General features: G+C 59.7%; 49 protein-coding genes, 1 pseudogene and 1 riboswitch (1 of these 51 cut by a window edge). Of the genes and pseudogenes, 26 read left to right on the top strand and 24 right to left on the bottom strand.

Annotated elements, in window-relative coordinates:
* The 3 genes in view from ASB65_RS18425 to ASB65_RS18415 are tightly spaced (at most 16 nt apart) and all read right to left on the bottom strand, a layout consistent with a single transcriptional unit that may run on beyond the window.
* Window positions 1-557 carry the 5' portion of a cob(I)yrinic acid a,c-diamide adenosyltransferase gene (locus tag ASB65_RS18425; RefSeq protein ID WP_020812917.1) on the bottom strand. 22 nt of this gene lie to the left of the window's left edge, so 557 of the gene's 579 nt are visible here — the first part of the coding sequence; its start codon is at window positions 555-557; the stop codon falls past the left edge of the window.
* Between the two features lies 1 nt (window position 558).
* Window positions 559-756, bottom strand: a complete 198-nt coding sequence (locus ASB65_RS18420; protein WP_004445622.1) for a twin transmembrane helix small protein — start codon at window positions 754-756, stop codon at window positions 559-561.
* Between the two features lie 16 nt (window positions 757-772).
* Window positions 773-1,606 carry an SDR family oxidoreductase gene (locus ASB65_RS18415; RefSeq protein ID WP_060724951.1) on the bottom strand — a complete coding sequence of 278 codons (834 nt, stop codon included), beginning with the start codon at window positions 1,604-1,606 and terminating at the stop codon, window positions 773-775.
* A 180-nt stretch (window positions 1,607-1,786) separates the two neighbouring features.
* On the opposite strand from ASB65_RS18415, the gene ASB65_RS18410 reads away from it, so the two are divergent.
* Entirely contained in the window at window positions 1,787-2,704 is a 918-nt protein-coding gene (locus ASB65_RS18410; protein ID WP_031234460.1) for a YihY/virulence factor BrkB family protein, read from the top strand.
* Here the strand turns inward: ASB65_RS18410 and gluQRS are convergent.
* Entirely contained in the window at window positions 2,672-3,571 is a 900-nt protein-coding gene (gluQRS, locus tag ASB65_RS18405) for a tRNA glutamyl-Q(34) synthetase GluQRS (RefSeq protein ID WP_065695114.1), read from the bottom strand. The two genes, ASB65_RS18410 and gluQRS, sit on opposite strands and share 33 nt — an antisense overlap.
* 39 nt (window positions 3,572-3,610) lie before the next feature.
* Here gluQRS and ASB65_RS18400 point away from each other — a divergent pair, with 39 nt between their 5' ends.
* A complete protein-coding gene (locus tag ASB65_RS18400; protein WP_162266787.1) occupies window positions 3,611-4,267 on the top strand; it encodes a DNA-3-methyladenine glycosylase family protein in 657 nt (218 codons plus the stop codon).
* Window positions 4,268-4,280: 13 nt separating this feature from the next.
* Here the strand turns inward: ASB65_RS18400 and ASB65_RS18395 are convergent, their stop codons facing one another.
* Window positions 4,281-5,699 (bottom strand): helix-turn-helix domain-containing protein, encoded by a 1,419-nt coding sequence (locus tag ASB65_RS18395; protein ID WP_060724949.1) that lies wholly within the window; start codon window positions 5,697-5,699, stop codon window positions 4,281-4,283.
* A gap of 119 nt (window positions 5,700-5,818) precedes the next feature.
* Between ASB65_RS18395 and ASB65_RS18390 the strand changes: the two genes are divergently transcribed.
* The 8 genes from ASB65_RS18390 to ASB65_RS18355 all read left to right on the top strand — a co-directional run bounded on the left by ASB65_RS18390 (window position 5,819) and on the right by ASB65_RS18355 (window position 15,692).
* Window positions 5,819-7,351: an acyl-CoA carboxylase subunit beta gene (locus ASB65_RS18390; protein WP_060724948.1), complete on the top strand. Its 1,533-nt coding sequence runs from the start codon at window positions 5,819-5,821 to the stop codon at window positions 7,349-7,351.
* Window positions 7,352-7,453: 102 nt separating this feature from the next.
* On the top strand, window positions 7,454-8,350 hold the full coding sequence (gene yghU / locus ASB65_RS18385) for a glutathione-dependent disulfide-bond oxidoreductase (RefSeq protein ID WP_003509582.1): 897 nt from the start codon (window positions 7,454-7,456) through the stop codon (window positions 8,348-8,350).
* Window positions 8,351-8,454: 104 nt separating this feature from the next.
* Window positions 8,455-8,832, top strand: a complete 378-nt coding sequence (locus tag ASB65_RS18380; RefSeq protein ID WP_003509581.1) for a hypothetical protein — start codon at window positions 8,455-8,457, stop codon at window positions 8,830-8,832.
* A gap of 39 nt (window positions 8,833-8,871) precedes the next feature.
* Window positions 8,872-9,273 (top strand): hypothetical protein, encoded by a 402-nt coding sequence (locus ASB65_RS18375; RefSeq protein ID WP_060724947.1) that lies wholly within the window; start codon window positions 8,872-8,874, stop codon window positions 9,271-9,273.
* 4 nt (window positions 9,274-9,277) lie between these two features.
* On the top strand, window positions 9,278-11,281 hold the full coding sequence (locus ASB65_RS18370) for an acetyl-CoA carboxylase biotin carboxylase subunit (protein WP_060724946.1): 2,004 nt from the start codon (window positions 9,278-9,280) through the stop codon (window positions 11,279-11,281).
* A 131-nt stretch (window positions 11,282-11,412) separates the two neighbouring features.
* Window positions 11,413-13,554 (top strand): methylmalonyl-CoA mutase, encoded by a 2,142-nt coding sequence (scpA, locus tag ASB65_RS18365; RefSeq protein ID WP_060724945.1) that lies wholly within the window; start codon window positions 11,413-11,415, stop codon window positions 13,552-13,554.
* A 13-nt stretch (window positions 13,555-13,567) separates the two neighbouring features.
* Window positions 13,568-13,984 (top strand): methylmalonyl-CoA epimerase, encoded by a 417-nt coding sequence (gene mce / locus ASB65_RS18360; protein ID WP_060724944.1) that lies wholly within the window; start codon window positions 13,568-13,570, stop codon window positions 13,982-13,984.
* A 163-nt stretch (window positions 13,985-14,147) separates the two neighbouring features.
* Window positions 14,148-15,692, top strand: a complete 1,545-nt coding sequence (locus ASB65_RS18355; RefSeq protein WP_060724943.1) for a glycerol-3-phosphate dehydrogenase — start codon at window positions 14,148-14,150, stop codon at window positions 15,690-15,692.
* 19 nt (window positions 15,693-15,711) lie between these two features.
* Here ASB65_RS18355 and ASB65_RS18350 read toward each other — a convergent pair whose 3' ends face one another.
* On the bottom strand, window positions 15,712-16,944 hold the full coding sequence (locus ASB65_RS18350; RefSeq protein ID WP_060724942.1) for an ROK family transcriptional regulator: 1,233 nt from the start codon (window positions 16,942-16,944) through the stop codon (window positions 15,712-15,714).
* A gap of 241 nt (window positions 16,945-17,185) precedes the next feature.
* Between ASB65_RS18350 and xylF the strand changes: the two genes are divergently transcribed.
* The 4 genes from xylF (at window position 17,186) to metE (ending at window position 23,149) form a co-directional block, all read left to right on the top strand.
* Window positions 17,186-18,226 carry a D-xylose ABC transporter substrate-binding protein gene (gene xylF / locus ASB65_RS18345; protein ID WP_060724941.1) on the top strand — a complete coding sequence of 347 codons (1,041 nt, stop codon included), beginning with the start codon at window positions 17,186-17,188 and terminating at the stop codon, window positions 18,224-18,226.
* Window positions 18,227-18,305: 79 nt separating this feature from the next.
* Window positions 18,306-19,619, top strand: coding sequence for a sugar ABC transporter permease (locus ASB65_RS18340; protein WP_020812930.1), 1,314 nt, complete (start codon window positions 18,306-18,308; stop codon window positions 19,617-19,619).
* An 18-nt stretch (window positions 19,620-19,637) separates the two neighbouring features.
* Entirely contained in the window at window positions 19,638-20,420 is a 783-nt protein-coding gene (locus ASB65_RS18335) for an ATP-binding cassette domain-containing protein (protein ID WP_020812931.1), read from the top strand.
* A gap of 69 nt (window positions 20,421-20,489) precedes the next feature.
* Window positions 20,490-20,703, top strand: a riboswitch (cobalamin riboswitch).
* A gap of 97 nt (window positions 20,704-20,800) precedes the next feature.
* Entirely contained in the window at window positions 20,801-23,149 is a 2,349-nt protein-coding gene (gene metE / locus ASB65_RS18330; RefSeq protein WP_060724993.1) for a 5-methyltetrahydropteroyltriglutamate--homocysteine S-methyltransferase, read from the top strand.
* A gap of 189 nt (window positions 23,150-23,338) precedes the next feature.
* Here the strand turns inward: metE and ASB65_RS18325 are convergent, their stop codons facing one another.
* From ASB65_RS18325 to ASB65_RS18295, 7 genes are all read right to left on the bottom strand, one after another.
* Window positions 23,339-23,572 carry a hypothetical protein gene (locus ASB65_RS18325; RefSeq protein WP_003509570.1) on the bottom strand — a complete coding sequence of 78 codons (234 nt, stop codon included), beginning with the start codon at window positions 23,570-23,572 and terminating at the stop codon, window positions 23,339-23,341.
* A gap of 93 nt (window positions 23,573-23,665) precedes the next feature.
* Window positions 23,666-24,103 carry a helix-turn-helix domain-containing protein gene (locus ASB65_RS18320; RefSeq protein ID WP_003509569.1) on the bottom strand — a complete coding sequence of 146 codons (438 nt, stop codon included), beginning with the start codon at window positions 24,101-24,103 and terminating at the stop codon, window positions 23,666-23,668.
* A 126-nt stretch (window positions 24,104-24,229) separates the two neighbouring features.
* Window positions 24,230-25,393 (bottom strand): hypothetical protein, encoded by a 1,164-nt coding sequence (locus ASB65_RS18315; RefSeq protein WP_060724940.1) that lies wholly within the window; start codon window positions 25,391-25,393, stop codon window positions 24,230-24,232.
* The gene (locus ASB65_RS18310) at window positions 25,390-26,100 is read right to left on the bottom strand and encodes a TfuA-like protein (RefSeq protein WP_060724939.1); all 711 of its coding nucleotides are present in this window, start codon (window positions 26,098-26,100) and stop codon (window positions 25,390-25,392) included. The genes ASB65_RS18315 and ASB65_RS18310 overlap by 4 nt, the downstream gene beginning before the upstream one ends.
* Window positions 26,097-27,296, bottom strand: coding sequence for a YcaO-like family protein (locus ASB65_RS18305; protein ID WP_060724992.1), 1,200 nt, complete (start codon window positions 27,294-27,296; stop codon window positions 26,097-26,099). The genes ASB65_RS18310 and ASB65_RS18305 overlap by 4 nt, the downstream gene beginning before the upstream one ends.
* 37 nt (window positions 27,297-27,333) lie before the next feature.
* Window positions 27,334-27,762, bottom strand: a complete 429-nt coding sequence (locus tag ASB65_RS18300) for a hypothetical protein (protein ID WP_060724938.1) — start codon at window positions 27,760-27,762, stop codon at window positions 27,334-27,336.
* Between the two features lie 8 nt (window positions 27,763-27,770).
* Window positions 27,771-29,723 carry a BTAD domain-containing putative transcriptional regulator gene (locus tag ASB65_RS18295; protein ID WP_060724937.1) on the bottom strand — a complete coding sequence of 651 codons (1,953 nt, stop codon included), beginning with the start codon at window positions 29,721-29,723 and terminating at the stop codon, window positions 27,771-27,773.
* A gap of 172 nt (window positions 29,724-29,895) precedes the next feature.
* On the opposite strand from ASB65_RS18295, the gene ASB65_RS18290 reads away from it, so the two are divergent.
* A complete protein-coding gene (locus tag ASB65_RS18290; RefSeq protein WP_003509559.1) occupies window positions 29,896-30,387 on the top strand; it encodes a hypothetical protein in 492 nt (163 codons plus the stop codon).
* A gap of 50 nt (window positions 30,388-30,437) precedes the next feature.
* Window positions 30,438-30,854: a hypothetical protein gene (locus ASB65_RS18285; RefSeq protein WP_223567331.1), complete on the top strand. Its 417-nt coding sequence runs from the start codon at window positions 30,438-30,440 to the stop codon at window positions 30,852-30,854.
* A 28-nt stretch (window positions 30,855-30,882) separates the two neighbouring features.
* Here ASB65_RS18285 and ASB65_RS18280 read toward each other — a convergent pair whose 3' ends face one another.
* Window positions 30,883-32,022, bottom strand: coding sequence for an ROK family transcriptional regulator (locus ASB65_RS18280; RefSeq protein WP_060724936.1), 1,140 nt, complete (start codon window positions 32,020-32,022; stop codon window positions 30,883-30,885).
* 93 nt (window positions 32,023-32,115) lie between these two features.
* On the opposite strand from ASB65_RS18280, the gene ASB65_RS18275 reads away from it, so the two are divergent.
* From ASB65_RS18275 to ASB65_RS18250, 6 genes are all read left to right on the top strand, one after another.
* On the top strand, window positions 32,116-33,489 hold the full coding sequence (locus ASB65_RS18275) for an ABC transporter substrate-binding protein (RefSeq protein ID WP_060724935.1): 1,374 nt from the start codon (window positions 32,116-32,118) through the stop codon (window positions 33,487-33,489).
* A gap of 68 nt (window positions 33,490-33,557) precedes the next feature.
* Complete coding sequence (locus ASB65_RS18270; RefSeq protein ID WP_060724934.1) at window positions 33,558-34,469, top strand: carbohydrate ABC transporter permease; 912 nt, start codon at window positions 33,558-33,560, stop codon at window positions 34,467-34,469.
* Complete coding sequence (locus ASB65_RS18265; protein WP_003509549.1) at window positions 34,469-35,545, top strand: carbohydrate ABC transporter permease; 1,077 nt, start codon at window positions 34,469-34,471, stop codon at window positions 35,543-35,545. The genes ASB65_RS18270 and ASB65_RS18265 overlap by 1 nt, the downstream gene beginning before the upstream one ends.
* Window positions 35,546-35,550: 5 nt before the next feature.
* A complete protein-coding gene (locus tag ASB65_RS18260) occupies window positions 35,551-36,663 on the top strand; it encodes an ABC transporter ATP-binding protein (protein WP_060724933.1) in 1,113 nt (370 codons plus the stop codon).
* 11 nt (window positions 36,664-36,674) lie between these two features.
* A complete protein-coding gene (gene ugpQ / locus ASB65_RS18255) occupies window positions 36,675-37,400 on the top strand; it encodes a glycerophosphodiester phosphodiesterase (RefSeq protein WP_060724932.1) in 726 nt (241 codons plus the stop codon).
* A 26-nt stretch (window positions 37,401-37,426) separates the two neighbouring features.
* Window positions 37,427-38,341 carry a TIM barrel protein gene (locus ASB65_RS18250; protein WP_060724931.1) on the top strand — a complete coding sequence of 305 codons (915 nt, stop codon included), beginning with the start codon at window positions 37,427-37,429 and terminating at the stop codon, window positions 38,339-38,341.
* 77 nt (window positions 38,342-38,418) lie between these two features.
* Here the strand turns inward: ASB65_RS18250 and ASB65_RS18245 are convergent, their stop codons facing one another.
* Complete coding sequence (locus tag ASB65_RS18245; RefSeq protein WP_060724930.1) at window positions 38,419-39,816, bottom strand: family 16 glycosylhydrolase; 1,398 nt, start codon at window positions 39,814-39,816, stop codon at window positions 38,419-38,421.
* Window positions 39,817-40,090: 274 nt separating this feature from the next.
* On the opposite strand from ASB65_RS18245, the gene greA reads away from it, so the two are divergent.
* A complete protein-coding gene (gene greA, locus ASB65_RS18240) occupies window positions 40,091-40,573 on the top strand; it encodes a transcription elongation factor GreA (protein WP_060724929.1) in 483 nt (160 codons plus the stop codon).
* Window positions 40,574-40,627: 54 nt separating this feature from the next.
* Here the strand turns inward: greA and ASB65_RS28560 are convergent, their stop codons facing one another.
* Together ASB65_RS28560 and ASB65_RS18230 are read right to left on the bottom strand one after the other, a co-directional pair.
* Window positions 40,628-42,052 (bottom strand): hypothetical protein, encoded by a 1,425-nt coding sequence (locus ASB65_RS28560; protein ID WP_060724928.1) that lies wholly within the window; start codon window positions 42,050-42,052, stop codon window positions 40,628-40,630.
* A 138-nt stretch (window positions 42,053-42,190) separates the two neighbouring features.
* A pseudogene (locus ASB65_RS18230) lies at window positions 42,191-43,524 on the bottom strand (SGNH/GDSL hydrolase family protein).
* A gap of 413 nt (window positions 43,525-43,937) precedes the next feature.
* Here ASB65_RS18230 and ASB65_RS18225 point away from each other — a divergent pair.
* Window positions 43,938-45,086 (top strand): glycosyltransferase family 4 protein, encoded by a 1,149-nt coding sequence (locus ASB65_RS18225; RefSeq protein ID WP_060724927.1) that lies wholly within the window; start codon window positions 43,938-43,940, stop codon window positions 45,084-45,086.
* Between the two features lie 55 nt (window positions 45,087-45,141).
* Window positions 45,142-46,236: a glycosyltransferase family 4 protein gene (locus ASB65_RS18220; protein WP_060724926.1), complete on the top strand. Its 1,095-nt coding sequence runs from the start codon at window positions 45,142-45,144 to the stop codon at window positions 46,234-46,236.
* Window positions 46,237-46,276: 40 nt separating this feature from the next.
* Here ASB65_RS18220 and ASB65_RS18215 read toward each other — a convergent pair whose 3' ends face one another.
* The 7 genes from ASB65_RS18215 to ASB65_RS18185 all read right to left on the bottom strand — a co-directional run bounded on the left by ASB65_RS18215 (window position 46,277) and on the right by ASB65_RS18185 (window position 55,865).
* Window positions 46,277-47,482 (bottom strand): glycosyltransferase family 4 protein, encoded by a 1,206-nt coding sequence (locus ASB65_RS18215; protein ID WP_060724925.1) that lies wholly within the window; start codon window positions 47,480-47,482, stop codon window positions 46,277-46,279.
* A 74-nt stretch (window positions 47,483-47,556) separates the two neighbouring features.
* Window positions 47,557-49,128, bottom strand: coding sequence for an O-antigen ligase family protein (locus ASB65_RS18210; RefSeq protein WP_060724924.1), 1,572 nt, complete (start codon window positions 49,126-49,128; stop codon window positions 47,557-47,559).
* 78 nt (window positions 49,129-49,206) lie between these two features.
* Window positions 49,207-49,860, bottom strand: a complete 654-nt coding sequence (locus ASB65_RS18205; RefSeq protein ID WP_020811394.1) for a hypothetical protein — start codon at window positions 49,858-49,860, stop codon at window positions 49,207-49,209.
* Window positions 49,861-49,873: 13 nt separating this feature from the next.
* Window positions 49,874-52,123 carry a polysaccharide biosynthesis tyrosine autokinase gene (locus tag ASB65_RS18200; protein WP_060724923.1) on the bottom strand — a complete coding sequence of 750 codons (2,250 nt, stop codon included), beginning with the start codon at window positions 52,121-52,123 and terminating at the stop codon, window positions 49,874-49,876.
* A gap of 130 nt (window positions 52,124-52,253) precedes the next feature.
* Window positions 52,254-53,105 (bottom strand): hypothetical protein, encoded by an 852-nt coding sequence (locus ASB65_RS18195; RefSeq protein ID WP_060724922.1) that lies wholly within the window; start codon window positions 53,103-53,105, stop codon window positions 52,254-52,256.
* A gap of 183 nt (window positions 53,106-53,288) precedes the next feature.
* Complete coding sequence (locus ASB65_RS18190; RefSeq protein ID WP_060724991.1) at window positions 53,289-54,401, bottom strand: acyltransferase family protein; 1,113 nt, start codon at window positions 54,399-54,401, stop codon at window positions 53,289-53,291.
* Between the two features lie 144 nt (window positions 54,402-54,545).
* Window positions 54,546-55,865 (bottom strand): hypothetical protein, encoded by a 1,320-nt coding sequence (locus tag ASB65_RS18185; protein ID WP_003507093.1) that lies wholly within the window; start codon window positions 55,863-55,865, stop codon window positions 54,546-54,548.
* A gap of 493 nt (window positions 55,866-56,358) precedes the next feature.
* Between ASB65_RS18185 and ASB65_RS18180 the strand changes: the two genes are divergently transcribed.
* Entirely contained in the window at window positions 56,359-57,594 is a 1,236-nt protein-coding gene (locus tag ASB65_RS18180) for a glycosyltransferase family 4 protein (RefSeq protein WP_060724921.1), read from the top strand.
* Window positions 57,595-57,671: the final 77 nt, after the last annotated feature.

Here is a 57,671-nt window from a genome sequence, read left to right as displayed (position 1 = left end):
CACAATATGTCTGCCTTGCCGGCATCATTGGCGAAACGGGCCGCGACGAACAGGAAATCGGACAGGCGATTGGCATATTTCAGCGCCGCCGGGCTGACGATCTCATTCTCGGAAACGGAAAGCTCCACCATCAGCCTTTCCGCCCGGCGGCAGACGGTGCGCGCCAGGTGCAGATTGGCCGCTGCCGCGCTGCCGCCCGGCAGCACGAAAGAGGTCAGCGGTTCGAGGGCGGCATTGAGTTCGTCGATTTCATTTTCCAGCCGTGTGACCTGGCTTTCGACGATACGCAGGGGCTCGTAAGAAAGCGGCTCTCCACTATCAGGTGTGGCGAGATCGGCGCCGAGATCGAACAGATCGTTCTGGATGCGAAAGAGCATGGCATCCAGCCGTTCCAGCCCGCCCGTATGCAGTCGCGCGACGCCGATGGCCGAATTGGTCTCGTCCACCGTGCCATAGGCCTCGACGCGAAGATCGTGCTTCAGCCGGCGCGGGCCGGAAACCAGCGCGGTCGTGCCTTTGTCGCCGGTGCGGGTGTAGATCTTGTTCAGTTTCACCATGTCAGCGGCCACCGCCGGTGAGCCAGAGGGTAAGCATGATCAGCGCGATGGCGATGGCCTGCAGGAGAAGGCGAAGCTGCATCAGCTTGTTGGACCGGTTGGCATCCTGCCCCTTCAGCATGTTGAAGAGGCCGCGTATCAGCACGATGACGACGAGGCCCATGACGATAAGGGCCAGAACGGTGGTGAAGCCGGACATGCGGTATTACTCCTCCTCAATCGAATCTGCGCAGCAGACGATAGAAAAGTCCGGCAGGCAAGAGCCGTTTCAGGATAAGCCCCTGTTTGGCTGGCACCGTGACGGGATAATGCGGCTTCGGTTTTGCCGCCGTCAGGGCGTGTTTCAGCACGGCATAAACCGCATCGGGGCCAAGCTTGTGACGGTTGACGGGACCGGAGCCATCCATGCGCGCCAGCTGGCGTTTATATTCCGCCGCATGGGCCGAATTTTCGAGATCGATATGCTCGTTGATATGGGCAAGCGCCGTCGCGGTGAATTTCGAGGTGATGGGACCGGGTTCGATCAGGCTCACATGGATGCCGCTGCCCTGAAGCTCCATCCGCAAGGTGACGCCCAGCCCCTCAAGCGCGAATTTCGAAGCGGTGTAAGCGCCGCGATAACGATAGGGCACGGGGCCGAGAAGGGAGGAGCAATGCACGACGCGGCCGGCGCCCCGGGCGCGCATGAAGGGAATGACCCGCCGTGTCAGATCGTGCCAGCCGAAGACATTGGTTTCGAACTGGGCTCTCAGCGCTTCGACAGGCAGGTCCTCCACCGCGCCCGGCTGGCCATAAGCGCCATTGTTGAAAAGCGCATCGATGCGGCCGCCGGTTCGGGCGGCGACGGTATCCACCAGCGCGGCGATGGTTTCGGGCTTGGTGTAATCCATGATCAGGGTTTCGATGCCCTGATTTTCAAGTGCGGCCATGTCGGCGATGCGGCGCACGGTGGCGAAAACCCGCCAGCCGTCCCGGTGGAGCGCGCCGGCGCAATAAGCGCCAATGCCCGAGGAACATCCGGTAATGATGATGACGGGCTTTTCAGACATCTGCCGCTCCGGGAAACCGACTATTGCTCTGGCCCGTTTGACCGGCCCATGGAAAACGCATTGCGCAAAATCCTTCTCAGTGACGGAACCGAAAGCCGGGCTTGCGCGCTGTACAAAGCGAAGCTGATTTCCCATATTCGGGACGAAGTTACAAATGAAATGCCGATGAATGGAGGTGACATGGTTGCCGCAGTGCGCCTGGCAGGCAAGGTTGCCTTCGATGCCTATTCCCATTTCGCCGAGGATGACGGCTGGGCGATGGCGAGCCATATGGCGCTTTCCATCCTGCTGGCGCTGTTCCCCTTTCTGATCTTCGGTACGGCGCTTGCCGGTTTTCTCGGCGCTGACCAGTTTTCCGAAACGGCGGTGCATCTGATTTTCGACACCTGGCCTGAGGCGATTGCCGGGCCGCTGGCGGCGCAGGTGCAGCAGGTGCTGACCATTCCGCGCGGCGGGCTGCTGACGATTTCGGTGCTGGCCGCCGCCTATTTTGCCTCCAATGGCGTCGAGGCGCTCCGAATTTCACTCAACCGCGCCTATCGTGTCACCGAAACGCGATGGTGGTATGTCACCCGCCTGCTCAGCCTGCTTTATGTGCTGATCGCCGTGGTCGTCTTTGCCGGCATCAGTATCGTCCTTGTTGCCGTGCCGGTCGCCACCTCTTTTGCCGAGCAGCGGTTCCCGTGGCTGACGGATGTGCTGAACACCATCTCCAGCCTTGGTCTTTACGGCACCATCGTGGTTCTGACGGCGGGGCTGGTGGCCGCGCATCTTTGGCTGCCCGCCGGCAAGCGCCGTATCTGGGATGTCTGGCCGGGCATTCTCTTGACGATGATCTTCTGGGTCATCGGCGCGGCGATCTTTGCCTATTATCTCTCCACCTTTGCCAATTATGCCGCCACCTATGCCGGTCTTGCCTCCGTCATGGTGGTTCTGGTGTTTCTTTATATGGTCGGCGTCATCTTCATGCTCGGTGCGGAGGTCAATGCCGCGCTCATGAAATACAAGGTGCGGCAGATCATCCGCCGCAATATCGGCGGCAGCGGCGCGCGCCGGGAGCGGGCGCTAGAGGAGACCGACAAGCCGGCGGATATCTGACGGCGTCACCCCTTCCGCCCGCAGGGCGGAAAGGCCGGTACTGCCTTCGCTTTTCGAAAGCTTTCGCCCGTCTGCGCCCAAAATAAGCCGGTGATGATGATAGTTGGGTTGCGGCAGGTCCAGCAGGTGCTGCAGCAGCCGGTGGATGGCGGTTGCGTGGAAGAGATCCATGCCGCGCACCACATGGGTGATGCCCTGCAGCGCATCATCAACCACAACGGAGAGATGATAACTTGAAGGCGCGTCGGAACGCGACAGCACCACATCGCCCCAGAGCGCGGGAAGGGCCTCGATCCGCCGGGGCCCGCCGTCGCCGCTCTCCTGCCAGTACAGGGGGATGCCGGCGGCGCAGATCGCCTTTTCCATATCGAGCCGCCAGGCGTGCGGACGGCCGGAGGCGAGCAGCGCCTCCCGCTCAGCCTTTGGCCTCTCCCGATCTAAGGCCGGGTAAAGTGGCGCACCATCAGGATCGCGTGGCCAGAGCCTTCCTTCTGCCTCAAAAGTGCGAACGATGGCCTTTGTTTCCCCACGGCTGAGAAAAGCCGGATAGGCGAGGCCCGCGTCGATCAGCCTGTCCAGCGCCGCGCGATACTCATCGAAATGTTCCGATTGCCGCCGCACCGGTTCTTCCCAGGAAAGTCCCAGCCAGCCGAGATCATCATGGATCGCCTGCTCCAGCTCCGGCGTGCAGCGCGTCTGGTCGATATCCTCGATGCGCAGCAGAAAGCGGCCGCCATTGTCCTGCGCCATGTCATGGTTCAGGAAGGCGGAAAGCGCGTGGCCGAGATGCAGCAGGCCGTTGGGGCTTGGCGCAAAGCGGTAAACCGGTTTTTGACGGAAAGGCGAAGGCATGGTTTCTTCTGCCATGTTTTAAAGCGCCCCACCAGCCGGCTGGCGGCATATGGAATGACGGATATGAAAATCATTACCGGGATGGATGACATCAGCGAAGGGCTGGAGCATCTTGCCCACCTCGATCCGGCTCTCAGCCTCATTATCGAAAAAGCCGGTCCGCTGGAGCTGCGCATTCACGAGCCCGGCTTTGCCGGCCTTGCCCATATCGTCGTGTCGCAGATGGTGTCGCGCGCCAGCGCCAACGCCATATGGGCGCGTATCCTTACCGGCACCGGCGGCGTGGTCACGGCGGAAAATTATCTCGGCGCACCCGAGGAATTGCGCGCTGGCTTCGGCCTTTCCCGGGCCAAGGCGACGACGCTGGAAGGGCTGGCGCGCGCCGTCACGGAAGGGCAGATCGATCTTGATGGCGTGGTGCGCAAGGAAGCCGCTGCCGCCCTTTCCGAACTGGTTGCGCTTCGTGGTATCGGCCCGTGGACGGCGGAGGTCTATCTGATGTTCTGCGGCGGGCATCCGGATATTTTCCCGGTCGGCGATGTGGCGCTGAGATCGGCGGTGGCTCACGCGCTTGATCTGGAGGTGAGGCCGGAAGCGAAATGGCTGGCGGAGCGTGCGGCACTCTGGTCGCCTTGGCGCTCCGTGGCCGCGCGGCTTTTCTGGGGCTACTACGCCAATATCATGCGGCGCGCCATGGTGCCTTTACCCTGATACTCCCGCGGCGCTAGAAGTCGGCGATCCTGTAGGGCAGGGCTCCGCGCGAAAGATGATCGAAATGCAGCTTGCGTTTCAACGGCGGCACGGCGCGCTGCACGCAGTCCACCCTTTCGCAGACCCGACAGGAAATGCCGATCGGCTTGAAGGAGGCCGCATTGCCGAGATCGAGCGTATCGGCATAAACGAAATTCTGTGCATGGGAAATTTCGCAGCCAAGCGCGATGGCGTAACGTGGTCTTTCCGTATTGAAACCCGCGCCAGCTTTCTCGATTTGCGTGGCGATGGAAAGATAGCGCACACCGTCAGGCGTTTCCGCCAGCTGCCGCACGATCCTGTCGGAGCTTTCGAAAGCCTGATGGATATTCCAAAGCGGACAGGCCGCTCCGAAACGGGCAAATTGCAGCCGCGTGGCGCTGTGGCGTTTGGTAATGTTGCCGGCGCGGTCGATCTTGGCGAAAAAGATCGGCACGCCCTTCATGCCCGGGCGCTGCAAGGTGCTCAGCCTGTGGGCAACCTGCTCAAGGCTCGCGCCGAAGCGCACGGCGAGAAGCTCCAGATCGTGACGCAGTTCCTGAGCCGCCCGATGAAATCGGCCATAGGGCAGGATGAGGGCTGCGGCGAAATAATTATGCAATCCGATACGACAGATTTCCGCCGCTTCCACATTGCGGAATCCGGCACCGGCCAGCACTCTGTCCACCGTCGCGCCGGCGTGAAGCTGGGCGATCTGCAATGCAAGCTGAAAACAGCGGGTCGGCGCGGCCATGTAGGAGCTGAGAGCGAGCGTTTTGCCGGTGGGGTCGAAGTGCCGGATCAACCCGCCTGCCGCCTCCGTTCTTGTGATATGGATGCCGTAACGGTTGCGCAGTTGCGCGGCCAGAATGCCGTAGGTCTCGCCGCCTTCTATCTCCAGTTCTTCCGCCAGCTCTTCGGCCAGAAGGTCGATCTCGGCGACGTAATTGTCGACGAAGTGGAAGAAATCGCGCACCTCCTCATAGGGGGTTCTTTCCACCTGCGCGGTTCCGCGGCCCAGCCGGTCATCCAGCTGCACCAGCTGCTCGCTGTTCTGGCGATAGGCCTGATGGGCGCGCAGCAGCGCATGGGCAAAACCCGGCGCGTTCTGGGCGATCAGTTTCAGTTCCTGAAGGCCCGGTTCGTAGTTCATGAAGAGCGGATCTTTCAGTGCCTCACGCACGGCGGAAACCAGCCGGTCGCTTTCGCCCGTCGCCAGTTCCGCCATGTCGAGCTGGAATTTTTCCACCAGCGTCACCAGAACGCTGGCCGAAACCGGGCGTTGATTGTTCTCGATCTGGTTCAGGTAGCTCGCGGAGATGCCCAGCCGCTCGGCAAATTGCGCCTGCGTGGCGCGGGCGTTTTCGCGAAGGCCGCGCACCTTGCGGCCGATGAAGAGTTTTTCCGTCGCCATATTGCAACTTTGCAAAATTAAATATTGCAAATATTTATGGCACGCATACGCGCACGATCAAGGCTTCTGGCAGACTATTTTCTGGGCTATGGATCGTAATGACAACGCATGGAGGAAACATGCCCGGCATTCTGGAGCAGTTGGAAACGCGGCGGGAAGAGGCGCGGCTCGGCGGCGGCGTCAAGCGCATTGAGGCGCAACACGCCAAGGGCAAGCTGACGGCGCGCGAGCGTATCGACGTGCTCTTGGATGAAGGTTCCTTCGAAGAATACGACATGTACGTCACCCACCGGGCGGTGGATTTCGGCATGGCGGACCAGAAGATTGCAGGTGACGGCGTCGTCACCGGCTGGGGCACCATCAATGGCCGGCAGGTCTATGTTTTCTCGCAGGATTTCACCGTGCTCGGCGGTTCGCTGTCGGAAACCCATGCGCAGAAGATCTGCAAGATCATGGATATGGCGGTGCGCAATGGTGCGCCGGTGATCGGGCTGAACGATTCCGGCGGTGCGCGTATCCAGGAGGGTGTGGCCTCGCTCGGCGGTTATGCCGATGTGTTCAAGCGCAATGTCGTCGCCTCCGGCGTCGTGCCGCAGATATCAGTTATCATGGGGCCTTGTGCGGGTGGTGCTGTCTATTCGCCTGCCATGACCGATTTCATCTTCATGGTGCGCGATACCTCCTACATGTTCGTGACCGGGCCGGATGTGGTGAAGACCGTGACGAACGAGATCGTCACAGCGGAAGAGCTTGGCGGGGCCTCCACCCATACGAGAAAATCCTCCGTCGCTGACGGCGCTTATGAAAACGACATCGAGACGCTGGAACATGTGCGGCTGCTGTTCGATTTCCTGCCGCTCAACAACCGCGAAAAACCGCCTGTCCGGCCGTTTCATGACGATCCGGCGCGGCTGGAAGCACGTCTCGATACGCTGATCCCCGACAGTTCCAACAAACCCTACGACATGAAGGAACTGATCCACGCGCTGGCGGATGAGGGAGACTTCTTCGAACTGCAGGAAGCCTTTGCCCGCAACATTATCACCGGCTTCATCCGCCTTGAAGGCCAGACGGTGGGGGTTGTCGCCAACCAGCCGATGGTGCTGGCCGGCTGCCTCGATATCGACGCCTCGCGCAAGGCCGCCCGCTTCGTGCGCTTCTGCGATGCCTTCAACATTCCGCTGCTGACGCTGGTGGATGTGCCGGGCTTCCTGCCGGGTACGGCGCAGGAATATGGCGGCGTCATCAAGCACGGCGCAAAACTTCTCTTCGCCTATTCGGAGGCCACGGTGCCGATGGTGACGCTGATTACGCGCAAGGCCTATGGCGGCGCTTATGACGTGATGGCCTCCAAACATATCGGCGCGGATGTGAACTACGCCTGGCCGACGGCGGAAATCGCTGTCATGGGAGCAAAAGGAGCGGCGGAAATCCTCTATCGTTCCGAGCTTTCCGATCCCGAGAAGATTGCCGCGCGCACGAAAGAATATGAGGAGCGTTTCGCCAATCCCTTCGTGGCGGCGGAACGCGGTTTCATCGATGAGGTCATCATGCCGCATTCCTCACGCCGCCGCATCGCCCGCGCCTTCGCGTCGCTGCGCAACAAGAGCGTCGAAACCCGCTGGAAGAAACACGACACCATTCCGCTCTGATTTGCTGCAGGGCTGGAAAAATGCTTCGGCCACCTTACTATATGGATGTTCAGGCGCCCGGATTTCCGGATGTCCTCCCGAAACGCACAAGGACAGTTTTTCATGGCCGAAAATTCCTCCGCAGATAATTTCCCCGCCGGATATGAAGTGCCCAAGGTCTGGACCTGGGATAAGGGCAATGGCGGCCAGTTCGCCAATATCAACCGTCCAATCGCCGGTCCCACCCATGAAAAGGAACTGCCTGTCGGCAAGCACCCGCTGCAGCTTTATTCGCTGGCGACGCCGAACGGCCAGAAGGTCACCATCATGCTGGAAGAATTGCTGGCTGCCGGCCACAAGGGCGCAGATTATGATGCGTGGCTGATCAAGATCGGTGAAGGCGACCAGTTCGGTTCCGGTTTCGTCGGCGTCAATCCGAATTCCAAGATCCCGGCGCTGATGGATCATTCGACCCCTGAGCCCACGCGTGTTTTCGAAAGCGGCTCCATTCTCGTTTATCTCGCGGAAAAATTCGGCGCCTTCCTGCCGAAGGAGGGCAATGCCCGCACGCAGGCGCTGAACTGGCTGTTCTGGCAGATGGGCTCCGCCCCCTTCCTCGGCGGCGGTTTCGGCCATTTCTACGCCTATGCGCCGGTGAAGATCAAATATGCGATCGACCGTTACGCCATGGAGGTCAAACGCCAGCTCGACGTGCTGGACCGGCACCTCGCCGACAACCGTTATCTCGCCGGTTCGGAATATACGATCGCCGATATGGCCGTCTGGCCGTGGTATGGCAAGATCGCGCTCGGTCAGGCCTATGGCGATGCCGGTGCGTTCCTTGAAGCGGACAGCTATAAGAACGTCATGCGCTGGACGCTCGAAATCGGCGAGCGCCCGGCGGTCAAGCGCGGTGTGATCGTCAACAAAACCTCGGGCGATCCGTCCGAACAATTGCATGAACGCCACGATGCCTCCGACTTCGAAACGAAGACTGAGGACAGGATCGGCAAGGCATAACGAAAAGATTAGAGCGCTAAAAGCGCTCTAACTATTTGAATTGACGCATTTCCGGACGTAAAAGCGATTCCGCTTTTACTGGAAATGTTCTGGAAGGACTAAAGATGGCGAACCTGCCCGAAATGACCAAACACAAGGGATTTCCCTCCGGCATGCCGAGCACGGGCGTCCAGTTCACCATCCGTCGCGCCAACCCCAAAGGGGTAACACCGATCAAGATGATACCCCGCCGGGCGCGCAACGACACCAAGGAGCATCGCATCGATGCCGCCTTCCTGCACTCGCTCTGGCACCATTTTGGTGCCGAGCCCTTCGAGCGCGGCAATCTCGACGCCGCCCGCCTCAACCTGCTTTTCGGCCGTGAGGTCATACCTGCGGAAAAGAATTTCGATCCGCTTTCCTATCAGGCGATGCTGGTGATTGACGAGCGCGTTGCCCGGCAGAATTTCCCGGAATCATTCGAGAATTTTTTCGAGATCTGAGGGCAGGCGACGGCATTTTTCCTGAGGGGGAGGAGGAACATGATTGTCGACATACTCCATATGGACCTGCAATGGCTGCGACGCTGGGTGAGGCAAGGTCGCGGCGGTAACGCGGGCAGAGCATCGGGCAGTCGTGATCCAAAGCCAAAGATGACGCCGGAAGCTGCCCGGCTCGATCACCGGCAGATGCTGCGTTTCATGGCGTTCAATGCGGCGGTCGGCGTGCTGATCGGCGTCTGCGTCGGTGCAGCGCTGATTTTTCTCGACATTGGCGGTTTGGGCGCGCGCATCGGTCGCGCCGCAAATCCGGTTGTGCCGGTATTGCTGGTGGTCGTGCCCATCGCGTCCCTGTTCGGCGCGGCGGCCACCGCCTCGGCGATCCTGATGATGCCCTATGAAAAGAAATTCCGCGACGATGATGACGATGCGAGGGGAGAATAACCGCATGATCAAGAAAATCCTCATCGCCAATCGTGGCGAGATCGCCTGCCGTGTGATCAAGACCGCGAAGAAGATGGGCATCGCCACTGTCGCGGTCTATTCGGATGCGGATGCCAATGCGCTGCATGTGAGACAAGCGGATGAAGCCGTTCATATCGGCCCGGCTCCCTCGTCGCAGTCCTATATCGTCATTGACAAGATTCTCGAGGCAATCGCGAAGACCGGGGCAGATGCTGTCCATCCCGGTTACGGCTTCCTGTCGGAAAATGCTGCCTTCGCTGAGGCTCTGGAAAAGGCGGGTGTCGCCTTCATCGGCCCGCCTGTTGGCGCCATCAAGGCCATGGGCGACAAGATCACCTCGAAGAAATTGGCCGCAAAAGCGGGCGTTTCCACCGTCCCCGGCCATATGGGGCTGATCGAGGATGCGGATGAGGCGGTAAGGATCGCCTCCCAGATCGGTTATCCGGTCATGATCAAGGCGTCCGCCGGCGGCGGCGGCAAGGGCATGCGCATCGCCTTCAACGATACCGAGGCGCGCGAGGGGTTTCAGTCCTCGAAAAACGAGGCGAAATCCTCCTTTGGTGACGACCGCATCTTCATCGAGAAATTCGTCACCCAGCCGCGCCACATCGAAATTCAGGTGCTGGGCGACAAGCACGGCACCATCCTCTATCTCGGTGAGCGCGAATGCTCGATCCAGCGCCGCAACCAGAAGGTCATCGAAGAAGCGCCGTCACCCTTTCTGGATGAAGCGACCCGCAAGGCCATGGGCGAGCAGGCCGTGGCGCTGGCAAGGGCGGTCGGTTACCATTCGGCCGGCACGGTGGAATTCATCGTCGATGGCGAGAGGAATTTCTACTTTCTGGAAATGAACACTCGCCTGCAGGTGGAACATCCGGTGACGGAGCTTGTTACCGGCATCGATCTGGTCGAGCAGATGATCCGTGTGGCATCAGGTGAAAGGCTTTCCTTCGCACAGGCGGATGTGAAACTGAATGGCTGGGCGATTGAAAGCCGGCTTTATGCCGAAGACCCCTATCGCAACTTCCTGCCTTCCATTGGCCGGCTGACGCGCTATCGACCACCGCGGGAAGGTGCGCAGGAGAACGGAACGGTCATCCGCAACGATACCGGCGTCTTCGAAGGCGGCGAAATCTCGATGTATTACGATCCGATGATCGCCAAACTGTGCAGCTGGGGCCAGGATCGCGAAACGGCCATCGACGCCATGGGGCAGGCGCTTGACCGTTTCGAGGTGGAGGGCATCGGCCACAATCTGCCCTTCCTGTCGGCCGTCATGCAGCATGAGCGGTTCCGGGCCGGAAGGCTCACGACGGGCTTTATCGCGGAAGAATTTCCGGAAGGGTTTTCCGGCGTCGAGCCGGATGAAGCCGCGGCGCGTAAGCTTTCCACCATTGCCGCCATCATCAACCAGCGCGTACAGAACCGCGCGGTCGAAATTTCCGGCACCATCGGTAATCACCGCCGCATTGTCGGCCATGACTGGGTGGTTTCATTTGGCGCATTGCACCAAAGGGTCAGCGTTGAAACCGGTCCGGATGGCACGGTGGTCCGCTTTGAGGACGGGGCGGCTTTGGCCATCGATACCGGCTGGCTTCCGGGCCAGAGTCTGGGTCTGTTCACGGTGGCGGGCGAAGTTATCGCCGCCAAGGTTGATCTTGCCGGCGCGGCGGTTCGCCTGCGCTGGGGCGGCATGGATATTCTTGCCCGCGTGCGCAGCCCGCGCGTGGCGGAACTGGCGCTGCTGATGCCGGAAAAACTGCCGCCGGATACATCGAAACTGCTGCTCTGCCCCATGCCTGGTGTCATCACCGGTATTTCGGTGGGCGAAGGCGACGAGGTGGAGGCCGGGCAGGCGCTGGCGACGGTGGAGGCCATGAAGATGGAAAACATCCTGCGCGCGGAAAAACGCGGTCGGGTTGCCAGGGTGGCGGCAAAACCGGGCGACAGCCTCGCGGTGGACGAAGTCATTCTCGAATTCGAGTGATAGCCGCTGCCGTTTTCCGGAACGGATGCGGGCCGGAGCGGTTTACGGGGTCGGGCCTGCGGGCGGCCGTTCGATTTTCGTCACGATCACCGGCCACAGTGCTAGAATGAAATGCAGAAGGGGAGAGATGCATGTCGGGTGAAAAAACGGTGCGGGCTTGGCTTCACCTTGCCGAAAAAGAGCTAAAGCGCTCACCGGACATACTCGTCTGGCACACGCCTGAGGGCATCGAGGTCAAGCCGCTCTATACGGCTGACGATCTGCAGAAGATTTCTCATCTTGATAGCCTGCCGGGCTTTGCGCCTTTCACGCGCGGCCCGCGCGCCACCATGTATGCCGGGCGGCCCTGGACCATCCGCCAATATGCCGGTTTTTCCACGGCCGAAGCCTCGAATGCCTTTTACCGCAAGGCGCTCGCCGCCGGCCAGCAGGGTGTTTCCGTGGCTTTCGACCTCGCCACCCATCGCGGTTATGACAGCGATCACCCGCGCGTGGAGGGCGATGTCGGTAAGGCTGGTGTGGCGATCGACAGCGTCGAGGACATGAAAATCCTGTTCGACGGCATCCCGCTCGAAAAAGTCTCGGTGTCCATGACCATGAACGGCGCGGTCATTCCCGTGCTCGCCAGTTTCATCGTGGCGGGCGAAGAACAGGGCGTTCCCCGCGCCGCCCTTTCCGGCACCATCCAGAACGACATCCTCAAGGAGTTCATGGTCCGCAACACCTATATCTATCCGCCCGAACCCTCGATGCGGATCATTGCCGACATCATCGAATATACGGCGAAGGAGATGCCGAAATTCAACTCCATCTCCATTTCCGGTTACCACATGCAGGAGGCGGGCGCGACGCTGGTGCAGGAGCTTGCTTTCACGCTGGCGGATGGCCGCGAATATGTGCGCGCGGCGCTGGCCAAGGGGCTGAATGTCGATGATTTCGCCGGGCGCCTGTCGTTCTTTTTCGCCATCGGCATGAATTTCTTCATGGAGGCGGCGAAGCTGCGCGCCGCGCGCCTGCTCTGGTCACGCATCATGGAAGAATTCAAACCGCAGAAGGCCTCGTCGCTGATGCTACGCACCCATTGCCAGACTTCTGGCGTCTCGCTGCAGGAGCAGGACCCCTATAACAACATCGTCCGCACCGCGTTTGAGGCCATGTCCGCCGTGCTTGGCGGCACGCAGTCGCTACACACCAATTCCTTCGATGAGGCGATTGCCCTGCCGACAGAGTTTTCCGCCCGCATCGCCCGCAATACCCAGCTTATCCTCCAGCATGAAACAGGCGTTACCAAGGTCGTCGATCCCCTGGCCGGTTCCTATTATGTCGAGAGCCTGACCGATGAACTGGCTGAGAAAGCCTGGGCATTGATCGAGGAGGTGGAGGCGCTTGGCGGCATGACCAGGGCGGTGGCGGAAGGCCTGCCGAAACGGCTGATCGAAGAGGCGGCAACGCGCCGCCAGGCGGCGGTGGACAAGGGCGAGGAGGTCATCGTCGGCGTCAACCGTTACCGTCTCGAAAACGAGGAAGATATCGATGTTCTCGATATCGACAATGCCGCCGTTCGCGTCGCGCAAATCCGCCGCATTGAGGAGACGCGCCGTCGCCGCGATGGCAAGGACGTGACCTCCGCCTTGGCAGCACTTTCCGAGATCGCCCGCAGCGGCAAGGGCAATATTCTCGAAGCTGCGGTTGTCGCCGCCCGCGCCCGCGCCACAGTGGGAGAGATTTCCGATGCACTGCGTGCGGTCTTCGGTGACCATGCCGCCGTGCCGGAGGGGGGGAGTGATATCTACGGCGAGGCCTATAAGGATGAGCCGGAACTCGCCACGCTCGCCGCCCGCCTCTCCGGTGTTGCCGAACGGATCGGCACCAAACCGCGCATCATGGTCGCCAAGCTCGGGCAGGATGGGCATGATCGCGGCGCGAAGGTCATTGCTTCGGCCTTTGGCGATATCGGTTTTGATGTGCTGGCCGGCCCCTTGTTCCAGACTCCCGTTGAAGCGGCGGATCTCGCCGTTCAGAACAGGGTTCATGTGGTCGGCATGTCGTCGCTCGCCGCCGGTCATAAGACGCTTGCGCCGCAGCTGGTCGAGGCGCTGAAACAGAAGGGTGCGGAAGACATCATCGTCGTGGTCGGCGGCGTCATCCCGCGGCAGGATTACCAGTTCCTGCTCGACCACGGGGTTTCGGCGATCTTCGGACCCGGCACCAATGTCATGGACGCGGCCAACAAGGTTCTCGACCTGCTCGAAGGCGTCAGGCGGAACGTGTGAGGGGAAGATGGCCATGTTCGGAAGATTGAATCACGTCGCCATCGCGGTGCCCGATCTCGAAGCCGCCATTGCCCGATACAGGGCGCTTGGCGCAGATGTCTCCGAGCCGCAATCCCTGCCTGAACACGGCGTGACGGTGGTTTTCATTCAGGCTGAGAATACCAAGATCGAACTCCTTCACCCCCTCGGAGAAAATTCGCCGATTGCCGCCTTTCTCGAAAGAAATCCGGGCGGCGGGACGCACCATCTCTGTTTTGAGGTGCCGGATATTGACGCGGCTCGTGATGATCTCATCAAGAAGGGCGCTCGAATTCTGGGCGATGGCAAGCCGAAGATCGGCGCGCATGGCAATCCTGTTCTTTTCCTGCACCCGAAGGATATGGGCGGCGTGCTCTATGAGCTTGAGCAGGTTTCTCAGACACACGGCTGAAACATAAATCTCCTAGGAGACTGACGTTGTGACGCACCGCTCACGGCGCTTTCATTTGCGTTTATATGGTTCGTTTGTTTTCTTTTGACATTCGTTTCGTTTTCGTTTTTATATAATTGTCTTTCCATAAGGGGTTTCTCCCCTGCATTGTCGCGGAGGCTTCATGTCCGGCGAAAACATTTTTGATCTTTTTGTCATCGGTGGCGGCGTCAATGGCTGCGGCATTGCCCGCGATGCCGTGGGCAGGGGTTATTCCGTGGCGCTTGCGGAAAAGGGCGATTTTGCCTCCGGCACGTCTTCGGCGGCCACCAAACTCATTCATGGCGGCTTGCGTTATCTCGAACATTACGAGTTTCGTTTGGTGCGCGAAGCGCTGATGGAACGCGAGATCCTATGGGCCATGGCGCCGCATGTCATCTGGCCCATGCGTTTCGTTCTGCCCATTCAGAAGGGCGGAGTACGCCCGGCCTGGATGGTCCGGCTCGGCCTGTTTCTTTATGACAATCTCGGCGGCCGCAAACTTTTGCCGGCGACCCGTACGCTCGATCTTCGCAAGGACCCGGCGGGCAAGCCTCTGAAGCCGGCTTTTGCCAGGGCTTTCGAATATTCCGACGGCTGGGTGGATGATGCCCGTTTCGTGGTTCTCAACGCGCGCGATGCGGCGGATCGCGGCGCGACGATCATGAACCGCACGCGGGTCGTTTCCGCACGGCGCGAAGGCGGGCTGTGGCGCATCGAGACGCTGGACGAAAAAACCGGTCGTTCGGCCACGCATAAAGCGCGCATGCTGGTCAACGCTGCCGGTCCCTGGGTGGACACGGTGCTTTCCGGCGTCTTCGGCCGCAAGGATGTTCACAATGTCCGGCTCGTGCAGGGCAGCCATATTATCGTGCGCAAGAAGTTTTCCGATCCGCGCGCCTATTTCTTCCAGAACCCTGATAACCGCATCATCTTCGCCATTCCCTATGAGCGGGATTTCACGCTGATCGGCACCACCGACCGTGACTATAAGGGTGATCCGGCCAAGGTTCGCATTTCCGAGGAAGAGATTTCCTATCTCTGCAACGCGGCGAGCGACTATTTCAGCGAGCCGGTTCGGCCGGAAGACATCGTCTGGACCTATTCCGGCGTGCGGCCGCTCTTTGATGACGGCGCTTCGAAAGCGCAGGAAGCCACACGCGATTACGTGCTGAAGGTTGAAGAGGCCGAAGGCGAGGCTCCACTCCTCAATATTTTCGGCGGCAAGCTCACCACCTATCGGCGGCTGGCGGAACATGCGCTGGAAAAGATCGGCGCGGCGATCGGCGAAAAGGGCAAGCCGTGGACGGCGGGCTCCCACCTGCCGGGCGGCGATTTCGGCGCGGAAAGATATGAGGTGCAGGTTCGGGCGCTCGTCTCCCGATATCCTTTCCTTGATGGACGCCACGCCGAGCGGCTTGTCAGAAATTACGGCACGAAGGCTGCAGAACTGTTGGGCAGCGCCACCGACGTGTCCAGCCTCGGCCGGCATTTTGGCGGCACGCTTTACGAATGCGAAGTGCGCTGGCTGGTTGAGCACGAATGGGCCTTTGCGGCCGAGGACATTCTCTGGCGCCGCACGAAACAGGGCCTGCGCCTGAGCAAGGACGAGGCCGCCGGTCTCGATGAATTCGTGGCCATGCTGACAGGCGGTAAACAAAAGACCGAAGCCGTGGCGGAGCAGGCCTGAGCTTCCGTCAGGTTTTCCGTCAATTCCCTGAACTCCTCAGCGGTCTCTCGGGCCCGTCGGCGCTCAAGATGTAGTCGTCGGCAGCGGAAAGGGCGTGTTCCATATGCCCTTCGAACACCAGCTCCGGCTCGTGAGGGGCGATTGCGATTTTCGGCATGCCGCCGAAACGCACCGCCTGTGACTGTGCAAGTCCATCATGCAGGCCGCTTTCCAGAAGATCGAAATAACGCGTGCCGGGACCGATAATGAAAACCGGCATATGCCCATGCAGGCTGAAGAGGCGTGAAAGGCCGTTACCGAGCGCGAGGCCGGCGGTGCGGAAGGCAAACCGCGCCATTCGGCCCCCGGCGCGAGCCGAAGCGGCGATCTTGTCCACCTCGGCGATCGGCACGAATTTTGCCGGTTCCGCCTGCGGTGGTGCCTCGAAAGCCGACCGCAGGATGGCGTAGAAGCCGGAATAGGCCTCAATGCAGCCCCTGGTGCCGCAACGGCAGAGCGCACCATCGGCCAGATGCAGCATATGACCGAAATTGGGGGCGCTGACTTCGATTGCGCCGCCCGTTGCGCGGGCAATGCCAAGGCCGATGCTGTGGCCGAGCGACAGGGTGACGAGCGCTTCCGGCGCCGGGGTTTCCCTTGCGTGCTCCCGCATCCAAATGGCTTTTGCGGCCAGCAGCGTCTCGTTGTTCAGCGTCACGCGGGTGCGGCCGTCTTGCGAAATAAGCTGCTGGAAATCTATCTTTTCGTTACCGAGGACTGGCGACCACACGAGTACAGCCGTTGCCGCATCCACGAGGCCCTTGCTGCTGATCGAGACCTGAAGAATGTCGTGGCGGTTGATGCGGGAACGGTCCGCAAGTCTCGCAAGGCCCGCCAATATCGAACCTCCGAACGAGCCTTTTTCAGCCGTGATCCTCTGCTCGGTAAAGCGGTCCACCAGCTTGCCGGCATAATCGACGAGCGAATATTGCACGCTGTCGGAGGAGATGATGACGATCGCAACGTAGCAGAAGTCGCCGCTTGGCGCGAAGAGGATACGCGGCCGCCCGCGGCCGGCAGTGGCAAGCTGTTCTTTCCTGAGAATGAGCCCCGCACGTTCGAGTTCCATGGTGATGGCGGAAACGGTTGCGGAGGCAAGCCCGGTGAAAGTCGACATGTCGGTATGGGAAAGACTGCCGTGCAGACGCAGTGCCGCCATCACCGACAGGCTGTTTTTCTGGCGCACCAGTTCCGTGCTTGCAATGGCGGACATGGGCTGGGGCATGCTCCCTGAACGGCTTTTTTCCTGTCGTGCTGATCCCTCTGATGGCGCATGCCGAAAGCAAGATCAAGGCACCCGGATGCTGCCCGCAGCCGTTGTTGACAGCATGGGGAATCTCTGACATTAATTTTCTCGACTGTCGAGAAAATTGTGAAATCACAGAGACCGGCAGCTTTTTCCGGGCGTTTTTCCTGCATGGAGGTGCAGGCTTCGCCCTTACCGGGAGGACATCATGAATTCTTTTGCCAAGCTTTTGGCGGGTCCGGCCGTACTCGTTTCCCTGCATACTGCCGCTATTGCGGCTGATCTCGTCGTTGGCGTTTCCTGGTCGAATTTCCAGGAAGAACGCTGGAAGACGGATGAGGCGGCCATCAAGTCCGCTCTCGACAAGGCCGGCGCGAAGTACATTTCCGCCGATGCGCAGTCGTCCGCCGCAAAGCAGCTGACCGACGTGGAATCGCTGATTTCCCAGGGCGCCAACGCGCTGATCATCCTGGCGCAGGACAGCGACGCGATTGGCCCGGCCGTTGAAAAGGCCGTTGCCGAGGGTATTCCGGTCGTTGGTTACGACCGCCTGATCGAAAACAAGAACGCCTTCTACATTACCTTCGACAACAAGGAAGTCGGTCGTCTTCAGGCTGCCGAAGTCTTCAAGGTGAAGCCGGAAGGCAACTATGTCTTCATCAAGGGCTCGTCCTCCGATCCGAACGCGGACTTCCTGTTCGCCGGCCAGCAGGAAGTGCTGAAGGCCGCCATCGACGGGGGCAAGATCAAGAATGTCGGCGAAGCCTATACCGATGGCTGGAAGCCGGAAAATGCCCAGAAGAACATGGAACAGTTCCTGACCAAGAATAACAACAAGGTCGATGCTGTTGTCGCGTCGAACGACGGCACGGCCGGTGGCGCAATCGCTGCTCTTGCCGCGCAGGGCATGGCGGGCTCGGTTCCCGTGTCCGGTCAGGATGCAGACTTCGCCGCGCTTAACCGCGTCGCACTCGGCACGCAGACGGTATCCGTCTGGAAAGACAGCCGTGAACTCGGCAAGGAAGCGGCCGGTATTGCGCTCGCGCTTGCTGGTGGCAAGAAGATGACGGAAATCAAGGGCGTTACCGCCTTTGATGGCGGCCCGAAGAAGGTCACGATGCAGTCGGTCTTCCTCAAGCCGATCGCCATCACCAAGGACAATCTGAACGTCGTGATCGATGCTGGCTGGATCAAGAAGGAAACGGCCTGCCAGGGTGTGAAGGCCGGATCCGTCAAGGCCTGCAACTGATCGACTATGTCCCGGTTCGGGCGCTGCGCCATGGTTCATGGCGCAGCGCCTTTTAAGATGTGAGGAGCACCGGCAGTTCATGGCCGATATGACCCAATCCAATTCCCCAGCGTCCGCCAAGACGGAAAAGACAGGCTCCATCGCGCGCTTCATCAGCGCAACGGAGCTTGATACCCGCCTGCTCGGCATGGTCGGCGCGCTTCTTCTGATCTGGATCGGATTTCATATCCTGTCCGGCGGCCTGTTCCTGACGCCGCGAAACCTCTGGAACCTTTCCGTGCAGACCGCGTCCGTGGCTGTCATGGCGACCGGTATGGTGCTCGTCATCGTCACCCGCAATATCGACCTGTCGGTCGGGTCGATCCTCGGTTTTTCCGGCATGATCATGGGTGTCACGCAAGCGGAGATCCTGCCGCAGATACTCGGCTTCGAACATTGGGCGACATGGATCGTCACGCTTCTGGTCGGCATTCTCGTCGGCGGCGCCATCGGCATGCTGCAGGGCTCTATCATCGCCTTCCTGAATGTGCCGTCCTTCATCGTCACGCTCGGCGGTCTGCTGGTCTGGCGCGGCGGCACCTGGTTCGTCACCAGCGGTCGCACCGTGGCGCCTATGGATTCCACCTTCCGCCTGATGGGCGGCGGCACCAGCGGCTCGATCGGCGCGACATGGAGCTGGATCGCCGCTATCGTTGCCTGCGTCGCCATCGTTGCGGCAATCCTCAATTCCCGTCACCAGCGCCGCCGTTTCGGCTTTCCACTGCGGCCGGTCTGGGCGGAATATTTCCTGGTGGCACTCGGCTGCTTCGTCGTCATCGGTTTTGTGGCTGTCGTCAACAGCTATCCCTGGCCGATCAACATCGCCCGCAATTATGCCGATGCCAATGGCATCACCTGGCCGGACGGCGGCCTGTTCATTCCGCACGGCATCGCCATTCCGGTGCTGATAGCGCTCGCCGTTGGTGCAGTGATGACCTTCATCGCCACGCGGCTGCGCTTCGGACGTTATGTATTCGCCATCGGCGGTAACCCGGAAGCAGCCGAACTCGCCGGCATCAAGACCCGCTGGGTCACGGTGAAGATATTCACGCTGATGGGTGTTCTGTGCGCCATCGCAGCGGCGATTTCGACAGCCCGCCTCAACGCGGCAACCAACGCCCAGGGTGAACTGGACGAACTTTATACGATCGCGGCGGCGGTCATTGGCGGCACCTCGCTCGCCGGCGGCGTCGGCACCATAGCGGGCGCGATGCTCGGCGCGCTCGTCATGCAATCGCTGCAATCCGGCATGGTGCTGGTGGGCATCGACACGCCCTTCCAGCGCATCGTCGTCGGTGTGGTTCTGGTCGTCGCCGTCTGGCTCGACACCATCTACCGCGCCCGCGCCAAGTAAGAACCGAGGAGAATCCCAATGACGGAACAAGTCACGCCCCTCGTGGAAATGCGCAATATTTCCATTTCCTTCGGCGGTATCCATGCGGTGGAAAACGCCTCAGTCGATCTTTTCCCCGGTGAGGTGGTCGCCCTTCTCGGCCACAATGGCGCGGGCAAATCGACGCTCATCAAGATATTGTCCGGCGCCTACCGGCGGGATGAGGGCGAAATCCTCATCAATGGCGAGGATGCGGATATCCGCAATCCCCGCGACGCCAAGAAATACGGCATTGAAACCATCTACCAGACGCTGGCGGTGGCGGATAATGTCGATGCGGCGGCCAATCTTTATCTCGGCCGCGAGCTGAAGACGAAATGGGGCACGCTTGATGATGTCGCCATGGAGGCTTCGGCCCGCGAGGTGATGGGACGTCTCAACCCCAATTTCCGGCGGTTCAAGGAGCCGGTGAAGGCACTGTCCGGCGGCCAGCGGCAGTCCGTCGCCATCGCCCGCGCCATTCTATTCGATGCCCGCATCCTCATCATGGACGAACCGACGGCGGCGCTCGGGCCGCAGGAAACCGCGCAGGTCGGTGATCTCGTCAAGGAGCTGAAACGGCAGGGCATCGGCATCTTCCTCATCAGCCACGATATCCATGACGTCTTCGACTTGGCGGACAGGGTATTCGTGATGAAGAACGGCAAGGTGGTCGGCCATGCCCGCACGGAAGATGTGACGAAGGACGAGGTTCTCGGCATGATCATTCTGGGCAAGGTGCCGTCTGGCGCTGTTGCGGGCCCGGGCGCGGTCGTCTCCTGATACCTGCCTTTAAATGAAATAAAGATATAAAGATTTCTTTATGTCTATTGACATTGTGACACCCGTAGTGAGAAATGCGGGTGTCATGGTTCTCCGGGCCTGATTATTTCAATCCCGGAGCTAAGAGGGAATCCGGTGCGCCGACGATCGGCAAGACCGGAGCTGCCCCCGCAACTGTAAGCGGCGAGCCTTTGTCCAAGACGTCACTGGGGTGAACTCCGGGAAGACGGACAAAGGCGGCGACCCGTAAGCCAGGAGACCTGCCAGGACAAAATAACGTCCACGGGCGGGGTGTCCCGGTGGTTGCTGCAATGGTTCGGCAAGCCGGACCTGCACGCGTCCGCTTTACCCATGCCCCCACAACCAAATGGGGTATGACAATGTCAGACAAGACCATTCCAGTCGCATCGCTCGGTTTCCCGAGGATCGGCCGTCATCGCGAATTGAAGTTCGCGCTTGAAGGCTTCTGGTCCGGAAAGATTTCCGAAACGGAACTTCTCGAAACCGCCGCCAGGCTGCGCGCCGAAAACTGGGTGCTTCAGCAGGAGAAGGGGATTAGCCACATCCCCTCCAATGATTTTTCCCTCTACGATCATGTCCTCGATACGGCCGTGATGGTGGGCGCCGTTCCATCCCTCTATGGATGGGCGGGTGGAGATGTTTCCCTCTCGACCTATTTCGCCATGGCGCGCGGCAGCCAGAGCGAGGGGCATGCAGGCTGCGGCCATGTGCATGAAGGGCATTCGCATCATGGTCATGGCGTTCCGGCGCTGGAAATGACCAAATGGTTCGACACCAACTATCATTACATGGTGCCGGAGGTCTCCGAGGATCAGCATTTCGAACTGACCTCGCAAAAGCCGGTGGACCACTTCCTTGAGGCGAAGGCGCTCGGCATCCATACGCGTCCGGTCATTCTCGGTCCGGTCACCTTCCTGAAGCTTGCCAAGGCGCGTGAAGCTGCTTTCAAGCCGCTTGATCTGCTGGCGAGGCTGCTGCCTGTCTATGAAGAGCTGCTGCGCCGCCTGCACGCGGCAGGCGCAGACTGGGTGCAGATCGACGAGCCGGTCGCCGTGCTGGACCTTTCCGAGGGGGAGCGTCATGCGCTGGTTGTGGCCTATCAGGCTTTGTCCAGGGCCGCGCCGGATCTGAAGATCCTGCTCGCCACCTATTTCGGTGGGCTTGAGGACAATCTCGAAACCGTCACCGCGCTGCCGGTTGCCGGCCTTCATGTCGATCTGCTGCGAGCACCCACTGCGTTGGAGGCGGTGTTGAAGGCGCTGCCGGAAAATCGCGTTCTGTCGCTGGGCGTCATCGATGGCCGTAACATCTGGCGTGCTGATCTCGCCGCAATCGTCACCCGATTGGAACCCATCATCGCGTCACGCGGTGCGGCGGCGTTTCAGATTGCGCCGTCCTGCTCGCTGCTGCATGTTCCGGTCGATTTGGAACTGGAAACCGGCCTCGATGCCGATCTGAAAAGCTGGCTTTCCTTTGCCAGCCAGAAGCTCGACGAGATTGCCACGCTTGGCAAGGCTCTCGGTGAGGGCAAGGCCGCTGTAACCCCGGAACTGGAGGCTGCCTCGAAGGCGGTTGCCGCACGCCCATCCTCGCCTAAGGTAACGGATGCCGCCGTGCAAAAGCGTATCGCGACGATCGGCGATGCCGACAGGAAGCGGCTAAGCCCGTTTGCCGAGCGCCAGAAGCTGCAGTCGCAAGCCATTGCGCTGCCGCTTTTCCCGACGACCACCATCGGCTCCTTCCCGCAGACGCCGGAGGTGCGCAAGGCCCGATCAGCGCATTCGAAGGGCGCCCTGAGCGATGCGCAGTATGAAACATTCCTGCAGAAAGAAACGGAAGCGGCCATCCGCTGGCAGGAGGATATCGGTCTCGATGTGCTTGTTCACGGCGAGTTCGAGCGCAATGACATGGTGCAATATTTTGGCGAGCAGCTGTCCGGCTTCGCCTTTACCCAGCATGCGTGGGTGCAGAGTTACGGCTCGCGTTACGTGCGTCCGCCCATCATCTTCGGTGATGTGTCGCGTCCGAAGCCGATGACGGTCCGCTGGTGGGAATATTCCCAATCGCTCACCGACAAACCCGTCAAGGGCATGCTGACCGGACCGGTGACGATCCTTAACTGGTCCTTTGTCCGCGATGATATCGCCAGAAGCCTGACATGCCGGCAGATCGCGCTCGCCATCCGCGACGAGGTCAACGATCTCGAGGCGGCCGGGGCACAGATGATCCAGATCGATGAGGCAGCTCTTCGCGAAGGCCTGCCGCTTCGGCACCGGGACTGGCAGGATTATCTCGGCTGGGCGGTGGAATGCTTCCGCATTTGCTCCAGCGGCGTGGACGACCGCACACAGGTGCACACACATATGTGCTATTCCGAATTCAACCAGATTATCGATGCCATTGCGGCGATGGATGCCGACGTGATCTCCATCGAGACCTCGCGGTCAAAGATGGAGTTGCTGGATGCGTTTCGGACTTACAAATATCCGAACCAGATCGGTCCCGGCGTCTACGACATCCACTCGCCGCGTGTGCCTGATGTCGGAGAAATGGTCGATCTTCTGGCGCTGGCGCGGGAGCGGCTTGACGACCGGCAGCTCTGGATCAACCCGGATTGCGGCCTGAAGACCCGCAAGTGGGAAGAGGTCAGGCCGGCACTCGTCAACATGGTTGCCGCTGCCATCGAGCTTCGCCGCGCGGTGCCTTGATATGAAGTGAGGCCCGGTAAAACCGGGCCTCACTCATGGCTTGCGCCAATAAAATGTGGAGGAAGATATGCAAATGACTCTCCGGCTGGATGGAGCCAGCCGGACAGGCAAGAATGTTCCCAAGCTTTCACGACTGGAGGCCGGCGCGGAAACGCTCACTCCCGCGGGTTCATGCCGTTGCGAAAGCGTTCAATGCAGGTCGGCCTGTGCCAGGGCGCTGACATTGATTTCTGTGCTTACCGACGGCAGACCCTGCTGATTGATGTCCTGGGCCAGCGACAGCAATGCCATTTCCAGAAAATAGGTCGACATGCCCAGTTCCAGAGCCTTCGAGCGCTGGCAAAGATAGGAAACCATCCGCCCGAGCGCGAGAATCTCGTCTGCATTGTCCTGTTCAAGTATAGCTGTGGTAGACGCCACCATGATTCCCTCTCGACAGTCGACAGTATGAAAACGCTTTGATGTTGCGTTGTTCATTTCGACCATATCGAGCGTCACGCGAGCGTCACACCTGCGTCAATTGTCGTTTTTGTCTGCCGGCGCGCTGGCATTTTCCGCCGCTTCAGTCGCCGCGAGCGATGTCACGAGGGCGACGATGCTTCTGCGCACGGCGGCGCTCTTGATGCGCGAAAAGGCCTGGTTGAGCGAAAAACCTTCGTTCGAAGCCACGAAGGTCTGCATGGCATTGATCGTGCCAAGGGCCGGATTGGCCGGGTCGCCATCGGGCGTGGCATTGGCAAACAGGGAACTGACATCCACGCCGAGGATCGACGCAATGGCCTGCAGACGGGACGCGCCGACGCGGTTGGCGCCCTTCTCATATTTCTGTACCTGCTGGAAGGTGATGCCCAATCGCCCGGCCAGCGCACTCTGACTCATGCCGAGCGACTTGCGGCGCATTCTGATCTGTGCGCCGACATGGACGTCGATCGGGCTGGGTAGTTTGGCCTGCATTACAAATTCCTCCGGTTGAGGTTCTTAAATCCGATGATTATCAATTAATATTGTTGAAGGTATACATTCAACACAATTTCCACGGGTATTATGAAGCTTTATTGACAAAATAGCACGGTTTTTTGTTCATAATCGCGTGTCCGGGCCGCGATTTATTATTTTTGTCGCGCAACGCAACGCACCGTTGCGGCTTGAAAGATGGCTCCATCCGGCCACACCGATGGCCTGAAAGCCGAATCTGTCCCAAATTTTCCGATTCATCGCGTCGAATTCCTCAAGCGCTTCCCTATCGCCGAAATGCGGAATCCCGACGAATGGCCGTTTCTGACCGGAACGTGTGACATTTTCAAGAAGGACATTGTTGTAAAGCCTGGGCAGGCATTTGTTGGTATCGATGGCCGGTGAAACCGGGATGGGATTTCGTTCAATCGCAAAGCCTTGCCGCACAAGCGAAAGGGCCGAGGCGTCCAGCTTTCGTTTCAGATCGGTTGCGGCGCGGGCATTGCATCCGCCATGCGCGACGGGATCGGCAACGAGCAATAACGGCCGGCCCCCGCTTCTCAGACCGGTGACGGAAACGAACTGGTCAACGTGGAAGCCGCATTGGTGCATTCTTTCGCCGGCAATCTCCGCTCCGCAAATTGGAGTCGCGGAAGGAGTCAGAGATGCCGGGATAGTGCCGAGATCCTCCGGCCGATACCCGAAACTGAACACGCTTCGGTCGTCGAGAGCCTCAACCTTTCGCCATCGTTGCGACGGGATGGCCGCATTTCTTCCGATCCCACTGTCATCCTGCAGGCTAGAATGGCCCACCAGCCGAAAATCCGGGCCGACGAGCTGATTGCCCCCCGCCAAGGCGACATCGGAATACCTAGTTGCCGCTCCCAGATGCTCGGCCAGACTGACCCCGACGGCCTTTTCCGCCGCCAAAACAAACTCCGCACTGGCATATCCGTCGCGATCATTTCTCCGCACATGGAGCATATCCTGCAGCCATGGATGCGAAACGCTGTCGTTTCCGGCAAGGGGTATCAACTCGGTGGGGCAGTGGGTTGGCAGGCCGTCGAGCCAGCTTTGTGCGGGCGCAACACAGGCGCGATCGACCACGATAGCGGCAGCGATATCCGCAGGCAGGGCTGAAAGCAGGTTTCCGATGGGAATGAGCGGAGAAACGGTGTCAGCGGGTCCGTTGTCCGCAAAAAAGGCGGCAGGCAATGCGAACGCGATCGTGCGGATCAGCCCACCGCAATCGGGCACCAAAGGCAGTGCCGTGGACTGGACGGCGTTCAAGACGTCTTGTCCCCTGCCGTCTGCCGTGCAGTCAATTGCTGGAAAAACATCGTGTTCTGCAGTTTCCATGATGGCGGCGGGAATGGCAGCGTCTCGCCCGAGAGCACCGCCAGAAGCCTCGTCGCATCGTTTCTCTTGACGGAAACCGCATTGGCCGCGAGCAAATCTGCCGTCACAGAGCCGAGGCCGGCTTCGGCAGCGATGGAGCGCCATGTCCTGCGGGTAAAATGCAGGTTGCTGGCGGCACGCGCGAGCGCGTCATATTGCTCCGGGGTGAGCGCTTCACGGCAGGCCGCAAGCGTCGCTTCGGCGTCGACCAGCGCGACTGTCAGCGGGCGGTAGGCGAGTTCGCCGGGTGCATGGCTCACCGCCACATCGGCATCGGAAAAACGTTGCCCGTTCCGGTAGGCCTCGAAAATCTCACCGATGCCGATCATACCGAAGGAAGCGCATTCCGCCGCCCGGAGCGCACCCATGCTGGCGGCGCCGAAAACGCTGACGCCGCTGGACAGCGCATAGAGGATTTCCTTGTGCCAGACGGCGGCGCAATCGCCGTAAAGCCCGTCGATCAGCCCGATTGCCCCGATGCCTTGCCGGACCGCATCGAAAATATCGCCGCAAGCCGCGGGACCGCGAAGATCGAGGCCGGACATATGTTCGCCGGCGATGCCGTGGATGGACGGGCCTGCAAAAACCACCGGCTTCATCCGAGGCCTCCGACAGTCAGCAAGTGATCGAGGGTGCGCTGCGAGATGTGCTGGAGCCCGCCGCCGGCCGGGGCAAGGCCACTTGCCAGAACCCGCACCACATGCAGGCCGGCTACGTCCGTTTCCAAAGGAAAGACATAGATATCCTCGATGCCGCCGGCGAAAAGGTGCGTCGCAAGCTGGCGCCATGGCGGCGAAGACACGGCACTATCTGCAAAATCGAGATTGACCGGCACCCTTTCCACCGGCGGTGCGCCGGAGGCCGAAGGCCCGGCCGCAACCATATCCCGCTGGTAGCGGAGAGGGGAAAGATCGTCCCTCGCGCCGCTGATATCGGTCAATCGCGACTGGATCGCCTCCAGCAGCGCAGCAATCGCAGCGCCATGCATATCAAGCCGGCAGGCCGCGCCCGCGGCGCTGCGGGTGGTCGGCCCGTCCTTAGCCTGAAGAGAGCGGGACAGGCTCGCCATCACCACCGGCACGCCAAGCCCATTCGTCATGTCGAAGAAGGACGGCAGCAGCCCGATATCCGACAGGCGTTGAACAAGACCGTCAAGGGAAGGATCGACGCCCGCCGGAATGAGGATCGGTTGAGGTGCGATGGCGCGTGTTTCGAAAGTGTCGACGAGGAAGCAGGCGTCATTTTCAATGAGTTCGAGCAGGGCATGGAGAACCGCATGGTCATGGTCGAATCCGGCCGCGAGCCCTTGGGAACTCATGCGCAAGGCTCGCCGGTCCCATGGGAAATCCACGCGGAAATCCATGCCGACGAGTTCATAAGGGGCAAAAACCTCCCGCTGGTGGCGAATGGATGTTCCCTTTACCCAGGCGCGTTCTTTTTGCGGATGGAGAGTGTCCGGATCGACCCGGCCGACGGTTTCGAAAGGAACCAGGGGAACGCCTTTGTCCCGCATCTCCTGAATGGAGCCGAAAATGGCGATATGTTTGCGGGTGTCTTCGGCAACCGCGCCTTCGATTGCCTCCATGATCGCCGATAGCCGGGCCTGTTCCGCGACAAGCCCCTTGCCCTGCGATACCGACAGCCCGCGTGAATTGGGCCGGGTGGCGAACCAGACGGGAATGCCGATGATGTCGAGGCCGGTGACATCGCCGACACGGGTAATCCCGAACCGCCGAAGCAGTCCGGGATCGAAGAATGAAGCGTCTGCCTGCCTTGAAGCCGCGGTCGCTGACATGGGAGCATCGGCGCCGGTCAAGGCTGCGCGACCGCGATCAGGGTGCCGCGTTGCCGTCGTCGGCAAGGATGGCGTCGAACAGCTCGCCGGTGACGGAGCCGGCCGGGCCGACAGCCTTGAGGGCGGCTTCGATCGGCGCCTGTACCATGCGGTTGAAATCCCAGCCGGCGTCGCTCACTTCGCCGATAAAGGCGAAATCGGCTTCGGAAACCACGGCGCCACCGGCGACGAGGGCTTCGATGCCCTGAATCTGAACCTGGTCCAGTTCCGCTTCAGGCTGGCCGTTCTGACGAACGAGCATGGACTTTGCGGCCGCTGCCACGCGGGCATAACCATCCACGCCGGGATGGTTGGCTTCATAGGCGGCAATCGTCTCATGCGACACGGACGCAACCCGCAGCGGCGCCGTGCGAATGAAGAGAACGCCGAAACCCTTTTTTCCGACAATGAAGAAATGCGAGGACATAATATCTCCTATTTGATCCCAGCTAATCGAAGTGCGTGATAGAATTTTTCATTCGCTACCGGGTCCCGGTCTGGAGACAGGCTGCTGATCTCCCTCGCCGTCATACCCGGATAGTTTTCCTTAAGCCTGCTGCCGGTTTCGCGGGCGGCGACCAAATCGCCATGCAAAGCGTGGCTTGCGGTCAGAACGCGCAGCGCCGGCTCGTCATTTTCCATCCGCCCGCACAGTTCCACCGCCGTGCCGTAATCCTCGCGCTTGAACGCGATGCTGGCGCCGGCCCACCAGTAGATGTCGGGCGCAAGCGGATTGAGGTCGATGGCCTGCTGAAATTTCTCCCAGGCGATTTCCGCATCTCCGAAATGGGCGAGCGCATCGGCATGCTGAAGCAGGAGGTCGGCGGAGTTAGGCGCCAGCGCCTCCGCCTCGAAGAATTTTTCGGCGGAGATGTCGAAATCCCGCTGGTAGAGCGCCACCACTGCGCACATCCAGTGGCCGACACCAAGAGCGGGGTCGATCTCGACGGAGGAATCCGCTTCCGCCTTGGCGCGATGCAGGAGATGGGGATCATTGCCGCCAAGCATCAGCCATTCCAGCTGCAGGCTCTGCGCCACACGGGCGCGGGCACCCGCCAGGCTATGGTCGAGATCGACCGCCTTGCGGAACATCGAGCGGGCTCTTCGAAGAAGCGGCAGGTCGCATTTGCCGCGCAGAAGCTGCTGGCCCTCCAGCAATTGCCGATAGGCCTCGCCGCTATGGTTGCGGTCGGGTTCCACCTGAAGCCGCTCGATTTCGCGGGCAAGTGCTGCGGCCACCTGTTTGGACAGCAGCCGGAAGGCGGCGTGGATATGCCGCTCGGTCAGGACTGCCTCCAGCGACCAGACGATTTCACCGCTTGCATCCTCGATCAAGGCAACCGACATGCGGGTTTCGTCGAACACGGTCGAAATGATACGGTAATCCGCCCGCAGCATGGCGTAGCTGTCATCGGCCCGCTGATGCGCCAGTGCAAAGGTGCTGTGCGGCGAAAGGACGGTGAAGGTCCGGTATCGGACAAGGCTGTTGGCGACATCCTCGACGAAGGCCTGCATGACCGGCGAGACCGGTTGCCCGTCAACCCTTGCCGGGCGAACGAATGCGACGCGGGGTTTAGTCTGGGATTTTCGGCGGTTGCCCTCTTCCGGCTCGGCGGCGACCGTTATCGTGGCGGTCAGACTTTGTATTCTCCGCCTCAGCGCCACGGTTTCCGCTTCCGGGGAACGCCCCTCCTGGCGGAGCTGCTCCATCAGAAGCTGGTGCATGCCCTCGCAGGCGCTGATGTTTCCGATCCGCGCATAGGCCGCCATGGCGGCGCGGTAGGTTTCTTCGCGCTCCGGCTCGATCTTGCAGGCGCATTCGGCAAGCCTGGCGATATCGTTCGAACTGGCGCGACCAAAACGCGTCAATTCTTCCAGAAGCTGGGTGTAGCTGGAAAAGAACAGGTCCCTGAGACGACGGCGCTCGGAAAGCAGCCAGAGATAAAGATGATCCTGTCCGGCCTCCAACCCCTCCAGCAACTCGCCGCCGAATTCAAGCAGCGCATTGAGCCGCCGCATCGGGTCTTCGGCCCTTGCGCCGGCAAGGAAGATGGCAAGGTCGGTTCGCTGCGCCAGCTTGCCGGCCTTAAGATCGTTTCCTTCGGTCAGAAGGATCGCCTCATCCTCGTTGGGAAGCTTCTGCAGGCGCAGGATCAGCTGCCGCAGATTGCCGAGAGCCCTTTTCTGCTCGACATTTTCCCACAGCAGCGATGCGGCATGCTGGCGGGAAAGGGACTGGTTCGGCGCAAGGATAAGGGCGGCAGTGAGGGCGAAGCCCTTGGACGGAAAAAATGCCTCCCGCACCGCATCACAGCGCGGGGTGCCAAAAAGCCGGATCGGTATCAGTTCAGCGTTCCCAGCCACTTTCGTCCCCTCATGAATCATCATCTAACAACGTGCCCGGGAAATTGAAAGTCATCATAGCATTCCATTTGACGCTGGTGTGACGCGGCCTGCCTATTGTCGCAGACAGAAGCATGAATGACGGGTGGAAAACAGCGGACATGCGGCAGGCAGGCATCGGGATTTTTCGAAAGTGATAGCGTTTAACGGAAGCTACATGGCCTTCGAGCCGCGCATCGAACCTTATCAGCGTGCCGACGATGTCGGATATGCGGTCAGTGAATTCATGTGGTTCAAGGGCCGTCCGTTCTATCCGGTCTCGGCGCTGGTCCATGCGAAGGTCGCGCATGCCAGGCTGTCGGCGAAGAAAGGCGATGAGGAGGACGAGGATAATCTCGATATCCTCTTTCGTATGCCGTTGGTGGCGGGCGGGCATTTTTTCGAGATCGTGCTGCGGTCGAATGAAGGAACGTCCTACGGCGGCTGGGTGTGGGGAGAAGAGCTGGAAATCCTGAATGAATTCGTCAACGGCTATCGCGTTCTGGCGGGGAAGTTCGACGACAGGTTCATCCGGTTCGAATACTCAAAGCGGTTTCAGCGTTATCGGACGATCGAGCCGCTGCCGGTGGAAAAATCCGTCTTCCTGATCCAGCGGGAGACAAAGCCCTATGCGGGCGGGCGTGGTCTGCCGGGAGCCCTGGTGCCCTGATCGCGGGGACGTCTTTGGGGCGTGAAGGCGTGGACTGCACAGATTGCGGCATGCCCGGTAAAGCGCGGCTTTATCGGAGGTCGTCAGGGAATATTTTTATTTTTATTGTGTGGAAAATTATGATGCTCAATAGAGGTAAAGTGCGTAACAGGGGGATGTCACCGCAACTTGCGGCGGTGAATTGCGCTTCCAGCGACGATACGCTTTCCGATGCGGAGAGCGTTGATGACGAGTCGTGCCCGCCTCTGCGCAATGACAGGCTTTATGTTGTCAGCGAACCGATTTCCCGGACATTGCCCTCACCCGCCCTCGGAGATGATCAAGCGCGGGAGGAGACGCCGGCCAGGACCGAGATCCGCAACAGGGTCGTCGATTCCGATATCAGGGCGGCAAAATGGGCCTGGGCGATATTGGCGATCGCGCATTGCTGGCTGATTTATTTCATGGTGCACAATCTCGGGGGGTGAAACATCCGTCGCCACCCTTTGCACGCCCTCAGTCCGTTTCGCCAATACTGTGCAGGATCATTGCCGCCGCGCCGAAGGCCACGGGGTCCGTTGCGACGACCCCGGGCAGCAGGATTTGTGGCTGGATGACCTTAGCGCCGCTGAACGGGTCCGAAACCTCATAATCCAGCCACGTCGCCAGTTTTTCGCGCACCATCCTCGGCAACGTGCCGCCGACATAGATGGCGTCGGGCGCCAATACGGCGCTGACGGCGAAGCCAAGGCGGGCAACCTGTGGCCCGGCCCGGTCCAGCCACGCGTCAAGCACGGCGGCGTTGCGGGACAGGTAGTCCGTCCAGATGTCAGGAGCCCGTCCGGAGGGTTTTTCGCCGACATGCTCGAGGCACCAGGCCGCCAAATCTTCGAAAGAGGGCCGTGAGTTTCCGCGACCACGCAGGGCGCCGATCTCGCCGGCATTGCCGAGAAAACCGCGATAAAGTTCGTTCCTGATGATGATGCCGCCGCCGATACCTTCGGATAGGTAGAGATAGGCGAAATTTTCGTGCCCCGCCGTATTGCCGAGCGTGAGTTCGCCCATGGCCGCCGCATTGGCGTCGTTTTCGATAATCACCGGGCAGCGCAGCGCCTCGCGCAGCATGGTGGAAAGGTCGGAACCCGCCCAGGAAATGACCTCGTCAGCAAGATCGAGCGACATCGCCTCGTTGCGAAAGCGGGTCGGCATGGCAATCGCCGCACCGATCAGGTCGTTGCGGCTAATCGCGTTTTTTGAAAGCAGCTCTTCGGATCCTTCCTCAAGTGCCCGCTGGACATCGGAAAACGCGTCATAGGAACGGCGCATCTGCAATTCGCCAACGATCTCCCCGCCGAAATTCAGCAGCGTCAGCATCACCGAATAACGATTGGCATGGGCGCCGAGGGCATAACCGACGGTTTTCTTGAGCATGAGGTCGATATGGGGAGCGCCGCGGCCTTCCTGCCGGCGCGCGCCTTCCTCGATAAGACCGCGTTCCAGCAGGTTGCGAGTCATCATGCTCACGGCCGCCGGTGTGACGTTGCAATATTCCGCAAGTTCGACCCGCGATGCCGAGCCCTTGCGCCTGATGTAACCCAGAAGTGCGCCCTGTGTCGCGCCGATACCCGCAAATCCGCCGTTTCGTTTCTCAGCCAAAGTTCTGCTCTCCCAGCTTTAGTGCCGGAAATGTCATAAAGCTGTAAATTAAGCAACTTAATTAAATAATCAGTTTCAACGGGAATGCACCTCATGTTTAAATCTCTTTCCCTGGCGGCCACGGTCGCCATCGGCGCACTTTTGCCGGCCATTGCCTTTGCCGAAGACATCAACGTCAAACTCTGGACGCTCGCCGACAAGAACGCGCCCGCCCGCGTCACCAACATTGAAGCGGCGGCCGGCATCATGAACGCGCAGTTCAAGGCCGCCGGCGTCGACAAGCGCATCGTCGTCGACACGAACAATAGCAGCGTGCAGGGCTGGGACGGTTTCGCTCTCGATACGCTGAAGGCATTTTCGGTGGGGCAGGGGCCGGATATCTACATTCTGCCGCATGAATGGATTGGCCAGTTCGCGCAGGACGGTTATGCCATGCCGATGGAAGACAGGATCGCCGCCGCCCCGTGGGTCTATGGCGATATTCTTCCGGTCCTCTGGAATTCGGCCAAGGGCACCGACGGCAAGATTTACGGTATTCCACAGGACGCGGAAATCCGCATGTTCTTCTACAATAAGGACATGCTGCGCAAGATCGGCAAGGACGAGGCCTTTATCGAAAGCCTGCCGGCCAAGGTCGATGCCGGTGAATTCACGCTCGATGATCTGACCGCGCTGTCGAAGGAAGTGGTCGACGGCAAGGCCGCTCAATATGGCATGCTGCATCGCCCGAATGTCGGTATCGACTATCTGATGGTGTTTCAGTCCTATGGCGTGAAGTTCATGGACGAAAAGACCGGCAAGCTTGTCTTCCCCAAGGCGGAAATGGTGAAGGCGCTCGGCTGGTATGAGCGCAACGCCAAGCAGGGCGTCACGCCGGTCGACAATACCGCCATGAGCTGGGAAGCCATCCAGACCGCCTTCAAACAGGAAAAGGCCTTCATCTTCCATCAGGGCGTGTGGGCCGTTGCCTGGCAGGTTGGTGACAAGAACGGCGCAACCTGGCCGACCGATCGCGAAGGATATTTCAACAAGATCGGCTGGATTTCCGCACCGGCAGCCGAAAAGGGCGGCAAACCGGCCAACCTGTCGCATCCGTTGCTCTATACCGTCAACCCGAAGAGCGCCAATGCCGATATTGCCGCCGATCTCGTGGCGCTGGCGACCTTGCCCTATTTCAACAACGAGCACGCCGTCACTTCCTATCACACGGCCATCAGCAACGCGCAGACGGCCATGCCGAAATACCGCGACAACTGGGTTCTTTCCGCCGCTTCGCCGATGATGAAGGACGCACAGTTCGTGCCTAATCACACCAAGTTCGGCAGCTACAACAAGGTGCTGTTCAGCGGCCTGCAGGCGGTCGAGACCGGCAAGATGACGGCCGAACAGGCAGTCGATTTCATCGCCGACGAACTCGAACTGCAATTCGGCGCGGATATCGAAATCCGCGAAGCCGCAAGCAACTGAGTTTTGTCCGACACCACGCCGCCCGGTTACGCCGGGCGGCTTTCCCGTGTTCCCACCGGTATATCCCAATGTCTCAGTTCCAGCTCAGGGCGCGTCGTCTGGCCCGGCCGATTTTTTATCTGGCGCCGGCTCTTGCCCTGCTCGGCGTCTTTTTCCTGGCGCCGATCGTCGTCAATCTGGTGATCGCCTTTACCGATATGGGCGCGAATCTGAAGGTCGGCAAATTCACGGTCGAGAATTTCCAGCGCATGGTGCAGCGTGATGTACGCTTGCCGGTCGTGCTTTTGACGACATTCATCTATGTCGGCGCAACGCTGTTTCTCTTCAATATCGGCCTCGGTGCACTTCTGGCGGTCACGACGACGGCGATACCCGACAGGCTGGGCAATTTCTTCCGCGGCCTGTGGCTGCTGCCGCGCATGAGCCCGGCCGTGCTTTACGGCGTGCTCTGGATATGGATTGCCGATCCGACCTCCTCCGGCCTGCTCAACCAGTTCCTCGGTATGCTCGGCGCACCGGCTCTCAACCTGCGCAACGACTTTCCGCTGTTTCTGGTGGTGGTGGCGAACGGCGTCGTCGGCGCATCCTTCGCCATGGTCATCCTGACATCGTCGATCCGCTCGATACCCTCGCATCTCGCCAATGCGGCGCGCGTCGATGGCGCCAGCGAATGGGGCGTGCTCCGCCACGTTATCGCACCGGCGCTTTCGGCTCCGATCCGTTTCATCACGCTCTATCAGGCGCTGTCGCTGATGACGACCTATGAATATATCCTGCTGATCACCGGCGGTGGCCCTGTCTACGACAGCACCACCTATGCGCTTTATATCTACCGGCGCGCCTTCGAAAACGGTGCTTACGCCTATGGCGCGGCGCTGGCGCTCGGCCTGATGGTCATCGGCGTCGCCGTGACCCTCGTTCAATGGCGCGTCAGCAACATGCGCGCGACCTTTGCCCCCGCCAAAATCGAGGTGCTGTGATGACGCTCGTTCAAAGCCACGCTCGGCGCGCCTCCGATCTGAAACCGGACTGGGCGCATCTTGAAAGACGCAGCCGCGCCCATCGTGTCGGCTTCCTTCCCGTCATCCTCGTGTTTCTCACGGTCGTCTCCGTCCCGGTTCTCCTGCCCTATCTCTGGCTGCTGGTGAAATCGCTGACCAGTTCCGACGACAATCTCAGCCGGCTGGTGCTGTGGCGCAGCGGCGCGATTGCCGCGCTGGCCTATTTCGGGGCGATTGCGATCGCGCTGTTTTCAGCACGCCTGCGTAACCCCGCACTGCTCTGGCTCGCGCTCGGCGTCGTGGTGGCGGCGCTGGTCTTCGTGCTTGTGCTGCCGCATCTGACCATCGAGAATTACAGCTTCCTGTGGAGCCGTGACATCGAGAAAACCGGTAATACCCGCATTGCGCTGATGCCGTCCGTCTGGACAGCCATGCGAAGCTCGCTGCTGTTTGCCGCTTCCCAGACCCTGATCGTTGCGCTGGTCGCCACGCCGGCCGCCTATGCGCTGTCGCGCTTTGCCTTTGCCGGACGTGAAAACATCCTGCGCGGACTTCTGCTGCTGCATGCATTTCCCGCACTGGCGCTGACTGTCGCGATCTTCGTGCAGCTGCATTATATGGGCCTTCTCAACAATCTCTTCGGTGTCGTGCTGGTCATGAGCGCGCTGGAATTGCCCTTTGCGATCTTCGTTCTCAAGGGCTTCTTCGACAATGTCCCCTGGGACATCGAGATGAGTGCCGTCACCGATGGCGCGACCCGTTTCCAGGCCTTTCGCATGGTGGTTCTGCCGCAGGTCAGAAGCGGGCTGATAGCTGTCGCCACCTTCACCTTTCTGCGTGGCTGGGAAGAATATGTCTTTGTCCAGACCCTGCTCATCGAAAAAAGCCAGATGACGATGAGCCTCTACCTCTTCTTCGTGGCACAGGACAGCGTGGGCGTGAATTACGGCATGATCGCCGCTGTCGGCATCATCTATCTGCTGCCTGTGCTGATCATTTACATCTTCACCCAGAAATACATCACCCAGATGAGTTTCGGCGGGATCAAAGGATAATCGCCATGGCCAGGATCACCCTCGACAAAGTCACCAAAAGCTGGGGTGACACCCGGGTTCTGCAACCCATGACGCTGACGATCGAAGACGGCGAATTCGTCGCCGTTCTCGGCCCGTCGGGATGCGGAAAATCGACCACGCTTTTCCTGCTCGCCGGGCTTTACGCGCCGACCGGCGGAGAGATCGCCTTCGACGGCCACAACGTCAACCGCATCGATGCGCGCGACCGCAATGTCGGCATCGTCTTCCAGTCCTATGCGCTTTATCCCAATCTGACGGTGCGGCAGAACATCGCCTTTCCGCTGCGTTTCAAGGATGTGCCGCGCGAGGAGGCGGCGCGGCGGGTGGAGGAGGCGGCAAGCCTCGTGCAGATCAGCGCTTTGCTGGACCGGCGGCCCTCGCAGCTTTCCGGCGGTCAGCAGCAGCGTGTGGCGCTGGCTAGAGCGTTGGTCAAGGAGCCGAATATCCTGCTTCTGGACGAGCCGCTCTCCAATCTCGATGCAACCCTGCGCATCACCATGCGGGCCGAGCTGAAAAACCTGCAGAAGCGGCTGAAGATCACCACTCTGATCGTCACCCATGACCAGATCGAGGCGATCACCATGGCAGACAGGATCATCTGCATGAACAATGGCACGATTGCCCAGATCGGTACGCCTGACGATCTTTATCGCCGGCCCAACAACCTGTTCGTCGCCGGGTTCATCGGCACGCCGCCGATGAACCTCTTGAAGGGGCAGGCGCAGGGCGAGCAGCTGTGGATCGGCGATGCCCGGCTCGACATCAATGCCCGTTGCGACGGTGAGATCACTTTCGGGCTGCGCCCCGAGGATATCACCCTTACCGAGCCAGCCGAAGCGTGGCTTGAAGGGGCGGTCGCCACCGTCGAGCCGATGGGGCGCGAGGTTTTCTACAGCATCGACACACCCGCAGGTGTCATCCATGCGCTGGAATATGGCGAGACGATAAGGCATGCGCCCGGTGAGCGGGTTGGCATCAGCTGCAAATCCGGTCTGACCCTTGTTTTTGACGCAGCCGGCAACCGCATTGCCGGACTGCACGCCGATCTTTCCCACAATTCGACCACGCCGGCGCGTCAGCCGGAACCCGTAAACTGACAGGACATTCCATGCCCAAAATTGTCTCCCATCGCGGCGCCAACCGTTTCGCGCCCGAAAACACCTTTGCCGCCGCCGATCTCGCTCTAGAGCAGGGTGCGGATTATATCGAGCTTGATGTGCGCGAGAGTGCGGATGGCATACTGTATGTCTTTCACGACGAAACGCTTGACCGCACGACCGACGGTACCGGGCCTATCGGCCATGCCCTGTCGAGCGAGATCGATGCGCTGGATGCGGGCAGCTGGTTCGGGGAAAACTTCAAGGGCGCTGTGGTGCCGCGTCTTGATGCCTATCTTCGCCATTTGCGCGGCCGCTGCGGCGTTTATGTCGAGCTGAAATATTGCGATCCCGTCAAGGTCGCCGCCCTGGTGCGCGATCTCGGCATGTTGCGCGATACTTTCTTTTTCTCCTTTTCCGAGGAAATGCGCCGCGGTCTGCAGGCCATCGCACCCGAATTCCGCAAGATGATGACGCTCGACATTGCGAAGTCGCCTTCGCTGACGACGGCCGTGCACCATGCCTCGATCATAGAGATCACGCCGGCACAGATGCGGCGGCCCGGTCTTGTCGCGGCATGCCGCAAGGCCGGTCTCGAAATCATGGTCTATTACGGCGGTGATGACATCGACCTTCATAAAGAGATCGCATTGGCCGGGGTAGACTACGTCAACATCGACCGCCCGGACCTGTTCGATACGGTGCGCCGTACCGCGCGGCTCCCTGAATTCGCATAACCTTCCTTCCCCTTGGAGATCATGACATGAGCAATCTTATAGGTACCGGCTTCAACGCCGGCTCGGACGATGGCGAACTGGCCACCCTTGAAAGCGATCTTCGCGCGCTTGCCGAAATTGGCTGCGACACCGTGGAAATCGCCGCAACAAGCCTCGATATGATCGCTGGCGGCCGGATCATCGAGGAGCGCGCCGACCGTTTCGTGTCGCTCGCAAAGCAGTTCGACTTCCGCTACACCGTGCACGGTCTCGTCTCTTCGAATTTCATGGACCCGGTGACATGCCGTTACCAGATCGATGCGGCCAAGGCGCTTGCCGTTCTCTGTGACCGTATCGGCGCAGGCATCCTCGTCCAGCACAGCGGCGCCCTGCGTGCCGACCAGATCGCCGAACGGGCCGATGCCGACAGCCGCGAGCGGGAAGCGCTTTTCGAACTGGCGGAGTTCTGCAGGCCCTATGGCGTGCGTATCGCCCTTGAGAATATCTTCTCCACCGAGCCCGGCCAATACCGCCAGACGCCGGCCGAAGTGGCTGCGACCGTGAAGGCTGTCGGTCACGACAATGTCGTGGCGCTGATCGACTTCAGCCATGCCTATCTCGAATCCACCTATCGTGGCCTCGATTTCCGCGATGAGCTTCGCGCCATGGCGCCGGTTGCCGGCCATCTGCATGTGCACGATTCCTTCGGCCGCCCGCAGGGCTTTTATCAGCCTTATTTTGCCCAGGAAAACACGGCGCTTGGCATCGGCGATCTGCACATGCCGCTCGGCTGGGGCGACATTGACTGGCAGGACATCTTCTCGGAACTTTCCTTCCTGCCTAATACCGTGCTGATGATGGAAATCGGCCGCCGCTATCGCGCCGAGCAGCCGGCAAGCCTCGAAACGGCGCGGCATCTGATGTCGCTTAATGCCGCCCGCACCCAACTCGCAGCCGAGTGATGGCCTAAACAAGGTGTAATTCGACAGGCTGATGTTTGAAACACCGGCAGTCCCGATGCGACTGCCGGTGTTTGGGTTTACGCTGCCCAGTCGGAGAGCGAATAGGCCCTGATATAATCGATCATCATCTGCGAGCCGTCGCTGAAATCAGCATCCGATGGTGTTCCCGCGGTTCCACCGACGGCAAGGTTGACGACCATATACATGGGGTCATGCATATCATCAGGCGTCTCCGTCTGTGCCACGGCGACATCGTCGAAATACCAGGTTATGTGTTCGGCATCCCACAAAACGCCATAAGTGTGAAACCCTTCCGTGCTCGGCACGCTGACATTGTTGATGACCGATGTCTGTTCACCGGTGGCGTTGGAATGGGCGGACATGATGAGCGTATTGGGATTCTGGCCGCGCATTTCGATGACATCGAGTTCCGGCGGCCAGGAGCCGTCTTCGGGCAGGAGCCAGAAGGCAGGCCAGGCGCCCCGGTCGGTCGGCATATCGGCGCGAATTTCGAAATATCCATAGGTCTGGCTGAAGGAGGAATAGGTGTTCAGCATGCCGGAGGTATAATCGTAACCCTCGACTTCATCGGCAATCGATTGCGCGGTTTTCTCGGCGGATATCGTCAGGACGCCGTTTGCAACGCTGAACGGATTGACCTCCGACGTGCCGGCATAAGAGGGGTTGATGTACCATTGCGCCTCACCATTCGTCGTCAGCGAGCTTCCCTTTTCGGGTGCCCACCAATATTTGGCGTCCCAGGTGCCCTGATTGCCACTGCGCAGGGACAGCGCGTCGAATTCATCGGCAAAGGTCTGGGTGAGAGAGGATCGATCGAGGCTGAGCTCGAACTGGTCGGCCTGAAGGTCGTCTATGGTTTTTCCTGCAAGAACGATGGCCTCGCCATTTGAAAAATTGAGCCACAGGTCGCTGCCCTGCTGCGTGGCGTTGCCGGCCAGCTGATCGAAGGATGTGATACCGTAACCATTCAGCCGGATCGTGTCATTGGCGCTGAAATCAATGATGAGATCTGTACCGTTGCCGCTCGTAAAAACGAAAGTGTCGGCCCCGCCGCCACCGATCAGTACGTCGTTGCCGGACCCGCCATCGATCGTCTGGCTGCCCGATCCGCCGGTGATGATATTGTCGAGTGAATTGCCGAAGGCATAACGACCGTCACCCGTTACCCTGAGATTCTCGAAATTGTCGGGCAAGGTGTAACTCATCCAAGTATCGATGGTGTCAATGCCCTCCCCGGCATTTTCGACGGCGCGATTGATACCGGAATAGAGATAATAGATATCGTCGCCGGTGCCGCCCGCCATGGTCACGTTGACGGAGCTATCACCCCACATGGAATCATTGCCGGCAGTGCCGGCGAGCCGCGGGCCGGAGCCCGTGGCGGAGAAAAATCCGGTGGAACTGCCGCTGTAATAGAGTGTGTCTCCAAGCGCATTCACTACTGTCCGGGCCATGAACCGTCTCCTGTCCGTTAGCGTTGGTGTCCTCACTCCTCCTGCTGCACACCCTAACAGGGCAAAAAGCCTCCTGTTAGGCCGAAATATAAGGGGTATGTTCCCCTGCGGTTGCATTCAGCTGTTGAACGGGCGCGTTGTCATCGGCCGGTTCCGCCTGTTATATGTCGGGTTTTGAACCATCGGCGCGCTCTTGCTGTACCCCTACGGGTGATGGCAAGATCGGGGCGGATTGCAGATGTCCGCGCGGCATCTGAGGAATGGAGTATCAGGATTGAGCGTAGCCTTTACCAAGGAAGACAGCGCGGAAACCGCAGCCGAAACCGTTCTGCCGGATCGAGTAATCTCGCCTCATCCCAATCTGGTAACGCAGTCCGGGCTCAAGGCGCTGGAAGAGCAGTTGCGACTGGCGCGCGAAGCCTGTGAGACGGCCAATGCCATTGAAGACATCAATGAAAGACGGCGCATTTCCGCCAACCCGCTACGGGATCTGCGATATTTCTCCGAGCGGGTTCTCACCGCCCAACTGATGCCTGATCCGCCAGCGGATGGCGTCGTCGCCTTCGGCAGTCTGGTGACGTTCAGCCGCGATGACGGACGAACGCAACGGTTTCGAATCGTCGGCGAAGATGAGGCCGACCCGGCTGCCGGAACGATGTCCTATGTCTCCCCGGTTGCAAGGGTGCTGATGGGAAAAATGGCTGGTGATCTGGTCAGTTTGGCCGGCAGGGAGATCGAAATCATCGAAGTCGCCTGACGCCCGGGCCGGACTGGGTAAAATGGGCCCTCAAAAATAAGGGCCTTCTTGTTGCTATCTGCCGTCAGACAATAAGGGGCTGAGGCCCGGATTACCGATAACGATTCCTTCTTCTCGGTGGCGAGCGTCATCTGCTGTTCCCAGCATCCGCATCACTGTGGTCTTCAGGAAGAGCCTGAAGTCCAGATCTATGGCGGCGTAGGCGAGGGCAAGCCCCACATGGGCCATGAAGACGGGATTGAAATTCAGCTCTTCGAACTGATAGCCGATAATGATCCCGATCGCCGAATAGACGAAAAAGCCGATCTTGCGTTTTCGGAAAATTGCATAAAACAGCGCAAAGGCGCTCATCATGCAAAATCCCAGGCCGGAAGCGTAGGCGGTGGCCATAAAGCCGTTATGGGGCGTGCCGATCTTTGCGATACGCGCAAGCTCTTCGTATCGAGCTGTAAATCCGATGCCCAAAGGATGCAGGAACATGACCTGAAAACCGCCGGTGATCGTCTCCCACCGCTCATGCAAGTTGTTGCTGCTATTGCTGTCCTCGAGAAAACGTTTCGAAAATACCTCCCCCGCGAAGTCGAAAGCGCCGAGCGGCAGAACGGCGGCGATGACAAGGGCGCATAAAGCAAAGCCGAAATACGTGCTGAGCAGCATTTTGACCGAAAAATTCCGGACGTAAAAATAAAGTCCGATGGCGAGCACGGCAAACACACCCGAGCGGTTGAGCGTGAGCGTAAAGCTTGCCAGGTATATGAGCAGAAACACCGCAAACAGCGCGGGCCGTCTTTGGCGTTCGGCGAGATAGGCAGCGGCTGCTCCGGCCAGTGCGAAGGCTGGTCCAGCGGTGTTTCCCACAGGCCAGATGCCGCCTGCCTTTTCGACGCGCAAAAGCAGCGGCGTTATTTCACCTTTTGCCGCGAGTTCCAGGACGCCCGCTTCATCGAACATGAAGGACAATCCGAGGGAGGCAAGCTGGTCATGAATGACGATGTCAAGGAAAAGCAGGATAGTCACGGCTATGAAGCCCGCGAACATGCCCCAGCAGAACAGTTCGAGAAGGTTCTCCTTGAACAGCATGTAGGCAAAGAAGAGAAAATAGACCGCATAAAAATAGGTCATCGCCGTCGTATAAAATTCGCCATCGCCACGCGCGTCGGCAAACAGCGCCGTGAGTGCAAACAGGACCGTTAGCGGCAGGAGGTAAAACAGGACGATCGACGGTGTCAGGCAGCGAATGTAAAGCAGCGCAATGACGGGCAGCGTCATCAGCACCAGCATGTCGGTAATGTTGAGGAAACGCAGGCCGATATTGCTGGTCACCACGTTGCACTGAATGAAGAAACCGATGGAAAAAACGAATATCGCGAGAAAGATGCCGGGAATATTGATCGTTTTTGAGGGATAAAGCGGCATTGCCAAAACGAAACCCGGTAGGGCGGGCAGGCGCGATGCCGCATGATTTTTTCGTTTTTTCATTCGCGGCCTTTATCTTTTGTAGGCGGATTTCGACGGTCCCTTAGAGGGGGGTGTTACCGCGCGGCAATAAATATAATATGGCGACCATTAGTGGGCTCGATGACGTCGCCACGCAAGATAATTTTATCCGTTTCTCCATTAGACAAGATTGCCTTTCGGCAAATCCCCTTCGACCGCGATGATGCGCTGAATGTGAACTGGCTCATTTGAGGTGGGCGCGCTGGTGCCGAATGCGGGAAGGATGCGCAGATAAAAATTATACCCGGTCGGGCTCATGTCTGGATCTATGGCGATCCCGTTGGCGATCGCCCACATCCAGCCGCTGTTACCGGAGATGTTGGCGCCTCCAAATTGCAGGGCGGAGCAAATGATCGTCCTGACTGCGCCGCCGCTTTTAGCAACCAGCATGATGTAAGGGAGACGTTGCTTCTCGTTGTTTTTGTAGAGCACGGCGAATGAAATCGTCCTGCCGATCATCGCTGCGGCCTCCGCATTGCGGAAGTAACGCGTGAGCCCGGCGGTCTGGCTGCCATTCGCATAGAGCGCGAGGCTGCTTGCGAAGGACGGGGAGAAGATGATTTCGGTGGTTTTGGTGGCCGAGCCTGGCGAAGTCAGCCCCCAGCCTGTGGGAGCGGAGCCCGACCAGTCAGTAAAGTCACCATTCCCTATGAGATTGGCGGCAGGCAGCTTCGGCCAGCAAGGTGTCTGAAAACCGCTGTCGGACGCCGAAGTGAGGTAGGAATCGAACAGGGTTCGGGCAATGAGCCGCGATCCAGCATCGTTCGGGTGGATATTGTCCCGATAAAGGGCGGCGTCCTTGGCCTTCGCCAGAAATGCCGCATGCGTATCCACCAGCGTAAGGTTCGGATGTGCTCGGGCCAAATCGAGGATTGCCTGATAGACCTTGTCGTAACCCGTCCCATCACGCCACGGGTTCTGCGTGGTGATGAGCTGTGGCGTGCCCGGCCATTGCCATTCGGTCATGCCGAGCGGGCCGAGCAGGGTGGATCGCCCGGAGCTCAAAATGCCGCCAGGCACCTCGAAGGTTTGCATATTATGGCCCTGATGCAGGATGCAAAGATCCGGACGGGGATATTCAGCGCCGCTGCGCGCTGTTCCGCGAGCATGTAACCCGCCATGCCGCCGGGTAGCGTTGCGAGATAGACCGCCAGCCTCGCCCCCTTACTGGCGCGCAGCGTGACCGGTTCCGCATAGGCTTTTGGCCCGGTGGCGGCATTCGTTTCCCATTCCGCCCAGCGGTGTAACACCACCGTCGTATCGTGCAGTTCGCCGAGCATCATCGCAAATTGCTGAAATGGTCCGGCTTCGGCATGGGCGGTGCTGTCGCCGTTCACGAACAGCGTGGCATTCTGACCCGCTGTCAGCCGGGCGCGCAGGACAGAGAACGCCGTCAAGGAAAGACCGATGGCGCCCATGGTCCGGGGGCGGATGCCGAGCGTTACGCCGATCATGCCGCCACCTCTTCCGTTCGTGCCATATATATGCATATGTTGTATCCGAGCGCTGTCATCGTTCGTTCTCCTGGTCTGGCCTCAGGATAATTCCGCCATGAGGCACGGGAAAAAAATGCCGGGAGCGGGATGGCGATCAGCGCATAAAAACAAACGTCATGAATTTTTCTTGCATTTCGTCTGAAGTATAAAAATAGAATAATTGTATTTTACTTTTGCTATTTTTAAATTTTATTACTAATAAAGGTTCTGATGCTGGTATTTTTATCTAGCAATGTGCATTTCTCTGTAATCTCCGACGAAGATATCCCTGTCGCTATCGGGCAGGATGGTTCTTTTCGCAGGGGTGCTGTTCATGCCCGCAATCAAGACCAGACGCATCGTGGGTTCTCTCCTACGGCAGGGGAGACGGCATGACATCCGCTCTTTTTGTCAGCCATACCGGAGAAAAGGGCGGCGCCGAACTTTTTCTGGCTGATCTCGTCAAGGGTGGACCGCATTCCTGGCGCGCTTGTTTTCTCAGTGGTGGTGCGGCCGCAGATGATTTGGTTGACGCCGGGCGGCCTCCGGTCATGCTGTCCGCCGGAGAAAAAATGCTGTCGATCCGCCGCAATGCGTCGTTCGGCGCCCTGTTACGCGGAGCGGCTGATGTGATGGCGGTCGCCCGGCAATTGAGCCGGGAGGCGCGGCATTATGATGTGATCTGCGCCAACTCGCAAAAGGCGCTTTTTGTCTGCGCGCTGGCCGCGAAGCTCAGCCGTCGCCCGCTCGTCTGGATTTTGCACGATATCGTCACCGATCCCGCTTTCAGCACCACCAACCGTCGGGCTTCGCTGGCATTTGCGCGCCTTTTCGCCAGGCTGGTGGCTGTCAACTCCGAGGAGACGGGCCGGGCTTTCATCGAAGCCGGCGGCGAGGCGAATAAGGTTCGCACCGTTTACAACGGCTGCGATCCCGCCAGGGCGAAGGTCTACGAGCCGGGCACGGCCGCGCGGCTGCGAGCGGAACTGGGTTTTGGTCCGCAGCCGCTTGTCGGCCTTTTTGGCCGGCTGAGCGAATGGAAGGGACAGCATGTATTTCTGGAGGCGATTGCGGCGATGGAGGGCGTGCAGGCGGTCATCGTTGGTGGCGCACTTTTTGGGCAGGAGGCCTATGAGGCGCGTATCCGCGAACAGGCGTCCCGTCTCGGTCTCGACGATCGCGTCCGCTTCCTCGGTTTCCGCTCGGATGTGCCGGACCTGATGGCGGCGATGGATGCGGTTGCTCACACCTCAATTGTTGCCGAGCCCTTCGGCCGGGTGGTTGTCGAGGCCATGATGTGCGGGCGTCCGGTTGTCGCCACGCGCGGCGGCGGGGTTACCGAAATCATCCGTGACGGCGAAACGGGCCTTCTCGTGCCGCCGGGAGAGCCATCTGCGCTGGCCGCAGCGCTCGGCCGCGTTCTGTCCGATCCGGCTCTGGCGGAAAGGCTGGCGCAAAAGGGGCGGGAGGATGTGAGCCAACGTTTCTCGCTGGAGGAAACCTGTAGGTCCGTTTCCGCGCTGCTGGAGGAGGCAGCGTGAGCTTCCGTTCGGTGATCGACAGGAACAGGCAATGCCGGCAGGCGGAAGGGCCAGGATGCGCATTCTCGTAAACATGCCGAGCCAATATGGCGGCAAGGCCTCCGGTGTTGCCCGCGTAACTTTCAGCCTGCTGGAGCGGCTGCTGGAGCAGACGGCCGACGATTATGTTCTGCGCTCTCCGTGGACGCGGGCGCAACTGCCAGAAAGCCTGCAGGGCAGCCGATTGCAGCTTATCGAGACTCCGCGGCCGCGCATCATGGTTTTTGACGTGGTGCGTCAGGCCGCCATGCTGCCCGCGCTTTGCCGCCGGCATGGCATCGATGTGCTGTTTAACGCCGATCCTTTCGGAAGTCCCCTCGGCGGCAAACGGCGTCTCACCCTTGTTCACGATCTTTATTTCAGAACCATTCCCGAACAGATCGGCTGGCGGGCGACCCTGACGACCGATTTCATCTTCAAGCTGATGATGGCCGGCTCGGATCAGGTCATCTGCGTATCCGACGCGACACGGAAGGATCTGGCGCGTTTTTATCCTGCCGCTGCCAATAAGAGCCTTACCATTCATTCCGACAGTACGCTAAATGTCGATCCCGAGACTCTTGGTTTGGTACCGCCTGTTGCCGGGCGCTACATATTGGTGGTCGGAAACGCGACGTCCAACAAGAATTTTTCCCTCCTTGGCAAAGCCTTTGCCATACTCGGTAAAAAATGGCCGGATCTGCGTGTCGTGCATGTCGGCCGCGACGAGGCGGAGGAAATCGCCGGCGCGCTGGATGATCCGGAATTGAAAACCCGGCTGATCCGGCTTTCCGGAATAGATGACCGGCAGCTGGCCGAACTTTACCGGCATGCCGCCTGCCTTTGTGTACCCTCTACCTATGAAGGGTTCTGCCTGCCGGTGCTGGAGGCGCAGCAGCTGGGATGCCCGGTCGTCTGCTCCAACCGTTCCGCAACGCCGGAGATCGCCGGCCGTGGCGCCCTGACTTTTGATCCGGCGGACACTCGAAGCCTTGTCGATGCGCTTGAGCGGCTTGTGGGGAATCCGGAACTGGCGGGCAGTCTTCGCCAGGCAGGTTATGAAAACCGTAAATTATATTCATGGCAGAAGGCGGCGGAAAGCTACGCGCAGCTTTTTCAAGCGCGGCGTTGAGGCTCCGGGGGCATAAGCGCCTTATCTCGACAGTGACGGTTCATACGTCTTCGGTTTTACGCACATCCGAATAGAGTTTTTCATAGGCCGCAACGACCCCTTCGGGCGCGACGCCTTGCCGAATTCGCTCCCGGGTTTCAGCGGTTTCCTGGAGCATGGCGGGATTGCGCATGGCCTCCGCCATGCGCGCGGCCAGTTCAGCGGCATTGCCCGGCGTAAACAGGCGTTCTGGCCTGTCCGCACCGATCTGCTCGCCAATGCCCGCAAGATTTGCGCCGATGACGGGTACGCCGCGCAGAATGGCTTCGGTGACGGTACGTCCGAAAGCCTCCGGCCATAAGGGCGGGACGATGAGGCAGTCTATGCCGGCGAAGAAATGATCGGCCTCCACATAGCCCGGAAACGTTACCGGAAGGCCGGCTGTCTTTTGCTGATAGGCCCCGATACCATCAGGCGCGCGGCCCGCCATGACCAGTCGCCAGCCTTGCGGCGGCAGGAGCTGCAGGGCCTCGATCAGCAGGTCCGCTCCCTTCGCCGCTTCGATGCGGCCCAGATAACCGAAGACGAGCGGCTCTCCCGGCGCGCGGGGGAGGCGCGGTTGTGGCGAAGCCGGTGGTGAAATCGCATTCCAGATCACGGTGCGGCGGTTTTTAGGCACGTGGGTGAAAACCCCGGCCCGCACATGACGATCGACGATAGCGTGACCAACGCTGGCAACCGCATCGACCGCGCATTGGCAACGCCGGTGGAGGTAAGAAAAGGCGCGGCATTTTTTGCTGCTGCCATCGCAGATATGTCCGTCATGAAACAGCGAGCCGTTGGTGCACATGCTTGTGAAATCATGCAGCGAATGAACGAGCGGAATGCCGCGTTTGCGGATCATCGGCCAGATCAGCGGCGTCAGTTCCGAGAGAGAATGGGTATTGACCACATCCGGCCGGAAATCATCGATGACATGCGCAAGCCGGCGAACTAGGCGCGGATCCAGTTGCACGGCGATCTTGTAGTATTTTCGCTTCCATTCCGGTTGTTGCCCCCAGTCGCCGATAAAGAACGGCGTGGTGTGCCCGAGGCGGTGAATGGCGAAACCGTCTCGCTGTTCCGTTGCCTGCTCTTTACGGGAGATGGCGGCCACCGCGACCGTGTGTCCTTTATCCGCAAGTCCACGCGCGAGGTCTTCCACGAATATTTCCGCACCTCCCACCCGATCCGGAGCAAATAGCGAGGTTATCTGCAATATCCGCATGCTCAAATTCCTGCGCCCATGGCGTTAAGATCACGACAATTATGTTGCATCCGCGAACCAATGCCAAACTCCTGTCATGGCAGACGAAGCGGAGTTTGTGCCGTCCGGCTTGAATGGATCGGTGCCGGCATTGCAGCTTCGGCCGGAGATTGTCTCTGCCTTTTGCGTCCTTCCCGTTCCATTCCGGGCGGGTTCAGGCAAAGCGTGACGACCGGGGCGAGGAAAACGGCATAGGCCATGGCGAAGCCGGGAATCTGCAGCGAAAAATCAAGCGTCGAATGCAGCAGCACAAGCAGCAGCGCCGCAAGGCCGAGATGAGAGGCATAACGATAATTTCTGCGTTTCCGTACCCCGCGAATAAAGATCACCAGTTGGATGAGCACAAAAAAAGCGAGGTAAAACGGGAAGGCCGCGCCGAGTGTCAGCAGCCCCTCGGCATAGACATTGTGGGCATGGGTGACGACGGCGTCCACCCCGCATCGCGCCGCATGATAGGGCGCATAGATTTCCGTAAAGCTTGCAAGGCCCGATCCCAGCGGCCAATTGTCGGCGATGGCGCGCGCGATGCCCGGCATGTGGCAGAAGCGCATGTCATCTTCCAAACGTGTTTCCATGCGAAGCGCCACCCGGTTGGCGAAAAGTGCAAACAGGGCGATGGCGATCGCGATCAGGAGCGCGGCGCGACGTCTCGTCCCACGCTGCCTGCGCCGGCCGGAGACCCCGTTGCGGCCGGTTCTGGCGGGAGAGTTGAACACAATCAGAAGGATCAGGAAAATCAGCGCTGCGAGGCTTGATCCGATCCCGGCACGCGATCCCGTCAGCATCAATGCGATGAAGCAAAAGCCCGCTAGTACCCCGAGAAAAGCGGCTCTGCGGATGAGCTTTTTCTGCTCAGTCGGCACGGTCAGGCGGTTTGCCACGAGCGCCTTTACTCTCGCCCAATCCGGAGCGAGGAGACTTTTGTGTAATAATACGGCGAGCGTGAGAAGAATGAGACCGAAGAAGGTTGCGGCGGTATTGCGGTTGACAAAGACGCCGGTGAGGCTGCCGAGATAAAAGCGTTTCTGGATGAAGCCGAGAGCTTCGGGAAAAAGCACGAATTGCACGATCGAAAACAGCGCAAGCCAGCCCCCGGCGATTGCAAACCATCGCAGCGTCTTGGCCGCACGCTCGTCGGTATCGAAAATCACAAGGCCGGTCATGAAGACGCCGAAAGGCAGGGCGGCGCTCATGAGGCCGAGTCGGTCATCCGCAGGCGTCAGTGAGATCGTTGCGGCTGGCGCATTCTGCATGAACATGGCGGCGGTGGACCAGGCCGGGTTGGCGCGCGCGATGCCGGGCAGGGGGGATGCCTGCAGCAGCATCTGCACGATAAGCGCTCCCAACAAAAGGCAGGCCGCCGCAAGTACCTTGCCTGCACCGGCCTTGGGAGGTCCGAACAGGAGGATCGATGGCACCAGCAGGAGATAGATGGCGGCCGTGACAACGATGCGGCTTTCGATTTCCGTTGCGCCCCGATTGAGAAGCGCCAGCAGAAAGATCGCCCAGAACGCGACGATTGCGACCGGCCGGACACGGTCCCGAACTGCCGCCGATGGAGGCTGCGGGGAGGAGAGCGGTTCTGATCGGGCTTCGGTAAGCGACATGTCTTTGGGCTTTGTCGGAATTGTTTGTGGTGGTTATGCCCGAACGACGGACGGGGTTTGTTCTCTTGCTGTTTCAGATCATGGCAGCGTCAGGCGTGTCGCGCCTTCCGATGGCGGCTTTGGGCAGACTTCCGCCAGGGTCCATCGCAGGATTTCTCCTTGCCTGCCGCAGACGATGGCCGTGTCCGCCTCGCGGGCCGCTTCGGCCTCGGGCAAAGTGTTTTTCGGAAATTGTTGCCACATCACGAAACGCCCACGGATCAGATTGGCATCGGCGGGCCCGTAGAGCTGGGAGAAATTCATCAGCACGGCGACTTCCATGGGCGAGGCGTTGCGCAGCGAACGAACCATGGCAAGACGCAGCCAGACATCGCCATTTGCGGGAAAACAGGAGAGCGAATGGCGAATAAAGGTCTCGGCAAAACCGAGGCGCGCCGCGCCGGAATCGGATGCCGGATCGGCGCCATTTGCATCGAGATCGGCCAGAACGAGCCTTAGCCCGGCTTTGACGATATCCGAACGGCAGATTTTTTCGGTGATGACGGGGTGAAGTTCAGCGACGGTTTTTGCAAGCAGTTCAGGTGCAAGACCGTTATTTTCATCGGCGATCCTTGCCAATGCGACGATATCGGAAAAACGCCGGCTTTGGGAAAATGCCTGCGCCGCGACGGACAGGACAAAGACGGAAATGACGAGGACCGGTACGACCGCGAGGATTTTCCGCAGGCGCATCACGCCGCCACGCCTAGTCATGGTAATATCGTGTATAGCGCGAATGATAATATTCGCTTGAACCATAGGCGCGATAAAGCTTCAGCTTTTCGGTGTCCACCTTGTTGAGGATGACGCCGAGGCACTTCTTGCGGATATGGACCTCATTTTCCACCGTGTTCCGCACCGCCCTGCGAGCGGTCTTGCCCCATTCCGTGACGAAGATGAAACCATCGATCCGTCCCGCCATGGCGCGCGCATCGACCACCGGCCCGAGCGGCGGCAGGTCGACGATGATGTAGTCGAAAGCGTTGCTCGCTTCAGCCAGCAGCTTGTGCATTTGCGCCGAGGTCAGCAATTCGGAGGAATGAGGGACACGCTGCTTGACCACCGTGGGCAGGAAAGCGAGCTTTGTCTTTTCGTCACGAAGCACCACATCCTGCACGCTGCGGCCTTCCAGCAATACTTCGAGCAGACCCTCGCTGGCGTGACGCGCCATGGCGCGCGTGGCGCCGGGATTGCGGATATCGGCATCCAGCAGCAGGACCCGAGCGCCCTGCCCGGCGAGCAGCTGCGCCAGATTGATGGAGATCGTGGATTTGCCTTCGCTCGGCAAGGCCGAGACAACACCGACAATCCGCGCCCCGCTTTTGGCGGGAATGCCAAGATCGATGGCGAGCCTGGTGCTGCGCAGGGTTTCGGCGAAGGAGGAGAGCGGGTGGTCAACCGCGTAACGCGCAACGCTGGTGGGAAGCGTCAGCCCGGGATGGCCGCTTTCCGGAGCCTCTGTCGCCGGCTTGTTCGGGATCAGCGGGGTATTGCCGAGGAATTCCAGTCCGAGGACATTGCGAACCTGTTCGCCGGTACGGAAAAACCGATCGCGGAATTCGCGGAACATGGCGATACCGCCGCCGGCTGCCGCGCCCATGATCATGAACAGCGCCAGGATGATGGGCTTATTCGGTTTGCTCGGAATCCTGGGCGGCATCGCCTTGGAAATCACGCGCGCTTCCGTCACGGGGAAGGACTGCTGCTGCATCGCTTCCTGATAACGCTGCAGGAACGTCTGGTACATGTTCTTGTAGGTTTCGGCTTCGCGCTGCAATTCGCGCAGCTGAACCTGTGTTTCGCTGGCCGAGTTGCTGATGTCGGTTGCTTTGGCGACGCTCTCGGCAAGCGATTTTTCCTTCGCTTCCGAAACCTCCAGATCACTTTTGTAACTCTGCGCGATGCGGCTGATTTCCTGGAACATCAACCGCCGATATTCCTGCATTTCATTGCGCAAACGCACGGCCTGAATATGGTTGCTGCCGAGGCGTCTCGTGATTTCCGCCTCGATCTTCGAGGACTCAAGGTATTTCTTGCGCAAATCGTTTGCGACGGAGCTGTCGAGAATATCGGTGACGACCCCGTCGACATCGTCGGTGGCGAGAATGTGCTCGATGCGCTGCACGCGTGCCCGCGCCTTTGCCGTCTCCGACTGCGCCAGAATAAGGGCGCTATTGGATTCGGCCAGCTGCTGATCGGAAAGCAGGCTGTTATTGCCGGTCGAGATCAGATTATGTTCGGCCCGGAATTTCTGCACGGCAAGATCGGTATCAAGCGCGCGCTGGCGCAGTTCCGCAATACGGTCGGACAGCCAGTCGCTGGCCCGCCGCGTCGCCTCGTATTTGGAGTTCAGCTTGTCCAGCAGGTAGGCCGAGGCCACGGCATTGACGATCTGCGCGGCGAGAACCGGCGATGTCGAATTATAGGTGAGTTCCAGCGCGTAGGTTCGGCCGATGCGCTTGACGCTGAGGCCGTTAAGCAGCTGGTCCGACAGCGATCTCTTCAGGGTTCCATCGTCAACAACAGACTCTTTTTTTGCCGGCGAGAACCATTGCGAAACGTTGACGAGCGAACGGATAGTGCCAAATATCGAGCTCAGAAGCGACGCACGCGTTGCCCTGAATTCCTGATTTTCCGTGAGTTTGAGACTATCGACAACGGCAAGCCCGATGGTTTCCGATTGCAGGACCTCGACCTGGCTCAGAATGGAGGCCTCATCCTCTATGACGCCGCCGATCGTCGAAAGCTGTTCGACAATCTGGCTATTGTTGCGGTCGATCAGCAGGGTCGCCGTAGCCGAATAGATCGGCACGGCCGTCGCGGCAAAGGCGAGGCCGATTGCCCCGGCAACCGCGATCGCGGCAAGGACGATGCGCCATTGCCGGCGGATTATCGCAAGAGCGGCATCGATGTCGATAAACTCGGCCGTCAGCCCGCTTTTATCGTAATCGGCCATCGTCAGGGGATCGTGCCTTTGCAACAACTGTCAGCCTCGCTCTTTTCGGCAGGCGCAAGGCCCGCCAAGTCACGGTTGCATCACAGAACTGGCGGCAGCCTTCCCGGTGGGAAAGGCGACAAAGCCAAATTTAAACGGGGCTCGTGCTCGTCGGCGTGCTGGTGCTGCCGGTTGACAGCGATCTGCCACGGCCAGCCGGCGGGCTCCCGCCACCTGCCTGTGCGGTGCCGCCTGCGGCACCTGCGGTTCCCGAGCCGCCGATGCTGTTGGCGCTGGCCGGCGAGGATCCCGCGCCGCCGATCGGCGATGCAGCCGCCGCGGCAGCCGCAGGAGCGGCCGGGCCGGCAGCCGTTCCCTCGATATTCTCGCTAAAGGCAATGAGAAGATCGGCGGGCACGTTGGCGCCTTTTGTCTGCAACTGGATGGCGGCCGCAAGTATCGTATTGCCATTGCGCATTGCGGTGGCGTGGGCAAGTGCCAGGCCTTCGCCGACAACTTCGGAAAAGTCTTTGTTGCCGACCTTCTGGGCCAGTGCGACGATGGTTGGCAATTGGCCGGAATCACTCAGGATCAGGGCGGAAAGCTGTTCGGAAAACTGTGCCGCGCTGGTGGAAACCGCGATGATCGGAAAGCCGCTCGTCACTTTTCCGGTCACGTCGGCCGTTGCCGCATCCGTGCTGGAAGCAATGGTGGCCAGATCCTTGATCATTCCCTGCGTCGGAGACTGCTTGAACAGTTCAGCCGCGGTAATGGAAACCGTGTCCGGATTGGTGGTGTTGACGCGGGCAAGAAATGCAGCGGTGGCTTCATCGGCGGCTTTGACGGGCGCACCCGTTGCGGCGCTTTCGACCGAAGGGGTCTGCTGCGGGGCGGCCGGTGGCACGGAATCCACGTTTTGTGCGTTGGCGACAGTGGAAAAGAGACCCATGCTGGCAACAAACATCGCACCAACGAGCATCGAGCCGTTACGAATGCGGGGCATCCAACTCTCCAAATCTTTTAAAATACGACTTTAAATACATCCAACGTTGGGGATGGTTACCCAACATCTAAAATTTCTTTTTAAATCGCACAGCCCAAGCAAAGGATCAAGCGCTAAAATAAACCCGCAGCGGAAACCCTCAGCTATTGTTAACGGTCGCCGCCCTTGCCTTCTCTGGTTCATTCAGGACACGGCGACTTTCCGTGGCGATGTTATCAGCCGGTCACGCAGCCAGATATTGGCCGGTGTTTCGACAAGGACGTGGAAGGCGTGGGCGATGGCGACGGTGCTGACGACGATGACGAGATAAACGACGTTGCTCCACTCCGGCGGGTAAGTGACGCCGCCGAGCGCGATCTTGAAGCCCCGGAAAATAAAAGGGTGCAGCAGATAAAGCGCGTAGGATGAATCGCCGAGTTTTGCCAGCGGCTGCGCGAAACGGGGCAGGGAGATGTTTCTGGTCAGGGTCGCCGCTGCCATCAGCAGAATTGCGCCGCCGCCGAAAACGAGCAGCCGCGAAAACGAGTAACAGCCCGGATCGCACTGGAACCCAATCCTGCTCAGATCGGTCAGCATCCAGATCGCCAGGCCGCACAGCGCCGTTGCGAGCCCGAGCAGGGGCGGCAGGCGGACGCCTCGCAGGAAGAGGACCGCAATGAACATGCCTGCGACGAATTCGAGAATGATCGGCTGAAACCAGAAGCTGAACGGCAGGCCGAGATCGAAGGTGAAGCCGACCATGACGGCGGTAAACAGCACGGCGGCTGTCGTGAATACCGCGCGCTCCAGCGGCAGGAAGATGAACACCGCAAAAACGATGTAAAAGAACATTTCGTAATTCAGCGTCCAGCCGAGATCGATCAGCGGAAACGGATAGGCGTCGCCGTAACCCATGCTGTCATAGGGAATAAACAGATAGGAAGTGAGGATCGACTGTAACGGCGGAAAGGCCTTGGCGCTGATAAGGGTCACGCTGGCGGCCATGGCAAGCCGCAGGGTCAGCACAAACCAGTAAAGCGGGACGATGCGCAGGAACCGGCGCAGCAGAAAGGCGGAACGGCCGCCTGGCGCTGCAAAATAGGGCCGCGACGCATAAACGATGACAAAGCCGGAAATGACGAAAAACAGGTCCACACCGCCGCCCAGCCTCAGCAGATGCAGCGGGAAAAGCGTGAATTGCCAGTTCACATCAGCGTGCAACGCAACGATCATGGTTGCCGCGACGGCGCGCATTACCTGAAGAACATCGAGACGCTGCGCCCCGGCAGCGGGCGCTTCTTTAAAGTTTTTCATCATCGTCAATCTATAAAAATAAAGATATATTTAGTAATATATTGCGCCCGCGGTTGCGGGGTAGAAGTCCATTATTCAAGCAGGCTAGCATGCAACAGCACGACGCGATACACACAATTTTGCGATGCGGCATTTCCTCCGCACCGCTCAGAAAACTTCCAGAACGGTAAGCTGGTCGCTGACCGAAAGCCGGTATTGCCCGCTTTCCTGCGTTATTGTCTGCTGGCTCACGGAGCCGTCATCGCGGAAACGGTGTGCGACAACGTGACTGTGCTGGCCGGCCACCGAAAATGTCGCAACCCGTTCGGCGGGCGGGTTTTCGATCCGCGCAGGCCATTGCCAGCCGGAAATTCCAAGCCAGACCGGCACGAGCAAAGCACCGTCCGGCCTTGCGAGATGCAGGGACAATCTTTGGGGATCGGCCGTGAGGAAATCGATCTGCCGTTCCTCCTGCCCGGTTTGCCGTTCTGCCTTGCAGAGGGAAAGAAGGGCGCGAACGGCCTCGTAAGCGGGGGTGCGGCTCAGATCATGGCGCAGGAGACCGAAGGAGGATTCCGGGTTTGTCTCATCCGCAGCAAAGCTTGAAACCATTTCATAGATATAGGACCGGCGGATACCGCTGATGAAGCACCAGAGCAGCATACGCGGCATATAGCGTGCCTTGATGCCTTCGGTGACGGGGAAATGAAAGGTCTCGGTTTGCAGCGAGGTATGGTAGCCCATCTCCGTGGCGAGCACCGGCCGGCCCGCTGCTATATGCGCCGAAGCGGCAACGGATTTTGAGAGCGCCCCCGGACCGGTCGTTTCGGGGTGCTCCATGCCCGCGTAAGGGTGGATATTGCCGTAGTCGCAGACATCCTTCAGGTCCAATGCCAGCGCCCTGTTCTCAAGGACATAGCTTGGCGCCGCAACGCGCACCGCGCTCAGTCGCGGAATCGAGCGGACGGCGGCGTGCAGGGCGGCCTGATGCTCCGCCGAAATGCGCGGGGCGTTTTGCGGATCCTTCGTCAGGTTCGGTTCATTGCTGCCCTCGAAAATATCGATACCCGCGTCGGACCAGTCGTAGAAATCCGCAAGCCTGTCGAGCGGCGTGGAGACATAAGGGTTGAGATTGTCGTAACATATGATGGTGAGGCGAAGGCCCGCCGCCACGATCCGGCGCAGCCGCTGAAAGACGGGGCTGTTTCTGGCGGCGATGAGCCCGTCATCACGCAGATGCCGGACGCCCAGTGCTTCGATCTCGGGCATGATCCGGTCGAACTGTTCCGGATAGACGCCTGTGGTGCGGGTGAAGTGGCCACACACCCCTATGCTGTCCAGAAAGGCTTCGGTATTGGCGGAAGCAGCCGGCTGCGCCCGTGCGGGAATGGCCTGCAAACCGGAGGCGGCGACCAATGCAAGGGGTGCGGCTGAAAGCAGGTTGCGCCGCGTCAGGCCACCCATGGCGATCGGCTGTTTTCCATTCATCTGCGCCTCCTGGTACGTCCGGAGAGAGTATAAGCAAGCGCCATCACATGGATGTCGCCGTTTAAATGACGATCACGGCTGTCCGCATCTCGAGATCAGAATGTCCTGGAAGTTTTTGGCATTTACGGTCGCTCAAAAATCCATGTCTCTGAAATAAAACAGATATTATCAAATGTAGTATTGTCATCAGCCGCAACGGAGCCGATTGCTCCCGCTTGCCTGCACTTTAAAGTGGCTAAACCGTAACATGAGAGCGGTTCTTTTCACAACACCGCATGGCTTTTACCGCGCCGCGAAAAAAATCACTTGAAATGCCGCCAATTCCCGTGCTTTTTGAAAAGTAGATTTTCGTAATTCATATTTTCAAACATTAGTTCCGCTCCGGCTCTTTGTATTTTGCAGATGTCTCACTGGTCTCCGGGAATTTACGGAGACGACTGAGCCCGGGATGGACGCCATAGATTTTCGATGAAGGAAAATAGAGCGTATCCGCATGAGAATTCTCCATCTTAGCAGCCTTTATCCGCCGCATATCGTTGGTGGATGCGAACGCTCGGTCGAACATCTCGCCGAGGAACTCGTCTCCATGGGACATACGGTCGGCGCTGCCTGCATAGAGCGGCAGGCCGAACCGAAAACGGTGCGCAACGGCGTCTCCGTTTACCGCATGTTCCACAACAACGATTTCTGGCTTGAGGATTGGCCGCAATATTCCCCGCAGCAGCGGCGCATGCAGAAGCTCAAGCAGCAATGGAATTTCGACGTCGAAAAGCAGTTCGAGGCCGTTCTCGACGATTTCAAACCTGACGTTCTCAACACTCATTCGCTGCTGGATGTGACGACGCTGGTGTGGCGGGCGGCGCATAAGCGCGGCATTCCGATCGTTCACACGATCTGCGAATATGATCTCCTGTGCGGCAATGCCGCCATGTTCAAGGGCGGAAAGCCCTGCGAGCACCTCCATCTCGGCTGTCAGGTGGTGAATTTCACCAAGAAATTCACGCAGCGTTATATCGGCGCTGTCGCAAGCGTCGGCACCGAAATCCTCAAGACGCACGTCAATCACGGGCTATTCCACCACATTCCGGAAAGCCTGCGCCGCGTCATCTTTTATTCCTGCACGGTTCCCGAGGGCGATCCCGTCGCCCGCCGGCAGATTGACCGTAGCGGCAGACCGCTGACCTTCGGTTACATCGGCCGCATCAACACGGAAAAAGGCGTCGGCAACATGGTCGATGCCTTCAAGGAAATCGGTCACGGCAACTGGCGCTGTCTGGTCGCCGGTCATGCGATGGATGATTCCATCGAGCGTTTCACGGCCCAGGCCGGCGATCTGCCGATCGAGTTCGTCGGCTGGGCAAGGCCGAAGGAGTTTTTCGAAGAGATCGATGTGCTCATCGTTCCCTCCTTCTGGGCCGAGCCTTCACCGCGCACGATCTACGAGGCTTATGCCATGGGTGTGCCTGTCATCGGCGCAGCCTCCGGCGGCATTCCGGAGCTGATTGGCGAGACCAACCACGACTGGCTGTTCGAACCGGGCAGCGCCAAGGATCTTGCCGCCCGTATTCGTCGCGTGCTGACGCTTTCGCGCGAAGAATTGCCGACGGAGGCCGATTTCGGAAACATCGTCGAGGAATCCACCTCGCGCCGGGTCGGCGAAAACTATGTGAAACTTTATGAGGACGTCCTGACGAGCCACCGGCAAAGCCGAACCCTGCGTGCATCTTAGACCGGCAACGGACCCCGTCCGTTGCAGCGGTTTTCTTCGAAGGAGAGAGCATATGGTGGGAAGCAATAACGGCAGCC

Source organism: Agrobacterium tumefaciens str. B6 (assembly GCF_001541315.1).
Lineage (GTDB): Bacteria > Pseudomonadota > Alphaproteobacteria > Rhizobiales > Rhizobiaceae > Agrobacterium > Agrobacterium radiobacter.
Note: the sequence above shows the minus strand (reverse complement) of the source record. Positions and strands in the feature narration are given on the sequence as shown.

Coding starts and splice junctions, on each gene's coding strand:
- ASB65_RS18420 (WP_004445622.1), bottom strand. CDS start 756: ATGTCCGGCTTCACCACCGTTCTGGCCCTTATCGTCATGGGCCTCGTC.
- ASB65_RS18415 (WP_060724951.1), bottom strand. CDS start 1,606: ATGTCTGAAAAGCCCGTCATCATCATTACCGGATGTTCCTCGGGCATT.
- ASB65_RS18410 (WP_031234460.1), top strand. CDS start 1,787: ATGGTTGCCGCAGTGCGCCTGGCAGGCAAGGTTGCCTTCGATGCCTAT.
- gluQRS (WP_065695114.1), bottom strand. CDS start 3,571: ATGGCAGAAGAAACCATGCCTTCGCCTTTCCGTCAAAAACCGGTTTAC.
- ASB65_RS18400 (WP_162266787.1), top strand. CDS start 3,611: ATGACGGATATGAAAATCATTACCGGGATGGATGACATCAGCGAAGGG.
- ASB65_RS18395 (WP_060724949.1), bottom strand. CDS start 5,699: ATGGCGACGGAAAAACTCTTCATCGGCCGCAAGGTGCGCGGCCTTCGC.
- ASB65_RS18390 (WP_060724948.1), top strand. CDS start 5,819: ATGCCCGGCATTCTGGAGCAGTTGGAAACGCGGCGGGAAGAGGCGCGG.
- yghU (WP_003509582.1), top strand. CDS start 7,454: ATGGCCGAAAATTCCTCCGCAGATAATTTCCCCGCCGGATATGAAGTG.
- ASB65_RS18380 (WP_003509581.1), top strand. CDS start 8,455: ATGGCGAACCTGCCCGAAATGACCAAACACAAGGGATTTCCCTCCGGC.
- ASB65_RS18375 (WP_060724947.1), top strand. CDS start 8,872: ATGATTGTCGACATACTCCATATGGACCTGCAATGGCTGCGACGCTGG.
- ASB65_RS18370 (WP_060724946.1), top strand. CDS start 9,278: ATGATCAAGAAAATCCTCATCGCCAATCGTGGCGAGATCGCCTGCCGT.
- scpA (WP_060724945.1), top strand. CDS start 11,413: ATGTCGGGTGAAAAAACGGTGCGGGCTTGGCTTCACCTTGCCGAAAAA.
- mce (WP_060724944.1), top strand. CDS start 13,568: ATGTTCGGAAGATTGAATCACGTCGCCATCGCGGTGCCCGATCTCGAA.
- ASB65_RS18355 (WP_060724943.1), top strand. CDS start 14,148: ATGTCCGGCGAAAACATTTTTGATCTTTTTGTCATCGGTGGCGGCGTC.
- ASB65_RS18350 (WP_060724942.1), bottom strand. CDS start 16,944: ATGTCCGCCATTGCAAGCACGGAACTGGTGCGCCAGAAAAACAGCCTG.
- xylF (WP_060724941.1), top strand. CDS start 17,186: ATGAATTCTTTTGCCAAGCTTTTGGCGGGTCCGGCCGTACTCGTTTCC.
- ASB65_RS18340 (WP_020812930.1), top strand. CDS start 18,306: ATGGCCGATATGACCCAATCCAATTCCCCAGCGTCCGCCAAGACGGAA.
- ASB65_RS18335 (WP_020812931.1), top strand. CDS start 19,638: ATGACGGAACAAGTCACGCCCCTCGTGGAAATGCGCAATATTTCCATT.
- metE (WP_060724993.1), top strand. CDS start 20,801: ATGTCAGACAAGACCATTCCAGTCGCATCGCTCGGTTTCCCGAGGATC.
- ASB65_RS18325 (WP_003509570.1), bottom strand. CDS start 23,572: ATGGTGGCGTCTACCACAGCTATACTTGAACAGGACAATGCAGACGAG.
- ASB65_RS18320 (WP_003509569.1), bottom strand. CDS start 24,103: ATGCAGGCCAAACTACCCAGCCCGATCGACGTCCATGTCGGCGCACAG.
- ASB65_RS18310 (WP_060724939.1), bottom strand. CDS start 26,100: ATGAAGCCGGTGGTTTTTGCAGGCCCGTCCATCCACGGCATCGCCGGC.
- ASB65_RS18305 (WP_060724992.1), bottom strand. CDS start 27,296: ATGTCAGCGACCGCGGCTTCAAGGCAGGCAGACGCTTCATTCTTCGAT.
- ASB65_RS18300 (WP_060724938.1), bottom strand. CDS start 27,762: ATGTCCTCGCATTTCTTCATTGTCGGAAAAAAGGGTTTCGGCGTTCTC.
- ASB65_RS18295 (WP_060724937.1), bottom strand. CDS start 29,723: ATGATGATTCATGAGGGGACGAAAGTGGCTGGGAACGCTGAACTGATA.
- ASB65_RS18290 (WP_003509559.1), top strand. CDS start 29,896: ATGGCCTTCGAGCCGCGCATCGAACCTTATCAGCGTGCCGACGATGTC.
- ASB65_RS18285 (WP_223567331.1), top strand. CDS start 30,438: ATGCCCGGTAAAGCGCGGCTTTATCGGAGGTCGTCAGGGAATATTTTT.
- ASB65_RS18275 (WP_060724935.1), top strand. CDS start 32,116: ATGTTTAAATCTCTTTCCCTGGCGGCCACGGTCGCCATCGGCGCACTT.
- ASB65_RS18270 (WP_060724934.1), top strand. CDS start 33,558: ATGTCTCAGTTCCAGCTCAGGGCGCGTCGTCTGGCCCGGCCGATTTTT.
- ASB65_RS18265 (WP_003509549.1), top strand. CDS start 34,469: ATGACGCTCGTTCAAAGCCACGCTCGGCGCGCCTCCGATCTGAAACCG.
- ASB65_RS18260 (WP_060724933.1), top strand. CDS start 35,551: ATGGCCAGGATCACCCTCGACAAAGTCACCAAAAGCTGGGGTGACACC.
- ugpQ (WP_060724932.1), top strand. CDS start 36,675: ATGCCCAAAATTGTCTCCCATCGCGGCGCCAACCGTTTCGCGCCCGAA.
- ASB65_RS18250 (WP_060724931.1), top strand. CDS start 37,427: ATGAGCAATCTTATAGGTACCGGCTTCAACGCCGGCTCGGACGATGGC.
- ASB65_RS18245 (WP_060724930.1), bottom strand. CDS start 39,816: ATGGCCCGGACAGTAGTGAATGCGCTTGGAGACACACTCTATTACAGC.
- ASB65_RS28560 (WP_060724928.1), bottom strand. CDS start 42,052: ATGAAAAAACGAAAAAATCATGCGGCATCGCGCCTGCCCGCCCTACCG.
- ASB65_RS18225 (WP_060724927.1), top strand. CDS start 43,938: ATGACATCCGCTCTTTTTGTCAGCCATACCGGAGAAAAGGGCGGCGCC.
- ASB65_RS18220 (WP_060724926.1), top strand. CDS start 45,142: ATGCGCATTCTCGTAAACATGCCGAGCCAATATGGCGGCAAGGCCTCC.
- ASB65_RS18215 (WP_060724925.1), bottom strand. CDS start 47,482: ATGCGGATATTGCAGATAACCTCGCTATTTGCTCCGGATCGGGTGGGA.
- ASB65_RS18210 (WP_060724924.1), bottom strand. CDS start 49,128: ATGTCGCTTACCGAAGCCCGATCAGAACCGCTCTCCTCCCCGCAGCCT.
- ASB65_RS18205 (WP_020811394.1), bottom strand. CDS start 49,860: ATGCGCCTGCGGAAAATCCTCGCGGTCGTACCGGTCCTCGTCATTTCC.
- ASB65_RS18200 (WP_060724923.1), bottom strand. CDS start 52,123: ATGGCCGATTACGATAAAAGCGGGCTGACGGCCGAGTTTATCGACATC.
- ASB65_RS18195 (WP_060724922.1), bottom strand. CDS start 53,105: ATGCCCCGCATTCGTAACGGCTCGATGCTCGTTGGTGCGATGTTTGTT.
- ASB65_RS18190 (WP_060724991.1), bottom strand. CDS start 54,401: ATGATGAAAAACTTTAAAGAAGCGCCCGCTGCCGGGGCGCAGCGTCTC.
- ASB65_RS18185 (WP_003507093.1), bottom strand. CDS start 55,865: ATGAATGGAAAACAGCCGATCGCCATGGGTGGCCTGACGCGGCGCAAC.
- ASB65_RS18180 (WP_060724921.1), top strand. CDS start 56,359: ATGAGAATTCTCCATCTTAGCAGCCTTTATCCGCCGCATATCGTTGGT.